Annotated in this window: 65 protein-coding genes (1 of these 65 only partly in view); 17 read left to right on the forward strand and 48 right to left on the reverse strand. The window is 40.8% G+C overall.

Annotated features, from left to right (window positions below; all coding sequences use genetic code 11):
- The 3 genes from QSJ46_RS11380 to QSJ46_RS11390 all read right to left on the reverse strand — a co-directional run.
- Positions 1-623, reverse strand: the beginning of a protein-coding gene (locus QSJ46_RS11380) for a DMT family transporter (protein WP_285604725.1). The gene continues 1309 nt to the left of window position 1, outside the view; only the first 623 of its 1932 coding nucleotides appear in the window; the start codon lies at positions 621-623; its stop codon lies off the left edge, out of view.
- Positions 624-734: 111 nt separating this feature from the next.
- Positions 735-1541 carry an inositol monophosphatase family protein gene (locus QSJ46_RS11385; RefSeq protein WP_039178252.1) on the reverse strand — a complete coding sequence of 269 codons (807 nt, stop codon included), beginning with the start codon at positions 1539-1541 and terminating at the stop codon, positions 735-737.
- A 133-nt stretch (positions 1542-1674) separates the two neighbouring features.
- Positions 1675-1863 carry a hypothetical protein gene (locus QSJ46_RS11390; RefSeq protein WP_039178243.1) on the reverse strand — a complete coding sequence of 63 codons (189 nt, stop codon included), beginning with the start codon at positions 1861-1863 and terminating at the stop codon, positions 1675-1677.
- A gap of 287 nt (positions 1864-2150) precedes the next feature.
- Between QSJ46_RS11390 and QSJ46_RS11395 the strand changes: the two genes are divergently transcribed.
- On the forward strand, positions 2151-2786 hold the full coding sequence (locus tag QSJ46_RS11395) for a DUF1054 domain-containing protein (protein ID WP_024426894.1): 636 nt from the start codon (positions 2151-2153) through the stop codon (positions 2784-2786).
- Between the two features lie 28 nt (positions 2787-2814).
- Here QSJ46_RS11395 and QSJ46_RS11400 read toward each other — a convergent pair whose 3' ends face one another.
- Positions 2815-3084, reverse strand: coding sequence for a UPF0223 family protein (locus QSJ46_RS11400; RefSeq protein ID WP_039178240.1), 270 nt, complete (start codon positions 3082-3084; stop codon positions 2815-2817).
- A gap of 189 nt (positions 3085-3273) precedes the next feature.
- Here QSJ46_RS11400 and QSJ46_RS11405 point away from each other — a divergent pair, with 189 nt between their 5' ends.
- The gene (locus QSJ46_RS11405) at positions 3274-4746 is read left to right on the forward strand and encodes an aminotransferase class I/II-fold pyridoxal phosphate-dependent enzyme (protein WP_285604726.1); all 1473 of its coding nucleotides are present in this window, start codon (positions 3274-3276) and stop codon (positions 4744-4746) included.
- A gap of 43 nt (positions 4747-4789) precedes the next feature.
- Here the strand turns inward: QSJ46_RS11405 and QSJ46_RS11410 are convergent, their stop codons facing one another.
- Positions 4790-4909 carry a GapA-binding peptide SR1P gene (locus tag QSJ46_RS11410; protein ID WP_003212464.1) on the reverse strand — a complete coding sequence of 40 codons (120 nt, stop codon included), beginning with the start codon at positions 4907-4909 and terminating at the stop codon, positions 4790-4792.
- 316 nt (positions 4910-5225) lie between these two features.
- Between QSJ46_RS11410 and QSJ46_RS11415 the strand changes: the two genes are divergently transcribed.
- On the forward strand, positions 5226-5606 hold the full coding sequence (locus QSJ46_RS11415; protein WP_224929246.1) for a hypothetical protein: 381 nt from the start codon (positions 5226-5228) through the stop codon (positions 5604-5606).
- Between the two features lie 124 nt (positions 5607-5730).
- Here QSJ46_RS11415 and lpdA read toward each other — a convergent pair whose 3' ends face one another.
- From lpdA to QSJ46_RS11440, 5 genes are all read right to left on the reverse strand, one after another.
- Positions 5731-7143, reverse strand: a complete 1413-nt coding sequence (lpdA, locus tag QSJ46_RS11420; RefSeq protein WP_039178233.1) for a dihydrolipoyl dehydrogenase — start codon at positions 7141-7143, stop codon at positions 5731-5733.
- A gap of 4 nt (positions 7144-7147) precedes the next feature.
- A complete protein-coding gene (locus tag QSJ46_RS11425) occupies positions 7148-8488 on the reverse strand; it encodes a dihydrolipoamide acetyltransferase family protein (RefSeq protein WP_212039782.1) in 1341 nt (446 codons plus the stop codon).
- Positions 8489-8595: 107 nt separating this feature from the next.
- Positions 8596-9573, reverse strand: a complete 978-nt coding sequence (gene pdhB, locus QSJ46_RS11430; RefSeq protein ID WP_039178226.1) for a pyruvate dehydrogenase complex E1 component subunit beta — start codon at positions 9571-9573, stop codon at positions 8596-8598.
- Positions 9574-9576: 3 nt separating this feature from the next.
- A complete protein-coding gene (pdhA, locus tag QSJ46_RS11435; protein ID WP_024424754.1) occupies positions 9577-10692 on the reverse strand; it encodes a pyruvate dehydrogenase (acetyl-transferring) E1 component subunit alpha in 1116 nt (371 codons plus the stop codon).
- Positions 10693-11101: 409 nt separating this feature from the next.
- A complete protein-coding gene (locus tag QSJ46_RS11440) occupies positions 11102-11770 on the reverse strand; it encodes a YkyA family protein (protein WP_285604727.1) in 669 nt (222 codons plus the stop codon).
- A 233-nt stretch (positions 11771-12003) separates the two neighbouring features.
- On the opposite strand from QSJ46_RS11440, the gene QSJ46_RS11445 reads away from it, so the two are divergent.
- Entirely contained in the window at positions 12004-12192 is a 189-nt protein-coding gene (locus QSJ46_RS11445; protein WP_181286150.1) for a YjcZ family sporulation protein, read from the forward strand.
- A gap of 111 nt (positions 12193-12303) precedes the next feature.
- Positions 12304-12861, forward strand: coding sequence for a peptide deformylase (gene def, locus QSJ46_RS11450; protein WP_024424751.1), 558 nt, complete (start codon positions 12304-12306; stop codon positions 12859-12861).
- A 38-nt stretch (positions 12862-12899) separates the two neighbouring features.
- On the opposite strand, the gene QSJ46_RS11455 is transcribed toward def, so the two are convergent.
- On the reverse strand, positions 12900-13679 hold the full coding sequence (locus QSJ46_RS11455) for a Cof-type HAD-IIB family hydrolase (protein WP_285604728.1): 780 nt from the start codon (positions 13677-13679) through the stop codon (positions 12900-12902).
- A gap of 398 nt (positions 13680-14077) precedes the next feature.
- On the opposite strand from QSJ46_RS11455, the gene QSJ46_RS11460 reads away from it, so the two are divergent.
- Complete coding sequence (locus QSJ46_RS11460; protein ID WP_008345114.1) at positions 14078-14287, forward strand: DNA-dependent RNA polymerase subunit epsilon; 210 nt, start codon at positions 14078-14080, stop codon at positions 14285-14287.
- A 5-nt stretch (positions 14288-14292) separates the two neighbouring features.
- Complete coding sequence (rnjA, locus tag QSJ46_RS11465) at positions 14293-15960, forward strand: ribonuclease J1 (protein WP_012009818.1); 1668 nt, start codon at positions 14293-14295, stop codon at positions 15958-15960.
- 92 nt (positions 15961-16052) lie between these two features.
- Here the strand turns inward: rnjA and ade are convergent, their stop codons facing one another.
- From ade to QSJ46_RS11490, 5 genes are all read right to left on the reverse strand, one after another.
- Positions 16053-17783, reverse strand: coding sequence for an adenine deaminase (gene ade / locus QSJ46_RS11470; RefSeq protein WP_285604729.1), 1731 nt, complete (start codon positions 17781-17783; stop codon positions 16053-16055).
- Between the two features lie 262 nt (positions 17784-18045).
- On the reverse strand, positions 18046-18714 hold the full coding sequence (locus QSJ46_RS11475) for a potassium channel family protein (protein WP_008345123.1): 669 nt from the start codon (positions 18712-18714) through the stop codon (positions 18046-18048).
- Between the two features lie 37 nt (positions 18715-18751).
- The gene (locus QSJ46_RS11480; RefSeq protein WP_285604730.1) at positions 18752-19588 is read right to left on the reverse strand and encodes a gamma-glutamylcyclotransferase family protein; all 837 of its coding nucleotides are present in this window, start codon (positions 19586-19588) and stop codon (positions 18752-18754) included.
- A 4-nt stretch (positions 19589-19592) separates the two neighbouring features.
- Positions 19593-20903: an ATP-binding protein gene (locus QSJ46_RS11485; RefSeq protein ID WP_285604731.1), complete on the reverse strand. Its 1311-nt coding sequence runs from the start codon at positions 20901-20903 to the stop codon at positions 19593-19595.
- Positions 20904-21047: 144 nt separating this feature from the next.
- A complete protein-coding gene (locus tag QSJ46_RS11490; protein ID WP_017359400.1) occupies positions 21048-21326 on the reverse strand; it encodes a transcriptional regulator AbhA in 279 nt (92 codons plus the stop codon).
- A 276-nt stretch (positions 21327-21602) separates the two neighbouring features.
- On the opposite strand from QSJ46_RS11490, the gene mreBH reads away from it, so the two are divergent.
- From mreBH to QSJ46_RS11505, 3 genes are all read left to right on the forward strand, one after another.
- Positions 21603-22610, forward strand: coding sequence for a rod-share determining protein MreBH (gene mreBH / locus QSJ46_RS11495; protein WP_285604732.1), 1008 nt, complete (start codon positions 21603-21605; stop codon positions 22608-22610).
- 74 nt (positions 22611-22684) lie between these two features.
- Complete coding sequence (locus tag QSJ46_RS11500; protein WP_003210922.1) at positions 22685-22816, forward strand: protein YkpC; 132 nt, start codon at positions 22685-22687, stop codon at positions 22814-22816.
- A 107-nt stretch (positions 22817-22923) separates the two neighbouring features.
- Positions 22924-24156 (forward strand): aminopeptidase, encoded by a 1233-nt coding sequence (locus tag QSJ46_RS11505; protein ID WP_047203700.1) that lies wholly within the window; start codon positions 22924-22926, stop codon positions 24154-24156.
- Between the two features lie 38 nt (positions 24157-24194).
- On the opposite strand, the gene QSJ46_RS11510 is transcribed toward QSJ46_RS11505, so the two are convergent.
- On the reverse strand, positions 24195-25814 hold the full coding sequence (locus QSJ46_RS11510) for an ABC-F family ATP-binding cassette domain-containing protein (RefSeq protein WP_048238833.1): 1620 nt from the start codon (positions 25812-25814) through the stop codon (positions 24195-24197).
- A gap of 143 nt (positions 25815-25957) precedes the next feature.
- On the opposite strand from QSJ46_RS11510, the gene QSJ46_RS11515 reads away from it, so the two are divergent.
- Positions 25958-26233: a hypothetical protein gene (locus QSJ46_RS11515; RefSeq protein ID WP_041084975.1), complete on the forward strand. Its 276-nt coding sequence runs from the start codon at positions 25958-25960 to the stop codon at positions 26231-26233.
- Between the two features lie 63 nt (positions 26234-26296).
- On the opposite strand, the gene lepB is transcribed toward QSJ46_RS11515, so the two are convergent.
- The 8 genes from lepB to yknW form a co-directional block, all read right to left on the reverse strand.
- Positions 26297-26869: a signal peptidase I gene (lepB, locus tag QSJ46_RS11520; protein ID WP_029706712.1), complete on the reverse strand. Its 573-nt coding sequence runs from the start codon at positions 26867-26869 to the stop codon at positions 26297-26299.
- Positions 26870-27080: 211 nt separating this feature from the next.
- The gene (locus QSJ46_RS11525; protein WP_039178197.1) at positions 27081-28973 is read right to left on the reverse strand and encodes a PTS fructose transporter subunit IIABC; all 1893 of its coding nucleotides are present in this window, start codon (positions 28971-28973) and stop codon (positions 27081-27083) included.
- Between the two features lie 13 nt (positions 28974-28986).
- Positions 28987-29898 (reverse strand): 1-phosphofructokinase, encoded by a 912-nt coding sequence (pfkB, locus tag QSJ46_RS11530; RefSeq protein ID WP_212039777.1) that lies wholly within the window; start codon positions 29896-29898, stop codon positions 28987-28989.
- Complete coding sequence (locus QSJ46_RS11535) at positions 29895-30650, reverse strand: DeoR/GlpR family DNA-binding transcription regulator (RefSeq protein ID WP_039178192.1); 756 nt, start codon at positions 30648-30650, stop codon at positions 29895-29897. Before QSJ46_RS11535 ends, pfkB begins: the two co-directional genes overlap by 4 nt.
- 318 nt (positions 30651-30968) lie before the next feature.
- The gene (locus tag QSJ46_RS11540; protein ID WP_047203696.1) at positions 30969-32162 is read right to left on the reverse strand and encodes an ABC transporter permease; all 1194 of its coding nucleotides are present in this window, start codon (positions 32160-32162) and stop codon (positions 30969-30971) included.
- Entirely contained in the window at positions 32149-32850 is a 702-nt protein-coding gene (locus QSJ46_RS11545; RefSeq protein ID WP_107163589.1) for an ABC transporter ATP-binding protein, read from the reverse strand. Before QSJ46_RS11545 ends, QSJ46_RS11540 begins: the two co-directional genes overlap by 14 nt.
- On the reverse strand, positions 32847-33944 hold the full coding sequence (locus tag QSJ46_RS11550) for an efflux RND transporter periplasmic adaptor subunit (RefSeq protein WP_107163588.1): 1098 nt from the start codon (positions 33942-33944) through the stop codon (positions 32847-32849). Before QSJ46_RS11550 ends, QSJ46_RS11545 begins: the two co-directional genes overlap by 4 nt.
- A 9-nt stretch (positions 33945-33953) precedes the next feature.
- On the reverse strand, positions 33954-34580 hold the full coding sequence (yknW, locus tag QSJ46_RS11555) for a YknW family membrane protein (protein WP_107163587.1): 627 nt from the start codon (positions 34578-34580) through the stop codon (positions 33954-33956).
- 517 nt (positions 34581-35097) lie between these two features.
- Here yknW and QSJ46_RS11560 point away from each other — a divergent pair.
- Positions 35098-35475: a Rok-like winged helix domain-containing protein gene (locus QSJ46_RS11560; RefSeq protein ID WP_017359410.1), complete on the forward strand. Its 378-nt coding sequence runs from the start codon at positions 35098-35100 to the stop codon at positions 35473-35475.
- 47 nt (positions 35476-35522) lie between these two features.
- Here the strand turns inward: QSJ46_RS11560 and moaD are convergent, their stop codons facing one another.
- Genes moaD through QSJ46_RS11590 form a run of 6 tightly spaced genes read right to left on the reverse strand, consistent with a single transcriptional unit; the run spans position 35523 to position 39659 of the window.
- The gene (gene moaD / locus QSJ46_RS11565) at positions 35523-35756 is read right to left on the reverse strand and encodes a molybdopterin converting factor subunit 1 (protein ID WP_039178180.1); all 234 of its coding nucleotides are present in this window, start codon (positions 35754-35756) and stop codon (positions 35523-35525) included.
- On the reverse strand, positions 35749-36240 hold the full coding sequence (locus tag QSJ46_RS11570) for a molybdenum cofactor biosynthesis protein MoaE (RefSeq protein ID WP_107163585.1): 492 nt from the start codon (positions 36238-36240) through the stop codon (positions 35749-35751). The genes moaD and QSJ46_RS11570 overlap by 8 nt, the downstream gene beginning before the upstream one ends.
- Positions 36237-36761 (reverse strand): molybdopterin-guanine dinucleotide biosynthesis protein B, encoded by a 525-nt coding sequence (gene mobB / locus QSJ46_RS11575; protein WP_041084984.1) that lies wholly within the window; start codon positions 36759-36761, stop codon positions 36237-36239. Before mobB ends, QSJ46_RS11570 begins: the two co-directional genes overlap by 4 nt.
- A complete protein-coding gene (locus tag QSJ46_RS11580) occupies positions 36743-38020 on the reverse strand; it encodes a molybdopterin molybdotransferase MoeA (protein ID WP_181286134.1) in 1278 nt (425 codons plus the stop codon). Before QSJ46_RS11580 ends, mobB begins: the two co-directional genes overlap by 19 nt.
- 9 nt (positions 38021-38029) lie before the next feature.
- On the reverse strand, positions 38030-39046 hold the full coding sequence (locus tag QSJ46_RS11585; protein WP_126681760.1) for a thiazole biosynthesis adenylyltransferase ThiF: 1017 nt from the start codon (positions 39044-39046) through the stop codon (positions 38030-38032).
- Positions 39047-39077: 31 nt separating this feature from the next.
- Complete coding sequence (locus QSJ46_RS11590) at positions 39078-39659, reverse strand: molybdenum cofactor guanylyltransferase (protein WP_107163582.1); 582 nt, start codon at positions 39657-39659, stop codon at positions 39078-39080.
- An 84-nt stretch (positions 39660-39743) separates the two neighbouring features.
- Between QSJ46_RS11590 and QSJ46_RS11595 the strand changes: the two genes are divergently transcribed.
- Positions 39744-40661: a coiled-coil domain-containing protein gene (locus tag QSJ46_RS11595; RefSeq protein WP_285604733.1), complete on the forward strand. Its 918-nt coding sequence runs from the start codon at positions 39744-39746 to the stop codon at positions 40659-40661.
- A 46-nt stretch (positions 40662-40707) separates the two neighbouring features.
- Here QSJ46_RS11595 and rok read toward each other — a convergent pair whose 3' ends face one another.
- The 3 genes from rok to ahpA all read right to left on the reverse strand — a co-directional run bounded on the left by rok (position 40708) and on the right by ahpA (position 42834).
- Entirely contained in the window at positions 40708-41280 is a 573-nt protein-coding gene (gene rok / locus QSJ46_RS11600; protein ID WP_047203687.1) for a transcriptional regulator Rok, read from the reverse strand.
- Between the two features lie 470 nt (positions 41281-41750).
- Positions 41751-42209, reverse strand: a complete 459-nt coding sequence (locus tag QSJ46_RS11605) for a TlpA family protein disulfide reductase (RefSeq protein ID WP_024424727.1) — start codon at positions 42207-42209, stop codon at positions 41751-41753.
- 82 nt (positions 42210-42291) lie between these two features.
- Entirely contained in the window at positions 42292-42834 is a 543-nt protein-coding gene (ahpA, locus tag QSJ46_RS11610; RefSeq protein ID WP_047203686.1) for a biofilm-specific peroxidase AhpA, read from the reverse strand.
- Between the two features lie 271 nt (positions 42835-43105).
- Here ahpA and QSJ46_RS11615 point away from each other — a divergent pair, with 271 nt between their 5' ends.
- Positions 43106-43915: a mechanosensitive ion channel family protein gene (locus tag QSJ46_RS11615; RefSeq protein ID WP_047203685.1), complete on the forward strand. Its 810-nt coding sequence runs from the start codon at positions 43106-43108 to the stop codon at positions 43913-43915.
- A gap of 22 nt (positions 43916-43937) precedes the next feature.
- Here the strand turns inward: QSJ46_RS11615 and QSJ46_RS11620 are convergent, their stop codons facing one another.
- From QSJ46_RS11620 to fadH, 14 genes are all read right to left on the reverse strand, one after another.
- Positions 43938-44180 (reverse strand): YkuS family protein, encoded by a 243-nt coding sequence (locus QSJ46_RS11620; protein WP_024424725.1) that lies wholly within the window; start codon positions 44178-44180, stop codon positions 43938-43940.
- Between the two features lie 50 nt (positions 44181-44230).
- On the reverse strand, positions 44231-45409 hold the full coding sequence (locus tag QSJ46_RS11625) for an N-acetyldiaminopimelate deacetylase (protein WP_047203684.1): 1179 nt from the start codon (positions 45407-45409) through the stop codon (positions 44231-44233).
- 34 nt (positions 45410-45443) lie between these two features.
- Entirely contained in the window at positions 45444-46154 is a 711-nt protein-coding gene (gene dapD / locus QSJ46_RS11630) for a 2,3,4,5-tetrahydropyridine-2,6-dicarboxylate N-acetyltransferase (RefSeq protein ID WP_285604734.1), read from the reverse strand.
- Positions 46155-46263: 109 nt separating this feature from the next.
- Positions 46264-46689, reverse strand: a complete 426-nt coding sequence (locus QSJ46_RS11635; protein ID WP_047203713.1) for a flavodoxin — start codon at positions 46687-46689, stop codon at positions 46264-46266.
- A 49-nt stretch (positions 46690-46738) separates the two neighbouring features.
- Positions 46739-47632, reverse strand: a complete 894-nt coding sequence (locus QSJ46_RS11640; protein WP_047203683.1) for a WD40/YVTN/BNR-like repeat-containing protein — start codon at positions 47630-47632, stop codon at positions 46739-46741.
- Positions 47622-48098: a flavodoxin gene (locus QSJ46_RS11645; RefSeq protein WP_285604735.1), complete on the reverse strand. Its 477-nt coding sequence runs from the start codon at positions 48096-48098 to the stop codon at positions 47622-47624. Before QSJ46_RS11645 ends, QSJ46_RS11640 begins: the two co-directional genes overlap by 11 nt.
- Before the next feature lie 123 nt (positions 48099-48221).
- On the reverse strand, positions 48222-49103 hold the full coding sequence (locus QSJ46_RS11650) for a transcriptional regulator CcpC (protein WP_285604736.1): 882 nt from the start codon (positions 49101-49103) through the stop codon (positions 48222-48224).
- Between the two features lie 96 nt (positions 49104-49199).
- The gene (gene cbpB / locus QSJ46_RS11655; RefSeq protein WP_039178150.1) at positions 49200-49643 is read right to left on the reverse strand and encodes a cyclic-di-AMP-binding protein CbpB; all 444 of its coding nucleotides are present in this window, start codon (positions 49641-49643) and stop codon (positions 49200-49202) included.
- A 146-nt stretch (positions 49644-49789) separates the two neighbouring features.
- Positions 49790-49981, reverse strand: coding sequence for an antirepressor AbbA (gene abbA, locus QSJ46_RS11660; protein WP_003210802.1), 192 nt, complete (start codon positions 49979-49981; stop codon positions 49790-49792).
- Between the two features lie 149 nt (positions 49982-50130).
- Entirely contained in the window at positions 50131-50646 is a 516-nt protein-coding gene (locus QSJ46_RS11665; RefSeq protein WP_285604737.1) for a ribonuclease H-like YkuK family protein, read from the reverse strand.
- Positions 50647-50792: 146 nt separating this feature from the next.
- Positions 50793-51035 (reverse strand): YkuJ family protein, encoded by a 243-nt coding sequence (locus tag QSJ46_RS11670; protein ID WP_003212254.1) that lies wholly within the window; start codon positions 51033-51035, stop codon positions 50793-50795.
- Between the two features lie 184 nt (positions 51036-51219).
- Positions 51220-52116 carry a manganese catalase family protein gene (locus QSJ46_RS11675; protein WP_041084994.1) on the reverse strand — a complete coding sequence of 299 codons (897 nt, stop codon included), beginning with the start codon at positions 52114-52116 and terminating at the stop codon, positions 51220-51222.
- Between the two features lie 424 nt (positions 52117-52540).
- Entirely contained in the window at positions 52541-53761 is a 1221-nt protein-coding gene (locus QSJ46_RS11680) for an EAL domain-containing protein (RefSeq protein WP_047203679.1), read from the reverse strand.
- Between the two features lie 64 nt (positions 53762-53825).
- Complete coding sequence (fadH, locus tag QSJ46_RS11685) at positions 53826-54590, reverse strand: 2,4-dienoyl-CoA reductase (protein ID WP_064498386.1); 765 nt, start codon at positions 54588-54590, stop codon at positions 53826-53828.
- 138 nt (positions 54591-54728) lie between these two features.
- On the opposite strand from fadH, the gene QSJ46_RS11690 reads away from it, so the two are divergent.
- The 3 genes from QSJ46_RS11690 (at position 54729) to QSJ46_RS11700 (ending at position 57591) form a co-directional block, all read left to right on the forward strand.
- Positions 54729-55586, forward strand: a complete 858-nt coding sequence (locus QSJ46_RS11690) for a metallophosphoesterase (protein WP_285604738.1) — start codon at positions 54729-54731, stop codon at positions 55584-55586.
- 156 nt (positions 55587-55742) lie between these two features.
- A complete protein-coding gene (locus QSJ46_RS11695) occupies positions 55743-56240 on the forward strand; it encodes a L,D-transpeptidase family protein (protein WP_039178139.1) in 498 nt (165 codons plus the stop codon).
- Between the two features lie 73 nt (positions 56241-56313).
- The gene (locus tag QSJ46_RS11700; protein WP_039178137.1) at positions 56314-57591 is read left to right on the forward strand and encodes an MFS transporter; all 1278 of its coding nucleotides are present in this window, start codon (positions 56314-56316) and stop codon (positions 57589-57591) included.
- Positions 57592-57671 lie beyond the last annotated feature (80 nt).

A 57671-nucleotide genomic window follows, 5' to 3' on the forward strand; every position in this document is an offset into this window, starting at 1 on the left:
TTCGAAATAGAAGGATAAAAAATATAAAGCAGGGCTGCGAAAATTAGGCCATAGAACAACAGCAATTCCTTCCACTTCCAGTGCCAAAACAAGCGAAAGAAAAGATGCAGTACTAAAGCAGCAAAGCCAGCCATAACCAAAATGGTGATCAGATCTCTCCATACTAGCCCCATATCACCGCTAAGAAAGAACTTTTTGCTTTCAGCAAACACAATAAACACGGTTTGACATAAAGGCAGAAGTAATACAGATAAATCAAAAGCAAAAAACATGCCTTTATTTTTTAAATAAGGAAGAGTAATCACATAGTACAGTGATGCAAGCAAAACATACCCATAAATGAGAAATTGCATGAAATCTGTCAGCACTTCAAATGTTTCGATCGTATACTGTCTAGCTAGGACTTGGTGGATCATTTCAACTGTCATTCCGCCAAGCAGAACAACTCTTAATACGATTCCAGCATAAAATACATAACCACTCTTCTTTTCTTTCCATAGCGGAAGTGTCATGAAAAGAACAAATAGTCCAAGTACACACCATTGAATGATGCGGATACTATACTCATTTAAAATAAAATACCTTTCAAAATGGAGCGATAAATCACTAAACAAATCCAACATTGATACACAATCCTTTACATAAAATTAAGGCCTCATTCGTATAGACATTCGCCTTACCAAAAAGTTTCAGGAAAAACAAAAAATCACTTCATTCTCATGAAGTGATTCTGTTTATTTTTTATTTCCGCTTCCTTTTATGTAATCATGCAAGATTTTTTCACAAATGGATCGATTTCCGGCGACTATGCTGTTTTTATCTAGGAACGTAAGACGTTCTCCGTGAATATTTGAGTAAACAGCCCCTACTTCATCAAGCAGTACGCAGCCCGCTGCATAATCCCATGGCGCAAGCCTTAACGTGACATATGCGTCACTTCTGCCGCTTGCAATATAAGCAAGCTCAAGGGCAGCGGATCCAATCGTTCGTGTCCCTCTCACATCACGCACAAGACGGGCAAATGGTTTGGCGTCAAAATAAGGGCTTTCGATCGCCCATGTCGGATTAATACCCACAATGGCTTTTTCAATCTCCACATCTTTTAATCGAGGGAGCAGGGTATCGTTCATATAAGCTCCTTCTCCTTTGATGGCATGGTAGAGCTCGTCATGAATGACGTCATAAATAAGACCGATTTTCCCAACACCATTTTCAAATATCCCGATTGAAATGGCAAAGTTGCGTTTTTGATGGACAAAGTTCATTGTGCCATCGATCGGATCAATGATCCACACAATTCCATCGAGTGAGGTCACCTCTTCCCCTTGTCCCTCTTCTCCTAAAATGTGATGGTCTGAAAATGTCGACTGTATTTTTTCAATAAAAAAACGCTCTGTTTCTTTATCGATATTCGTGACAAGATCATTTGGATTTGATTTTGTTTCAATTGATAGACCTTCCTGCATGGACGCTTTAATACGGCTCCCTGCTTCTTTTACCCAGAGCTTTGCAAGACGGTCAATTTCCACCCAGTTTGTCATCAGATTGTAAACCTCTTTTCTATGTAGGACCTATTTGTAATAGCATACTGATATTATGTACGTAAAAGCAAGAAAAAAGCAGCTTCATACAAAAACGAACCGATGAATTGGTTCGTTTTTACCTCACGCTGTTTTACCCTTGAAGCTGCTCCCATTCTTTTCTTAGGCGCTCAAGCTTTCGTTTGCTGCGTTCGATTTGGATGTCATCTTTATGCTCGATGGCTTCATGAAGCGTAGAAAGCTCATAATCAACCTCTAATCTCCACACAGCGATGCGATTCTTCTTCTCCTGCCTATACCCCTGCTTCACGATTTGCTTCATTGGTCAACGCCCCTTCCAGAGAATGATTCATTCCTTGTCAGTTTTCATTGATAAAAAATTCAATCGATAAGAGAAATGGTTCTTGCTTATATCGTATGAAGCGATCGCATAACCGCAACGACATTCTGAAAATTGTGTCTTTACCTATTTATGATGTACCACAAAATGAAAGGTTTTAAACGCTGAACAACGTCCTTTACATTCTTTGATCTGACGGTGCATCTTTTTTTGAGCTTGACCCAAGCTATGATAAAATATGATCAGCGAAAAGATACAGGAGGCATAACATGAGTGAAATGCGTTTTAGAGATGAAGATTTTGAAACATTCACAGTTGATGGTTTAGATGAACGAATGACTGTATTAAAAGAAAGAGTCCGTCCAAAGCTTGAAGCACTTGGCGAACATTTTGCACCACTTCTTTCTTCTATTACAGGAGACGAAATGTTTGTACACGTCGCAAAGCATGCTAGAAGATCTGTTAACCCGCCAAATGATACGTGGGTTGCTTTTGCAAACAGTAAGCGCGGATATAAAAAACTCCCTCATTTTCAAATTGGGCTTTGGAAAACACATGTCTTTGTCTGGTTTGCACTCATTTATGAATCTCCAGTAAAAGGTGAGTACGGCCAGCTATTTGAAAAGGAGCTAGACACCATCCAGCAGAAAATACCGCAAGATTTTGTTTGGTCTAAAGATCATATGAAACCAGATGTCATGCGTCACAGCGAACTAGATTCCGAACAGCTGAAAACGCTGTTTGAACGTGTTCAAACAGTCAAGAAAGCCGAGCTTCTTTGCGGCATTCAGCTGCCTAGAGAAGAAGTCGTGCAAATGAATAATGAAGAATTCCTCTCGAAAATCGAAAATGCCTTCCGCACGCTGACGTATCTATACCGTTTTACACAGAAAGAATCTGTATAAAAAAAACGAGCCTATATAGGCTCGTTTTTTACATACGTATAATAGCAGTCTCTTCTGCCTCTCTTGCGGTTTTTACTGCATGATAGGGGGAATACCCGCTTCCCTTTTCAAACGCCGCACAATGCGTTTTTTCCTCTGCTTTTGATGGCACAACCTCTTTAAATCGTTTATATGCGTCTAATAACTCCTGCTTCGCAATTCCTTTTTCGTAGGCTTTTTCAACAGCCTGAAAAAATGAAATGACCGCAATCTTTTCCTCTGTCGTCCAGTCGACATCCATTGGATATTGATATTCCATTTACTTGTCCCTCACTTTAATACTCATTCTGATTTGAACTTTTATTATAGCATCTGTTTGATCAGAAACCGATTGATTTTATGCTTTACATTCCGATCAGTTCATAATATAATTCTTTTGTTTTATGCAATGAAATCTGCTGTAATTGGCACAATAATAGCAGGTATTTCGATGAAGGTGGGAAAGCAATTGTCACAACATGATACACCCTTATACACTGGACTAAAAAAACACGCAGCAACCAATCCAGTCCAATTTCACATTCCAGGCCATAAAAAAGGAGCCGGAATGGATCCTGAATTTAGAGCATTCATTGGCGACAATGCATTAAGCATTGACCTCATTAATATAGAACCTCTCGATGATTTACATTCACCTCGAGGGATGATAAAAGAAGCACAGGAGCTTGCTGCAGAAGCCTTCGGTGCTGATCATACATTTTTCTCTATTCAAGGAACAAGCGGCGCCATCATGACAATGGTGATGACGGTATGCGGACCTGGAGATAAAATTATCGTTCCTCGTAACGTTCATAAATCAATTATGTCCGCGATTGTATTTTCTGGCGCCATTCCTGTTTTTATTCACCCAGAAATAGACAAAGAGCTTGGCATCTCTCACGGTATTACACCTGAATCAGCCAAAAAGGCGCTCACTGAGCATCCAGATGCGAAAGGTTTACTTGTCATTAATCCAACGTATTTTGGTATTTCAGCAGACTTAAAATCAATCGTAGACATTGCCCATTCATTTGATGTGCCTGTCCTTGTCGATGAAGCACACGGTGTGCATATTCATTTTCATGATGAGCTTCCCCTCTCTGCGATGCAGGCAGGTGCCGACATGGCAGCAACAAGTGTCCATAAACTCGGCGGCTCTCTTACGCAAAGCTCTATTTTAAATATGAAGGAAGGGCTTGTTTCAAAAGACCGAGTGCAATCGATTTTGAGTATGCTGACGACAACATCCACTTCTTATTTGCTCTTAGCGTCACTTGATGTCGCTCGAAAACGATTAGCCACTGAAGGAAAGGCACTTGCTGACGAAGCCATTCGTTTGGCTGAATCAGCGAGAGACCGCTTGAATCAAATTGACGGCATTAGCTGCATTGGCAAGGAAATACTCGGTTCAGCTTCTACTTACGATTATGACCCAACGAAATTAATTATTTCCATCAAAGACCTTGGGTTAAACGGACATGATGTCGAAAAATGGCTGAGAGAAAGCTATCGAATTGAAGTAGAGCTCTCTGACCTTTACAATATCTTATGTATCGTAACCCCTGGCGATTCAGATGAGACAATTGATACGCTCGTGACGGCGATGCAGGAAATTGCCGCAGCGTCTACTCGTGACGGCGGCAAACAAGCGGTAACAGAGGTACTGCTGCCTGAGATCCCATCGCTTGCTATGACGCCGCGTGACGCCTTTTATGCCACAACAGAAGTCGTTCCTTTTAAGGAAGCAGTCGGCCGCATCACCGCAGAGTTTGTGATGGTGTATCCGCCAGGTATTCCAATTTTTATACCAGGTGAAATTATCACAGAAGAAAATATATCGTATATCTTTAAAAATATTGAAATTGGCCTCCCTGTCCAAGGACCTGAAGATTCAACGCTTGAAATGATCCGTGTGATTAAGGAACAAAAACCAATTTTATAAAAAGAAACATGCAGCCCCAAATGGAGCTGCATGCTTTTTTTATTTATTCAGAGGCTTCATCACAGCAATGACAGTGACCGCACGTTCCGTATAGCGTTGTCACTTTTTCATTTTCAAATTGATCAATGGTTTCATTGCAATCTTGACAAATAATTGTACCCACGTACATTCCCCTTTTCTTCATTCATAGTTTGAAAGCGTTTGATCTATTTCTTATCTCTATAATATGATGTCACATTTAAGTTGTCAACGGTTAATTGTATGACACATTTAATCATTTTTTATAAATATGTGCTTTTTTCTCATCATATTGAGGGAACGTTTCAATTGTATTTTGCTTCATATCAATTCTGTAACAATTGAGTAACAATCGAAAATTGTCAAAAGGGACATGATACACTAGAGTGACTAACAGGGAACAAGCTCCTAAAAATGTTGGGACAACCCCAAATGATTTTGAGGTGAATAGATTGAATTTTATGAGGACACTTCTCATTATATTCCCCATGCTCTTTGTACTTAGTTCATGCTCATTTGCGTATATCATACCGACTCAGACCGATCAAGTCAGTCATATTCAAAAACCGAGAATTCTCTTTTTTACTGATGCAGAAAACCTTGATAAAGAAAGCCCTTATTATGATGCAGTCCTCGATTTAAAGAATGAATACCCTAAGGAAATGTCAAAAATGATTGTGAAAGAAGATCGTAAAGGCTGGAAAAATGAAGTGGACGAATTACCGGCTATTTTACTTGTCAATGATGAAAAAGTGATCGTGAAGGTGGAAGGAAACGTCCGCAGTAAACAGGAGATCTTATCGCCCTTATGCCATGCTTTAGACCGCGTCAATACAAACTAATGATATTTTCCTTGCACTTATATATAACCATATGAAAAAACCCCTCACCTCATGAGGGGTTTTTCATATGGTGTTCAGGGCGCAAAAAAACCCTCTCCATCAAGGAGAGGGTTTCATAGGTTCATTATTTTACGATGTGGATTGGGCTTCCGATTGCTACTTCAGCCGTTTCCATTGTAATTTCACCTAATGTTGGGTGAGCGTGAATTGTCATAGCGATGTCTTCAGCAGTCACTCCAGCTTCGATTGCAAGGCTAAGCTCTGAAATCATATCAGAAGCGCCAACACCTGCGATTTGTGCACCGATAACTAGACCATCCTCTTTACGAGTGATCATTTTCATGAAGCCATCAGTTGCATCAAGAGAAAGTGCACGTCCGTTCGCTGCGAATGGGAATTTCGCTGCAACGATTTCGATTCCTTCTGCTTTTGCTTCTGCTTCAGTGTATCCAACAGTTGCAAGTTCTGGCTCAGAGAATACAACAGCAGGAATACCAAGGTAATCAATTTCAGCTGGCTCTCCAGCGATTGCTTCAGCTGCAATTTTACCTTCGTAAGAAGCTTTATGTGCAAGTGGTGGTCCATCAACGATGTCACCGATTGCATAGATGTTAGATACGCTTGTACGGCATTGTTTGTCTGTTTTGACAACTCCGCGGTCAGTCAATTCAACACCAACTTGCTCAAGACCAAGCTCATCAGTGTTTGGACGACGACCAACAGTCACAAGTACGTAATCAGCATCAACTGTTTTTTCTTCACCTTTTACTTCGAATGTAACAGTGACACCATCAGATTTTTCTTCAACGCCTTTTGCAAGAGCGTTTGTATGGATTTCAACGTTTCCTTTTTTCTTCAGGTTACGTTTAACCAATGAGCTCATTTGCTTTTCGAAACCTGGAAGGATTTCGTCTCCACCTTCAAGGATCACAACTTCTGTTCCAAAGTTTGCATAAGCAGTACCAAGCTCAGTACCGATGTATCCACCACCGATGACAACTAACTTTTTAGGTACTTCTTTAAGCGCTAAAGCACCAGTTGAGTTGATCACGCGGTCTGTGTATTTAAAAGTAGGCAATTCGATTGGACGAGATCCAGTAGCAAGAATTGCATTTTTGAATGTGTAAGTCTGTGCTGAATTTTCATCCATTACACGTACAGAGTTGCTGTCTACGAAATAAGCTTCACCTTTAACGATGTCTACTTTATTTCCTTTAAGAAGACCTTGAACTCCACCTGTTAATTTGTTTACAACAGAAGCTTTCCACTCTTGAACTTTTGTGAAATCAACTGTTACGTTTTCAGCTTTGATACCCATGTCTTCAGAATGCTTAGCATTTTCGAAACGATGGCCAGCATTGATTAATGCTTTTGAAGGAATACAACCAACGTTTAGACATACACCGCCAAGTGTTCCTTTTTCAACGATTGTTACTTTTTGTCCAAGCTGTGCAGCACGAATAGCAGCTACATATCCACCAGGACCTGCACCGATGACAAGAGTATCTGTTTCGATTGGGAAATCTCCTACTACCATGACATTACGCCTCCATTAAAATTAATTGTGGATCATTCAATAAACGCTTGATGTGGTTAAGGGCATTTTGCGCAGTAGCTCCGTCAATCATACGGTGGTCAAAGCTTAGGGAAAGAGCTAAGACTGGAGCTGCAACGATTTCGCCATCACGAACAACCGCTTTTTCAGCGATACGGCCAATACCAAGGATCGCTACTTCTGGGTGGTTGATGACTGGAGTAAACCATTGTCCACCAGCAGAACCGATGTTTGTGATTGTGCAAGATGCACCTTTCATTTCAGCTGGAGCCAATTTACCATCACGTGCTTTTGTTGCAAGCTCGTTGATTTCGTTAGACACTTCGAAAATTGCTTTGCGATCTGCATTTTTCACAACTGGAACGAGCAAGCCTTTTTCAGTATCAGCTGCAATTCCGATGTTGTAGTAATGCTTTTGAACAACTTCATCCGTTTTATCATCGATAGAAGTGTTAAGTACTGGGTACTTTTTCAAAGCAGAAGTTAGAGCTTTTACAACGTAAGGCAAGTAAGTTAACTTGATTCCTTGATCAGCTGCAACTTGTTTGAATTGTTTACGATGAGCAACAAGGTTTGTTACATCAACTTCATCCATTAATGTTACGTGAGGAGCTGTATGCTTAGAGTTCACCATTGCTTTCGCGATTGCTTTGCGGATTCCGCTCATTTTCTCGCGAGTTTCTGGGAATTCTCCTTCAAGAACTGGAGCTGCTGCCGCTTTAGGAGCTGCTTCTTCTTTCACACTTTCAGCTGCTTGAGGTGCTGCTTCTTGAGCTGCAGAACCACCATTAACGAAGCTGTCGATATCTTCTTTTAACACACGTCCGTTTTTACCAGAACCTGCAACTTTGTAAATTTCAATGCCTTTTTCACGAGCATATTTACGTACAGATGGCATAGCGATCACGCGTTTGTTTGGATCAGCATCTACTTGCTCTTGTGCGCCTGCACCAGTTGCTGCTGCCGCTTCTTCTTGTGTTACTTCTTTCTTCTCTGGCTCGTTACCAGCTTCAGCAGTACCTTGTACTTGAGCTTCAGTTTTTGCTTCGCCTTCTTCTTCGCTGCCTTTAAATTGAAGATTTTCGTAACCAGGTGCATCAAACGTAATGATTGTTTGTCCTACAGTTGCAACTGTTCCCTCTTCAACTTTTAATTCTAATACTTTTCCTTTAACAGGTGAAGGAATTTCTACAACTGCTTTATCATTTTGTACCTCTGCTAAAACGTCATCTTCATTGATTTCGTCGTTTGGTTTAACAAACCACTTAACGATCTCACCTTCGTGGATACCTTCTCCGATGTCCGGAAGTTTAAATTCAAATGCCACTGTTTTTCGCCTCCTAGATTTTGTTGAACCCTTGTTGTGTATGTTTACACGGTCATGTAATTGATAAAGGGGAAGAGAAATAAATTCTTTTCCCCTCTGTCATTTAATTAAAATTCAAGAACTTTTTTCGCTGTTTCAAGTACATCTTTATGGTTTGGAAGCCATACGCTCTCAGCTTGAGAGAAAGCAAATACAGTATCAGGTGCAGCTACACGAAGTACTGGTGCTTCCAGGCTAAGGATCGCTCTGTCATTGATTTCAGCTACTACGTTTGCAGCAATACCAGCTTGTTTTTGTGCTTCTTGAACAACGATCGCACGGCCTGTTTTTTCAACAGAAGCGATGATTGTTTCAATATCAAGCGGGCTTACTGTGCGAAGGTCGATAACTTCAGCAGAAACGCCTTCTTTTTCTAGCTCTTCAGCAGCTTTTAGTGATTCGTGAACCATTGCACCGTAAGTGATGATTGAAAGGTCAGTACCTTCACGTTTCACGTCAGCTTTACCGATTTCAATTGTGTACTCTTCTTCAGGAACTTCCTGACGGAAAGAACGATAAAGTTTCATATGCTCAAGGAACACTACAGGATCGTTGTCACGAATTGCAGAAATTAAAAGTCCTTTTGCATCATAAGGTGTTGAAGGAATGACAACCTTGATACCAGGCTGTTGTGCGATAAGACCTTCTAAGCTGTCAGCGTGAAGCTCAGGTGTGTGAACTCCCCCACCGAATGGAGAACGGATTGTCACTGGAGAATGCCAGCGTCCGCCAGAACGGTAACGCATACGAGCCATTTGTCCAGAAACAGAATCTAATACTTCGTAAACGAATCCGAAGAATTGAATTTCCATTACTGGGCGGAATTCTTGTAGTCCAAGGCCAATTGCAAGACCGCCAATACCAGATTCAGCAAGTGGAGTATCGAATACACGATCCTCACCAAACTCTTTTTGCAATCCTTCAGTCGCACGGAATACGCCGCCGTTTTTACCAACGTCTTCTCCGAAAACGAGAACGTTTTCGTCATTTTTCAGTTCTGTGCGTAACGCATCAGTGATCGCTTGAATCATTGTCATTTGCGCCATGGCTTACTTCGACTCCTTCTGTTTGTAAATTTCAAGCTGTTCAACTAAGTTGAATGGTTTCACATCGTACATGTTTTCAATCAAGTCAGTGACTTTTTGCTTAGGCTGTTCGTCAGCTTCTTTGATCGCTTGTTTGATTTGTTCTTTTGCATCTTCGATCACTTTATTCTCTTCTTCTTCAGACCATAGGCCTTTGTTTTCCAAGAATTTGCGGTAGCGTACCAATGGATCTTTTTGCTCCCACTCGTTTTCATCTTCTTTTGTACGATATCTTGTTGGATCGTCACCAGCCATTGTATGTGGGCCGTAACGGAATGTAAGAGTTTCGATTAATGTTGGACCTTCACCATTTACAGCGCGCTCACGAGCTTCAGCAGTTGCTGCATAAACAGCTAATGCATCCATACCGTCAACTTGTACGCCTACGATACCAGCTGCAGCTGCTTTTTGTGCAATTGTTTGTGCAGCAGACTGCTTTTCAACAGGTGTAGAGATCGCATATCTGTTGTTTTGGACAACAAAAATCGCTGGCGCTTTGTAAGCCCCTGCAAAGTTAATACCTTCGTAGAAATCACCTTGTGAAGCTCCACCGTCACCAGTGTAAGTGATTGCAACAGCTTTTTTACCGCGTTTTTTCAAACCAAGAGCTACACCAGCAGCTTGAATGATTTGTGCACCGATAATGATTTGCGGTGAAAGTGCATTCACATCTTCAGGCATTTGGTTACCAACAAAGTGTCCGCGAGAGAACAAGAATGCTTTTGTTAGCGGAAGACCATGCCAGATTAATTGTGGTACATCACGATATCCTGGAAGAATGAAATCTTCTTTCTCAAGTGCAAAGTGAGTTGCAAGCTGAGAAGCCTCTTGTCCAGCTGTTGGCGCATAGAAGCCAAGACGTCCTTGACGGTTCAATGAAATTGAACGTTGATCTAATACACGTGTAAACACCATACGGCGCATTAATTCTTTTAATTGGTCATCTGAAAGATCCGGCATTGCCGCTTCGTTTACGACTTCGCCTTTTTCGTTTAAAATTTGAAACGTTTCAAACTGCTTTTTGATGGCATCAAATTGCTTTTTGCTATCAACAATTGCTTTTTTTGTTTTTGCAGCCATTCTAAAGTCACCTCTTCCTTTCTTTTAACAGTCCATTTGTCGTGAATCCATTTATACATACAGATATAGGATAACCCAAAACACTCATATGACTCCTGTATATAATAGCCACTAAGATCGTTGTCGAAACATAGGTTGACCACTCTTTTTTGAGTCCTTCTAACTGTATTAACGATAGTTCACAAAAAACTAATACAACTTCTGTTAACAAGGAATAGTTTACAACAAGAAAAATAGTCCGTCAATTGATTTAACGGCTTTATTTAAATAAATGTATTCGCTTTACTTTTTATGGTGAACTGTATCAATCTGTTTAACAAACAACCTAATCTGTACTAGTATAGAGTGTACTACTGTACTACAATAGAAAATGTTTGTTTTTGTCGAAAAATAAAAAAAGAGCTGTTTTTCAGCTCTTTTTTGACTCTTGTTCTGCTGCTTCATACAAAGCCTTCTTATGATCATTCAATTGATCTGTATATCGATTGAACTTCTTACTTTCTTTTCTGACTTTGCTATATGAACGATTGACGGTCTTCAGCTTAGACTTCAGCTCTTCATATCCTAGATCCTTTTTCTTTAAAGATTGATACAAATGCTGATCTTGTTTCAGCGCCTTTTGATACTCCTTGTATAGCTGATCGTATGATGCATATCGTTTCTCGATCGATTTGACTGTTTGATCTGCTTTCTCTTTTAACTCGGCATCTTGCAATCGTGCGGCAGATTCCTTTACCGTTTTTAATTCTTTTTTCGATTCATCCATGCTGTCTTTTTCTGTTTTTAAATGTTCTTCTCGTTTCGCTGCCGATGCTAACGCCTGATCAGAAAGGCTTGACACTGTTTTTGTATGGTCCTTTGTTGTTTGAATCATTTTTGTGTACAGTTTCTGTTCTTTTTTCTCATAGCTTTGCAGTGTACCTTGCTCTTTTTCAAAGGATGCTTCTTTTTTACTCATTTTCGTCATCGCATCCTGCATGTCATTGAATGGATTTTGACCTCCGCATCCTGTCAGCAAAAGGGTACATATCCCCGCCAAAGCAGCACCTGCTTTCATGCTTCTTTTCATCTGTCTCATCACAAGGTCCCCCTTTACATCTCCACATACCACTATAATTTTTATAGGCGTTTGTGACAAGGAAAGAGGTCAGTCAGATGAGGCGGAGAAGATTTTTTTCAAGCAATAGGCTCATGACTATACAAATAGTGCATTCATACATAGTTTATATTACACGCTTCGCCTTCAATTATGAGAGGCCGAGTGTATTTCCAAAGGAGGTCAAAAGTATGTCTAATTATAGTCATGGAAGTATGTATGGTGGATACGGTGGATACGGCGGTTACGGGTATGGATACGGCGGCGGCTGTTGTTACCCAAGTTATGGCGGTGGATACGGGTGCGGATACGGCGGCGGACGTACATTCGCTTTAATCGTTGTGCTTTTCATCCTATTAATCATCGTTGGCGCAGCATTCTTAGGCGGCGGTGGCTGCTGCTAAGGCGGTTTAAGCCTCTGACCGGTCTCAAAGGACCGGTCTTCTTTATTTCATTGCATATGTTGTGTATCATTTTATATACTTTACATACAAAGGAAATAGGAGTGAAGTTTTGTGATTACCATGGATGATATCGTAAGGGACGGACATCCCGTCTTAAGACAAACAGCTGAAGCGGTCGAGCTCCCGCCGACAGAAGAGGAAAAACAGCAATTAGCTGACATGATCGAATTCGTCAAAAACAGTCAGGATGCTGACATTGCTGAAAAATACGGACTAAGACCCGGCGTTGGATTAGCTGCTCCGCAGATCAATATTAGTAAACGGATGATCGCAGTTCATTGTGAGGATGAAGACGGAGAAGAATACAGCTATGCTTTGTTCAACCCGCGTATTGTCAGTCATTCAGTCAAAAGAGCTTATTTAGCTACTGGTGAAGGCTGCTTATCAGTTGATGAAGCCATCCCTGGATTTGTTCCTCGATATCAAAAAATCAGGGTCAAGGCCACAACGCTTGAAGGAGAGGACATTGATATCCGTCTAAAAGGATTCCCTGCTATTGTCTTTCAGCATGAAATTGACCATTTAAATGGCATTATGTTTTATGATCATATTCAAAAGGATCAGCCTTTCGCTGAGCCAGAAAACTCTGTTGCGATCGGCAGATCATAACATAAAAAAGAAGACCCTACATCTAAGGGTCTTCTTTTTTATTCTTCAATAAGGCCAAGATGGGTCACTGCATGGAATATGCCGTCCTCATCTACTGGCTTTGTCACAAAATCAGCCAATGCTTTCAGTTCACTCACAGCATTTCCCATCGCAACGCCTGTTCCAGCAAACGAAATCATTTCTCTATCGTTCAGTCCGTCTCCAAAGGCAATGGAATCCTTTTGATCGTAAGGAAGTCTTTCGATGACTCGTTTGATTCCTTCAGCTTTTGATCCGCCTTTTGGCAGAACATCTGTTGACAGCTCATGCCATCTGACAAGGTCAATCTCATCGTAAAATGCCTTATATCGCTCTTCCTCTTCTGCCTTACAAAATAACAGCATTTGAAAAATGTCGTTTTCTTTAAAGAAAGACAAATCGTGCTCAGGATGCTCTGTTTTTAAAGTACCGATTCCTTCATGGATAAAAGGATGGTTCGGCACAGACGCCTTCATCGTTTCTTCTCCCATAAAAACAAGCGGATGATCATGACGATCCGCTGTCTCATAAATCCGCTCCATCAGCTCCTGCTTCAGCGGATTACCGTAAATAACTTCTCCCTCATACATGACATACTGACCGTTATAAGCAATGAATGAGGCAAGCCCTAATTCTTCTAAAATGGGCTGAATCAGAAAAGGAGAACGCCCAGATGCAATAAAGAGATGATGACCTTTTTCTTTTAATAAATGAACCGCTCGCTTCGTTGACTCAGGTATTTTTTTATCATGATCATATAAAGTACCATCGATATCAAAGAAGATGACTTTTTTATTCATATCTCGCCCTCCTGCCCTTTGTTATGTATATACACTCCCTTTCATCATACAGAAAGATTTCCGCTTTCGAAACCAATTCCTTTTGAAAACGCCTATTTTCCCACATATATCCATGTAACATTCATCGGAAACATCATATAATACAAGTATATAGAGAGATCGGAATACGCTGTTGAAGCTTACTTCAAACCGAAAGGAGGCGGCATGTGATGCTTCGTCGTCTGCGCAAGAAAATTCGAAGACAATGGAAGGACATGCTTCGTAAAAAATCGATTGCTTAAAGGGATCTTTCGCACATTTGCCGAAGGTCCTTTTTTCTCAGAGACTTTTCTTATGCGCGTTTTTTTAATATAATAGAATAAGCGAGTGTAACATACGGTATTTAAGGAGAGATTTGGATGATATATAAGGTATTTTTTCAGGCAAGTACTACTGAGGTACCTGTAAGAGAACACACAGATTCACTATACGTTGAAGCGGTTTCTGAAAGAGACGTACGCGATAAGTTGAAAAAACATAACTACAACATTGAATTCATTCAGCCTGTAGACGGTGCTTTTTTAGACTATGAACGAGAAAGTGAAAATTTTAAAGTATTGGAGCTATGAGAGGAATGAAATTTGTAAAAAACGATCAGGCGGCAGTTTTTGCGCTCGGCGGTTTAGGCGAGATCGGTAAAAACACGTATGGCGTTCAATTTCAAGATGAAATCATTTTAATTGATGCTGGTATTAAGTTTCCTGAAGATGAGCTTCTTGGAATTGACTACGTCATCCCTGACTATACGTACTTAGTTAAAAACGAAGATAAAATCAAAGGTCTTTTCATCACTCACGGACATGAAGACCACATCGGCGGTATCCCTTACCTTCTCAAGCAAGTGAATATTCCAGTTTACGGCGGCAAACTCGCAATCGGCCTACTTCGTAATAAATTGGAAGAGCATGGTCTCTTGAGACAAACAAAACTTCACATTTTTGAAGAAGAAGATACCATTAAATTTAGAAAAACAGCTGTGTCTTTCTTTAGAACGACACACAGCATTCCAGATTCTTATGGAATTGTCGTCAAGACACCTCCTGGTAACATCGTACATACAGGTGATTTCAAGTTTGACTTTACTCCTGTTGGCGAGCCTGCCAATTTAACAAAAATGGCTGAGATCGGAAAAGAAGGCGTACTTTGTCTTTTATCTGATAGTACAAACAGTGAAATCCCAGAATTTACGATGTCTGAAAGACGCGTAGGTGAAAGCATTGATGACATCTTTAGAAAAGTCGACGGACGAATCATCTTTGCCACGTTTGCTTCAAACATTCACAGACTTCAGCAAGTGATTGAGTCTGCTGTTGCCAACGGCAGAAAAGTCGCTGTATTTGGACGCAGTATGGAGTCTGCTATTGATATTGGACAAGATCTTGGCTATATAAAATGTCCAAAAAACACGTTTATCGAACATAATGAAATCAACCGCCTTCCAGCAAACAAAGTAACCATTCTTTGTACTGGTAGCCAGGGTGAACCGATGGCAGCTCTTTCTCGTATTGCGAACGGTACTCATCGCCAGATTTCGATTAACCCTGGAGACACTGTTGTCTTCTCATCTTCACCAATCCCAGGTAACAATATTAGCGTAAGCCGCACCATAAACCAGCTTTATCGTGCAGGCGCTGAGGTCATTCATGGCTCGCTTAATAATATTCATACATCTGGTCACGGCGGACAAGAAGAACAAAAACTGATGCTCCGTTTAATTAAACCAAAATTCTTTATGCCGATTCACGGTGAATACCGCATGCAAAAAACGCATATCAAGCTTGCGAATGACTGCGGCATCCCTGAGGAAAACTGCTTTATCATGGATAACGGTGAAGTTCTTGCACTGAAAGGTGACGAAGCAAGTGTCGCTGGCAAAATTCCATCAGGTAACGTGTATATCGATGGAAGCGGTATTGGCGATATCGGAAACATCGTTTTAAGAGACCGCCGCATTCTTTCTGAAGAGGGTCTTGTCATTGTAGTCGTCAGCATGGACATGAAAGAATTCAAAATCTCTGCTGGACCTGATTTGATCTCAAGAGGTTTTGTCTACATGAGAGAATCTGGAGACCTTATCAACGATGCACAGGATTTAATTTCAAAGCATCTTGAAAAAGTAATGGAACGTAAGACAACTCAGTGGTCTGAAATCAAGAACGAAATTACTGACACTCTTGCACCTTTCCTTTATGAAAAAACAAGACGCCGTCCAATGATCTTACCGATTATTATGGAAGTGTAATCACAAAAAAGAGACACAAGCCGCTTGGCTGTGTCTCTTTTTTTCACCATTCATTGAAAAAACCGCATATATACATATGCGGTTTCTCTTTTTTATGATTGAATTGGGAGATGCTGAAAGCTTCTGACATCAAACAAACCCTTTGTCGTCATTTTCACATCAGGAATGACTGGGAGTGCCAAGAAGGACAGCGTCAAAAATGGGTTAAAATCTAAAGTAAAGCCTGTTTCTTTTAACGCTTCATGGAGTGCATGAAGGCTTTCATTTACAAGATGTGCCGGCTGATCTGAAAGTAAACCAGAGATCGGTAATGGCAGCGTATGAAGAGACTCGCCATTTTTGACAACAGTCAAACCGCCGCCTGCTTCTTTTAACACGTCAATGGCTTTTACGATATCAGCATCATTTGTGCCAACCGCAATTAAATTGTGAGAATCATGCGCAACCGTTGTTGCAATTGCGCCCTTTTCTAATCCAAAGCCGCTGACAACCCCTATCCCCATTTCAGATAAGCCTTGATGGCGTTCGACAAGCACCATTTTTAATACATCTCTTTCTGTATCACTAGTGAATTGTCCGTTCGTTTCTGAAGGAGAGACTTGTTCTAATTTTGTTTCTAGCTGATTCGGAATAATGCGGATCACATTCATTTTTTGATGAGCTGTGATAGGCAGTGCCAGATCTTGCTCTTGAACGTCTATAGTATGAACAGATTGTAATAATGCTGGACTCGGTACAATTTTTTCGACACCTGGCTTGTACTCTCCATGCTGCGCCACCAATTCTCCTGCAATAAATACGCTGGTGATGTCGACTTGATGAAGATCAGAGACGAGCATAAAATCAGCATCAAAGCCTGGCGCAATGGCTCCCTTTGTTTTGAGGCCAAAACACTCTGCTGCATTTAAACTTCCCATTTGATACGCTAAAAATGGGTCTAACCCTTCTTTTATAGACATACGTACTTGTTCGTCAATACTTCCCTCCGACATTAAATCATCTAAATGTTTATCATCGGTACAAAAGAAAAAGCGTCTCGCATTCTTTTCATTCACAGCTGGTAAAACGTTTTTCACGTTTTTGGCAACAGAGCCTTCTCTTAGCATGACATACATGCCTCGTTTTACACGTTCAAGGGCTTCGCTGGCTGTTGTTACCTCATGATCTGTTTGGACACTCGCTGTGCGGTAAACGTTTATTAATCGGTCTGTTAAGCCTGCTAGATGGCCATCAATCAGTTTATGTTCGTTTTGTGCATCAAGCAGCTTTTGAAGCATATCTTCTTCTGCCTGCTCTACACCGACGTAATCCATCACCTCAGCAAGACCAAGAACCTCTTTCTCTTGATACAAAGGCTTTAAATCTTTCGCTTTTAAAACAGCACCTGATCGTTCAAAACTAACTGCCGGTACGCAGGATGGCAGCATGAAATAAATATTTAAGGCAGCTTTTCTCGCTTCTTCCAGCATAAAACGGATGCCTGAGATCCCTGACACGTTGGCAATTTCATGCGGGTCTGTTACGACAGTTGTCACACCGTGCGGGACGACAGCTTTGGAGAATTCAGCAGGGGTCACCATAGAGGACTCGATATGAACGTGGCCATCAATAAAACTGGGTACAAGCATTTGACCTGCTGCATCCAGCTCCTGTTCTCCCTCGTACTCTCCAATTCCTACTATTTGTCCATTTTCAACAGCGACATCAGCGTCTATCCATTCCTGGTTAAACACGTCCATAACCTTCGCATGTTTAATCACTAAGGCTGCTTTTTTTCTCTTTGCAGCTACTTCAATTTGATGTCTGAAAAGCTCCTTATCCAACGACACTGCCTCCTCCAAGTAAACAATATAATGTTTCTTATCGTAAACGAATCTGTTTGCCCAGTCAATGACATTTAGAGAAAATCATCCAGATAAAAAGGCTGATTTTTATTTCTGAATAGTGATAATTGCACGAAAAATATGATGATTGGCTTTTGCTGTTTATGCAGAACAAAACAACCCTTTTTTAGTGTCTTCTTCTCTCCTCACTGTCCGTCCTGTGTGTACACAACAATATAAAAAACACCCCGCTCCGGAGTGTTTAATAATCGTTCTGCATTTCTCGTTTTTCAAAGCGTCCAATATCGGCTACTGCCCCGATGACAATGAGAATATCTTCTTTTTGAATCATTTCATCTGCGAGTGGTGAAACAATCACTTCTTTCCCACGCTTTATCGCCACAATATTAATGCCATATCTCGCTCTAATATCGAGATCTAAAAGAGAATGCCCTGCAAGCCTGCTGTTGGCAACGATTTCAATGAGGCTGTACTCATCTGACAGCTCAAGATAATCTAATACGTTGTTGGAGATGATTTTATGTGCAATTCGTCTGCCCATGTCTCGCTCTGGATGAACGATGCGATCAGCCCCAATTTTATTTAGTACCTTTTCGTGATAGTCGTTTTGCGCCTTTACTGTGACCATTTTGACGCCAAGCTCTTTCAGCATAATCGTCGTCAAAATACTGGCCTGAATGTTTTCACCAATCGCAACGATGACATGATCAAAATTACGAATACCGAGATTTTTTAAAACCGATTCGTCTGTCGAATCGCCAATGACCGCATGTGAAGCAATTTTCGCGTATTCGTTCACTCGATCTTCATTCATATCCATGGCCATGACTTCAAGTCCTTCTTCGCTCAGCGCTTTGCAAATACTTCCGCCAAAGCGTCCAAGACCAATGACTGCATATTCCTTTTTCATGTTCAGACTCCTTTTATCTCACTTACCATGCATTTTACTACGGTTTGATTAATGAATCCATATGCGAGCGAATTTTTTTACGGAACGCTTCACTTAAGTAGAGGTCTGCTCCTTTTTCAATTTCACTGCGGTAATGACCTGGTGGAGCAATTTCTTCGCTCTTTTGAAGAACAAGAAAGGTTAAACAGTCCTCATATATTTGATCACCTATTTTGACATCGACAAAAGCTGGACGATATGTGCCCTCATATACGCCTTCTCGTTTGTACAAATATCGAATGGCCTCAAAAGGAACCTCATATAAAACGCCCTCTGTTTCTCCGCCGTCTTCTACCATATCGGCTCTTGACCCATCAGGCCTCACCAATGTAAATCTAGTTGTAAAGCCGTTCAGAGCACCGCCGCCGATGATTTGTTTAAAATAATGATCGACTTCTGCCAGTTTAAATCTTGCATCATCCATACAAGAGCCATAGGCAAAATAATAGAAGGATGCCGGCTTCTGCTGCCATAGTTTATATTCCTTCCAGCAGCCACTCTCGATTTCCTTCAGCGCTGATGCCTTCTGTTTTGGTAAAGTGTATGTAATAGCCGCCACCAGCCCCCGGTCTGTCATGACATCGACCACCTGCTTGTCATACCCTTCCTCAAGTAAATCTATCTTATTCAGCGTGCTTGCGGTTACCTCGTACAATTCTCCATATACTGTGCTTGTTTCTTCTGGAACGCACGCAGGGTATCCTTGACCTGTATCATAGATTTTGCCGCTGATCCAAGCTGATTTAGCTAATAGTCTGCTTTCTTTCATATATGTCTCGTGGTGTTCTTCATGCTGCAGAAGCGTCCCATATACAAATAAAGCTTTCGCCTTCATGAAATCACGTCCTCTCGCCTTGCTGCTGTCTGCTTTTTTGACACACAGGTAAATAGATATGAAAAGTTGTACCTTTTCCCAGCTCACTGACCACATCCATTCTCCCGTGATGATCTTTTAAAATCGTTGCACAGATGGTGAGGCCAAGTCCCGTCCCTTCTGTTTTCGTGGAGAAGAAAGGATCATAGATTTTCTGAATATCCTCTTCAGACATCCCTTTTCCTTCATCTTGAATGGTAATTTTCCATTCGTTCATCACTTTTTCTGTTGATATGTATATGCTGCCGCCTTCAGGCATTGCCTCAATGGCATTTTTGATTAAATTAATGAACAGCTGCTTCATTTGGTTAGCGTCTGCTAATATAGCTCCGGCATCCTGCTTTTTAAATGGCTGTTTGAGATCAATATTCGAAAGGACTGCATTGGTTTTTAGCAATGTAATGACCTGCTCTAACAGTCCATGAAGCTGAACTTCTTGAAAATGGACCGACTGCGGCTTTGCCAGCACAAGCAGTTCACTTAAAACAAAATCAATCCGTTTAATTTCGGAAAAGATAATGTCAAAATAATCGGTTCTTTCAGGATATTGAGTTTTCATCAGCTGCAAAAAGCCGTTTACTGAGGTCAGCGGATTTCTGACTTCATGGGCGATTCCAGCGGCGATTTGTCCTGCAACGGCCAGCTTTTGCGCCTGCATTTGCAATTGTTGATTTGACCTTTCAAGCTCAAGCTTTGCCAGCTTTTGTTTTGTAATATCTGCAACTGTTCCAATACCTCCAGTAAACTGATGCTCTTCATCAAAGTAGAGCTTATAATGTACGTCTCCCCATACTTTCTTTCCCTCTTTATGAAGAAGCTGGAGCTCGATCCGTCCTGAATCTTTATGCTCTTTGATGACAGATGACAAATGTTGAATAACTCTTTCTTCTTGATCAAAGTACTGATTGTACATCGTACCTAGACATTCATCTATGTCATAGCCGGTCATTTGTTTCCATGCTTGATTTAAGAAAATGATTTGCCCTTTTTCATCTGTTTCAAAGACGATTTCCTGCAAGTTATCTGTAATTCGATTCAGCCGCTCTGTCAGTTCGTGTGCTTCTTTTTCTCTCTTATTTAGATCTGACACAAGCAAAGTCAAGCGGTCTATATATCCTGAGACAACCCAGATCCCTGCTAACACAACGACTGTAAAGGCTAAATCGAGCGGCCAATTAATTTGATAGCCGCCTAGATAATAAAAGAAATCCCAGCTTATGATTAAGATAAATGCAAGAACAGATAACACGATCCGCACTTGATATGTTTTGTTCAAATGATTCCACCTGCCGCCCTGAGATTCTTTGTCAATTGTACCATTTTCCACTTATTTTTTGAGGGAGATGGGGCATTTTTAAGGAACTTTTTTAAAGAAAAATAGCCTGTTCTCAGCACAAAGGAAGAGAGCAGGCTATTTCGATTACTGCTGAAGAGCTTCTTGCAGCTCTTTTAACAGCAGTTCTGCGCCTTCAGCGCTTAATGTAATTTGACCATTTCCGTATTCATGGTTCTCTGATGTAATCTCACCAGTCATGAGACAAACACCCTCTGGCTGATATTTTTTCAAGACGATTTTATCTCCATCTATAAAAAATTCCATACTGTCTTTAATAGCGATATCAAGTGCTCTTCTCAATTCGATTGGCATGACAATACGCCCTAGTTCGTCTACTTTTCTTACGACTCCGATAGATTTCAATTTCGTTCCCTCTTTCTTTCATTAGCTCAAGATCAATCTGTTTTTCACCAATTGATATATCGTAGACGTAAGAGATTCTGAAAAGGTTTCTCCTCTATAAAAATTTTTTTCATAAAAGAAAAAACAAAGGGAAAATTTATTGTGATTGTCAAAATGATACTTGAATTTTACAGATTCATTTCAAGGTGATCACAAACCCCCACAAATGACATCAACCCTCTGAACTTTTAAATGTAAAATTGTTTAAAACAGCAAAAATAGAGATTGGGTGAAAACATGTTTCAAAATGCCGAAATTGGAATTGATTTAGGAACAGCTAACATATTGGTTTATAGTAAAAATAAGGGAATTATTTTAAATGAACCGTCCGTCGTGGCAGTCGATACAGAAACAAAGACTGTACTTGCCGTCGGATCAGAAGCAAAAGAAATGATCGGGAAAACACCTGGGAAAATTGTTGCGATCCGTCCGATGAAAGACGGTGTTATCGCTGATTATGATATGACAACAGATTTACTTAAACAAATCATGAAAAAAGCAGGAAAAAATATCGGGTTTACCTTTAGAAAACCAACTGTCGTTGTATGTACACCTTCTGGATCAACAGCTGTTGAGCGCCGCGCCATCAGCGATGCTGTGAAAAACTGTGGAGCAAAACATGTGCATTTAATTGAAGAACCTGTTGCAGCTGCAATCGGTGCTGATCTTCCGGTAGACGAGCCTGTTGCGAACGTCGTAGTCGATATTGGCGGCGGAACAACAGAAGTTGCGATTATTTCATTTGGCGGTGTTGTCTCTTGTCATTCGATCCGAATTGGCGGCGATCAGCTGGATGAAGATATCATTACGTTTGTCAGAAAGAAATATAACCTATTAATCGGCGAACGGACTGCCGAGCAGGTGAAAATGGAAATTGGGTATGGCCTTATTGAGCATGAGCCTGAATCATTAGAAGTGCGCGGGCGCGACCTTGTGACAGGTCTGCCAAAAACGATCACACTTGTCTCTCATGAAATTCAAGGCGCCATGCGAGAATCACTTCTTCATATTTTAGAAGCGATTCGTGCCACATTAGAGGACAGCCCTCCAGAGCTAAGCGGAGATATTGTAGACCGCGGCGTCATTTTAATTGGCGGAGGCGCTCTTTTAAATGGAATTCAAGAATGGCTTTCTCAAGAGATTGTTGTTCCAGTTCATATTGCAGCTAATCCACTTGAGTCTGTTGCCATTGGAACAGGTCGTTCATTAGAAGTCATCGACAAATTGCAAAAAACTTTAAAATAATCTTCTTGTTCTACTTCTTTTTTCGTCATTTCGATCATATCGTGAGAAATGGATAAACGTGAAGGAGGAAGAACATGTTGCTTGATTTAGGTAAACGGGTCGTTGTCACAGTCATTTTAACGGGTATTATTTTAGGGGGAATGAGCCTGTCGTTTTCACATATGCCGCCTTCTAATGCACAGCCTGTGAAACAACTGAACCGCTAAAAAAGCCGCACGAAAGCGGCTTTTTTATTTTGGCTTTAAGCGTGCTCCCCATTTTCCTTTTCGGTCATAAATCTGATATGATGAACATGACTAAAGGAGGGTTTTTTATGAGTTCATTTGAAAAACAACTAGATCAATATGCTAAGACCATCGTTGAAGTCGGTGTGAATGTACAAAAGGGGCAGGAAGTGGTTGTATCCGCATTTACTGAATCTGCACACCTTGTTCGTCTTGTCGCGAAACACGCGTATGAGCGCGGGGCGAAAAACGTACATATCCGCTGGAGTGATGGTGTTCTCACCCGTTTAAAATTTGAACATGCGCCACAGGATGTCTTTGAGCAATTCCCAGAATGGGAAGCACAGATGATGGAGACCATCGCAAAACGCGGCGGTGCTTTTATTACCATCCTGTCAGAAAGCCCTGACCTTCTGCGAGGCATTGATTCGAAAAAAATCGCTGCACAGCAAAAAGCTGCTGGTTCAGCACTACATACATATCGTCAATACGTTCAATCTGACAAAGTCGCTTGGACGGTCGTAGGTGCTGCATCAAAAGAATGGGCGAAAAAGATTTTCCCTGATCATACAGATGAAGAAGCTGTCACTTTATTGTGGGATCAAATCTTTAAAGTCGCACGCGCTGATCAAGCAGATCCTGTTGAGGCTTGGAAAAAGCATGATGCGTCATTAAATGAAAAGGTCAAAATACTCAATGAACGCCACTACCACAAGCTTCATTATGAAGCACCGGGCACAGACCTAACGATTGAACTTCCAGAGCAGCATATTTGGGTAGGTGCTGGCAGCGTAAGTGAACGCGGCGTCTCCTTCATGGCCAACATGCCGACAGAAGAAGTCTTTACCGTACCGAAAAAAGACGGTGTTAACGGGACAGTCTCAAGCACAAAGCCGCTCAGCTATGCTGGAAACATCATTGATGAATTTTCATTAACCTTTGAAAATGGCCGGATTGTGGATGTGAAAGCAAAAGAAGGCGAAGATATTTTAAAATCTCTCGTTGAAACAGATGAAGGCTCTCATTATCTAGGTGAGGTTGCCCTCGTACCAGATGATTCACCAATTTCTAACTCAAATATTCTTTATTACAATACACTTTACGATGAAAATGCATCAAACCACCTTGCCATCGGCAGCGGATATGCATTTAATATCGAAGGCGGAAAAGAAATGAAACGAGAAGAATTGGATGCAGCGGGTGTGAACAGCAGTATTACACACGTTGATTTCATGATTGGTTCAAAGGAAATGAATATTGATGGAATCACAAAAGATGGGAAACGCGAACCGATCTTCCGAAATGGAAACTGGGCGATTTAATCAAAAAAAGACATCCACACATGGATGTCTTTTTTGATTTATGCGTAAAGCTCTTGAAGTCTTTTTTGGATATCTTGATCTGATAAAAACTCATCATATGTTGTTTGTTTATCGACGATGCCGTTTGGCGTCACTTCGATAATCCGGTTTGCGACTGTTTCAACAAACTGATGGTCATGAGATGAGAAGAGCATAGCTCCTTTAAAGCTCATGAGACCGTTATTCAGCGCTGTAATGGATTCTAGGTCTAAGTGGTTCGTTGGCTCATCCAGCAGCAAAATATTCGCTCCAGACAGCATCATTTTTGATAACATACAACGAACCTTTTCTCCTCCTGATAAGACACTTGCTTTTTTCTTCACTTCTTCCCCAGAGAAAAGCATACGTCCTAAGAAACCACGCAGGAAGCTTTCGCTTTGATCATTCGGAGAATATTGACGAAGCCAATCAACAAGATCAACGTCGTTCCCTTCAAAGTATTCACTATTGTCTTTCGGGAAAAAGGCTTGTGACGTTGTGACGCCCCATTTAAATGATCCGCTGTCTGGCTCCATTTCACCAGCAAGGATTTTAAATAAAGTGGACACAGCAAGCTCATTACGGCTTAAGAACGCAATTTTATCTTCGCGATTCATAATAAAGCTGACGTTATCCAGTACTTTTACACCATCAATCGTTTTTGATAAACCTTCTACTTGAAGGACATCATTTCCGATTTCACGCTCTGGCGCAAAATGAACATACGGATATTTACGTGAAGACGGCTTAATGTCGTCTAAAGAGATTTTATCAAGCAATTTCTTTCTTGATGTCGCTTGCTTCGATTTAGAAGCGTTCGCACTAAACCGGGCAACGAATTCTTGAAGCTGCTTAATTTGTTCTTCTTTTTTCTTATTTGCTTCTTGGCTTAGTTTCAGCGCTAACTGGCTGGACTCATACCAAAAATCATAGTTACCGACGTAAACTTGGATTTTTCCGAAATCAAGGTCCGCAATATGTGTACATACTTTGTTTAAGAAGTGACGATCATGCGAAACAACGATGACGGTATTTTCAAAGTTAATGAGGAACTCTTCAAGCCACTGGATCGCTTTTAAGTCCAAGTGGTTCGTTGGCTCATCAAGAAGAAGAACGTCAGGCTTACCAAATAAAGCTTGAGCTAAAAGAACTTTTACCTTTTCTGAACCGCCAAGCTCAGACATTTTCTTCGATTGAAGGCTTTCTGGAATCCCAAGACCCTTTAATAGGATCGCTGCTTCACTTTCAGCTTCCCAGCCGTTTAATTCAGCAAACTCACCTTCAAGCTCCGCTGCACGAATCCCGTCTTCATCTGAGAAATCAGGTTTCATATAGATCGCATCTTTCTCCTGCATCACATCATATAGACGTTTGTGACCCATGATGACGACTTTTAGTACTTCAAACTCTTCGTATTCAAAGTGGTTCTGTTTTAAAATCGCTAAACGCTCACCAGGGCTCATATGAACATCACCCGTTTGAGCCTCAATTTCTCCAGAAAGAATCTTTAGGAACGTTGATTTACCAGCTCCATTGGCACCAATTAATCCGTAGCAGTTGCCAGGAGTGAATTTAATATTTACTTCTTCAAATAGTTTACGATCAGCAAAGCGCAAACTAACATTATTTACTGCAATCATTTATTAATCCTCCATCACTCATTCATCATTATGAAGTATAACATGAATAACGTTTGATAGAAACGTCTCTCGCTAAGAACGAAGGCTTTTTGTCCATTATGGTATAATAAACGGGAATGATTGATTGAAGGAGTTCGGGCGATTTGAGATTACTCACACTGATGGAATACTGTTTATTGATTTTCTTTATGGGCATTTATTTATCTGCAACAGGCTTTAATGCGAAGGACTTTGGTCTTTATATTGGGCTTGTCCTCATTTACACACTGGTCCACATCTTTTCCAAACGCTTTTTACAAAAGCGGGGAAAAGAAAACCAAAAAATCGGATTGTTTCGATCCGTTTTAGCCATTACCGGATCTGTGTTCGCTTCGGTACTAGCCATTGTGATCATTGTTACGGTGCTCACGCCAAATTAAAAACGACCCTTCTGTAAGGGTCGCTCGTTCAAGCACCTTTCTCTGGCCTCTGAGAAGGTGCTTTTATTTTGTCTGTCGAATGTCGCCAAACGGGAAGAAAACAAATTCTGATGTCCCGACAACACGATCCTTTTCAATGAGGCCAAGTCCATTTCTGCTGTCCATGGAATTGAGTCTGTTGTCCCCCATCACAAAGTAATCGTTTTTCGGTACTTTCACTGGACCAAAATCTCCAGTTAAATGCACTTCATACTCTTTCGCATGCGCCTTGTTCTCTTTTAAATAAGGCTCATCTACTTTTTTACCATTAATGTAAAGCGTATCATCCTTCATTTCAATCGTATCACCTGGAAGGCCGATCAATCGTTTGACATAATGAATCTTCTGTCCATCTTTTCCATTAATAATCACGATGTCACCGCGTTTCACACCACCGAGATAGTTAATGGTTTTGTTGACAAACAGCTTTTCCCCGTCATGAAGTGTCGGTTCCATTGACTCTCCTTCCACCACATACGGTTCAAATATAAACGTACGGATGAGCAAGACGAGCGCAAGTGCAATTAAAATGGCTTTGATCCATTCAAACAGTGAACTTTTCTTCTCTGTTTTGGCTTGCTTCGCATCAGATTGAATTTCATTTTCGTTTTGTTTGTTTTCTTCGTTCAAAATACTGCTTCCTCCTAAGACTTTCTGCTAAAAGACTTGAAACGTGAATTGAATAACTTTACTTTATCATATGTCATTTAAAAATTCACAAGACAACCATCTAATTAGATATTTTTTCCTAATTCACTGATGATTAAACAAAAAGAAGCACCGTTTTTCACGATGCTTCTCTTCTGCATTACGCTTCTTGTTGAACCGGTTTTTTCAAAATACCCAGTAAAATCGCTGTCACAACAGCACCGATTAAGATGCTGATGATGTAAAGAACTGGATGATTTGTTACCCAGAAAACAAATAGTCCGCCATGCGGTGCAGGAAGCGTCACTCTAAAGAATTCCGTTAATCCGCCAGCAACTGCTGCACCAATAACAGCTGAAGGAATCACACGAAGAGGATCTGCCGCCGCAAACGGGATCGCCCCTTCAGTAATGAAGGCAGCTCCCATGAAATAGCATGTAATCCCTGCCTCACGGTCACGTTTTGAGAACTTATTTCTAAAGATCGTTGTTGCAAGTGCAATACCTAGTGGTGGAACCATTCCGCCTGCCATAATCGCAGCATGCGGTGCATAGTTGCCAGCAGCAATCATTGCAAGACCAAATGTGTAAGCCGCTTTGTTAATTGGGCCACCCATATCAATTGCCATCATACCAGCTAAAATAATACCCATTAAAACAAGGTTTCCAGTACCTAATGATTCAAGCCAATGTGTTAATCCGTCCATTACCATTTTCACTGGTGTGTTGACAATATAATGCATGATAATGCCTGTGAAGAAAATACCGAACAATGGATACAGCAGAACCGGTTTAATCCCGTCGAGTGTCTGCGGTACGAATGTGAATACTTTTTTGAGCAGCACAACAATGTAACCTGCTAGGAAACCAGCAATCAGTCCGCCTAAGAACCCTGCACCTGCTGCTGACGCCATAAATCCACCGACCATACCTGGCGCAAAACCTGGACGATCTGCAATACTCATGGCAATAAATCCAGCTAATACCGCAACGATTAAGGCAAGCGCATTATCGCCGCCAATTCCTTTTAAGACAGCTGCAAATGAATTAAATGAAGGGTCCTTAGGATCTGCTGAGTTAATACCCCAAAAGAATGAAATCGCAACTAAGATACCGCCTCCGACAACAAATGGAAGCATGTTACTTACACCACTCATTAAGTGCTTGTAAAATCCGCTTCTTCCTTTGCCAGATGATTCATTTTCGTCTTTAGAAGAACTGCCGCCTGAACCTTTATAAATCGGCGCATCTTGATTGATGGCTTTTTCAATTAATTCCTGCGGACGGCGAATACCAGCTGTTACAGGGACTTCAATGACATGTTTGCCTTTAAAGCGTTCCATTTCAACTTGCTTGTCCGCTGCCACAATGATGGCTGGTGCTTCTTCAATTTCTTTTGCTGTAAGGGCATGTTTAATACCGCCAGAGCCGTTTGTTTCAACTTTAATGTCAACGCCCATTTCTTTTGCTTTTTCTTTCAAAGCATCTGCTGCCATAAATGTATGTGCAATGCCGGTCGGGCAAGCTGTTACCGCTAAAATTTTAGCAGGTTTTCCTTCTGCAGCCGGCTCTTCTTGCACTTCCTCTTCTTCTTCATCATCTTGATCATGTGTATTGATGATCTCAATGATTTCATCTTCAGTCGCCGCTTCAAGGAGCTGCTTTCGAATTTCTTCACGCATAAGAAGTGTGGATAAACGAGAAAGTGCCTCTAAGTGCGTGTTGTTTGCGCCTTCAGTTGCGGCAATCATAAAGACAAGATGACTCGGCTGAGCGTCCAGTGATTCATAATCTACACCAGCAGTGGAGCGGCCAAATGCAATGGCAGGCTCTTTTACACTTGCTGTTTTAGCGTGCGGGATGGCAATTCCTTCACCAATACCAGTAGAGCTCTGTTTTTCACGATTGATCACAGCTTCTTTATAGCCCTCTTTATCATTTAACTTGCCTGCTGTATCTAAAACAGTGACTAGCTCTTCAATGACTGCTTCTTTCTGCTGGCTGTCTAATTGAAGCTTGATGGTATGCTTCGTGAGTAGTTCTGTAATTTTCATGATGACTCCTCCTTTAAATACGTGTGACTTTTACTTGTGGTAATAGAGTGTCGACAAGCTCTTTTGTGCCAAGCTCCTCAGAGAAGGCTGTAGCGCTTCCTGAAGTGACACCAAGCTTAAATGACTCTTCAATTGAAAGGCCTTTTGAAACGCCGGCTAAAAACCCTGCAACGACTGAATCCCCTGCTCCAACTGAATTAACGAGCGTTCCTTTTGGAACATTGGACTGATAGATTCCTTCTTTACTGAATAAGAGGGCGCCATCACCAGCCATGGAGACGATGACATGTTCAGCACCTTGTTCTAACAGCTTTTTCCCATAAGGAATGGCTTCTGCTGCTGATGAAATACTCGTCTCAAACATTTCACCCAGTTCATGATGATTTGGCTTCATTAAGAACGGTTTCATGTCTGCTGCTTTTTTTAGCGCTTCTCCAGAAATATCAAGAACAACTCTTACACCTTGCTCCTGGCAAACTTCAGCAATACGCTCATATGTGTTATGAGGCAATGATGAAGGAATGCTGCCAGCTAAAACAACGACATCTCCTTCAGTCAATGAAGAAAATTGAGATAGAAACGACTCAAATTGTGCTTCAGTAATAGATGGGCCGAGTCCGTTGATTTCTGTCTCTTCACCTGTTTTTAGTTTCACATTGATCCTTGTATCTTCTGACACCTCGTGAAAGGCTGTTTGTAATTGTTCGTTCTGTAAAAAATCTTGAATATATTTGCCTGTAAATCCACCAATGAATCCAAGTGCTTTCGATTCAACACCATGACGTTTTAATAGCCTTGAGACATTGATTCCTTTACCACCTGGATATTTTTGATCATAGGTTGAACGATTTAAACCGCCGACTGCAAAATCCTCCACGTGTACGATGTAATCAACTGATGGGTTTAAAGTAACTGTATAAATCATGTTTTCACTACCTTTATAACCGTTTTTTCATGGTAATTATCGAATGAATCCTCTTTTGCGTCGTTAGTGATAATGGTGGCTTCCTGTAAACTAGCAAAGGTTGAAAACGATATTTCGCCAAACTTTGAGGCATCTGATAAGATATAGGTTTTTTTCGCCTGTTTCATAGCTCTTTTTTTCATGAGTGCTTCCTCTGGATCAGGTGTTGTAAAACCCGCCTCGGGATGAATACCGTTTGTCCCAACAAAGCTTTTGTCAAAACGATAATTTTCCATCGCTGTTAAAGCTGCGGCTCCAACCATGGCTCCTGTTCGATGTTTTACTGATCCGCCTATCAAGTAAAAGGTAATGCCTTTTCTCATGAGGGCTTCAATGTGCATTACACCGTTTGTCACCACGACAATATCTTGATCTGGATCGATATATTCAATCATTTGCTGTGTGGTTGTACCAGCATCTAAATAAATACAGTCGCCCTGTTTTAAAAGAGATGCCGCTGCCTCTGCTACCAATGACTTTTCTTGAAGGTTTTTGGCAGATTTCTCAAATACATCTGGTTCAAGGCGAATACTCGAAATCTTGGCTGCTCCTCCATGAACCCTTTTAAGAAATCCTTTTTCTTCAAGGGCTGATAAATCTCTTCTAATTGTAGATTCAGACGCATCCGTCATCATCGTTAAGTCCTGTATTTTAATGACATCATTTTCTTCTAAGCTGTCGATAATAAGTTGATGTCTTTCCGGTGTTAACATGCGAACACCCCTTTTGAAAACGTATTCATTTTGCGCGCACCTTTATTGTAATCGCTTTTTTCAACATTATCAATACAAAACAATCAAATACATTCAATAACTATCAAAATCTTTCACCATGGTCATCTTACCTTTATATGTACCATTTGTAAACTGAAAAATATGTGACAATAAGATGAAAGTCATGATATTAGCATTTCTATCATTTTTTATTTCATTCAATGGAACTAAAAAAAGCTTTTATGCGATTTGCATAAAAGCTTTTGATGGGTAATGAAGGCGAATGTAAACCGTTTGTATGCTTTTTTCTTCTCCAAATTATTCATACCTGAGCGATTCAATAGGATCTAGTCTCGCTGCTTTATTCGCAGGAATTAACCCAAAAACAATACCAATGAGCATACTAAACAGTACACCTCCAAATACTACTTGCCAAGATACAAGAGACGGCCAGCCGGCAAATAGTGATACTAATGAAGCACCGCCTAAGCCAAGTGCAATCCCCATCAACCCGCCAATGAGTGTTAAAACAACAGACTCAATTAAAAACTGAACGAGAATTTGAGCCCTTGTTGCGCCCATCGCCTTTCGAATACCGATTTCTCTTGTCCTCTCTGTCACAGAAACGAGCATAATATTCATCACACCGATTCCGCCCACAAGTAAAGAGATCCCAGCTATTGAGCCAATGATCGTTGTCATAACGGACGTTATTTGACCGATCCCTTCTGCGATTTCTTCCATATTGATCATTTCGTAAGCATCTTCTGTATGATGATTTTCATTTAATATGGCAGCCGCGCTCTTTCCTACTTCCTTCATTTGATCAGCATGTGCGACTTGAATAGACAACTTATCATATTCATTCATACCAAATGTGGAGGTAAGCATCGCAAACGGGACATAGATTTCATTCATATCAAATGAAAACATCCCTTTCTGTTTTGCTAGAACACCGATGACTTCAACTGGCTGTCCGTTCATCCAAATCAGTTCGCCTAATGCCTTTTGTCCGTTGAATAGTTCTTTTTGTAAGCCATCTGAGATAAGAGCAGCTCTTCTGCCGCTTCTAAAATCAATATCTCTTAAATTCTGTCCTTCTGCGATTTGTAATGAATGTACATTCGTATACCCTTCATTTATACCGTTAACTGTCGCATCAACTGTCGTATCTTGAAACCTCAGCTGCATCCCTTGTGCAGTCGAGGAGGCGACCTGCTTCACCCCGTTGATTGTCCTAATGCTTTTTATGTCTTCCTCAGTAAATGATGCTTCGAATAAGGCATTTGGATTTGCATTTAATTCTTCGTCAGAAGGCGTATATGTCATATCAATGGTATTGTTTGGACCTGAAATCGATCCTTTTAACATTTGCTCACCGCCTTGACCGATCGCCACGACTGCAATGACTGATCCAACACCAATAATAATCCCAAGCATCGTTAAAATAGAACGTAATTTATGAGCTAAAACCGAATTCAGCGCTATTTTGATATTTTCAAAGAGTTTCATTCATAGCGTCCCCTTGTATCCATCTATCCTCAACAAGCCGTCCATCTCTCACAACGACAGTCCGATTTGTATACGTAGCTATTTCTTCTTCATGGGTGACAAGCACAATCGTTGTCCCTTCCTCATTCAGCTGTGTAAACTGTTCCATAATTGAGATGCTTGTTTTTGAGTCGAGAGCACCAGTCGGTTCATCTGCTAAAATCAGCTGAGGCTTATTGACAATCGCTCGTGCAATTGCCACCCTTTGCTTTTGTCCTCCTGACAACTCACTTGGCATATGTTTCATTCGATCTGCCAAACCAACCTTTTCAAGTGCCAATTCCGCACGTTCTTTTCTTTCCTTTTGACTGATCCCAGCGTAAATCATCGGCAGTTCCACATTGCGCCTCGCATTTAACCTTGGCAGCAGATGAAATTGCTGAAAAACAAACCCAATGGATTGATTTCGAATGACCGCAAGCTCTTGATCCTTTGCTGCTGACAGCTCTGTACCTTGAAAATGATATTGTCCTCTCGTTGGGCGGTCTAAACAGCCAATAATATTCATTAACGTTGATTTTCCAGAGCCGGACGGGCCCATAATGGACATATACTCGCCTTTTTCAATGACAAGATTCATGTCACTTAATACATCAAATGTTTCGTGTGCGACCTCATAGCTTTTTGTCACGTTGGAAAGCTGAATCATTCAGCATTCACTTCCATTCCGTCATACATGTCATCTGTTGGATGAGCAATGATTTGATCCTCTGCCTTGACACCTTTTGTCACTTCAAGATCATGACCTGACGTTTCCCCTATGACCACTTTTACTTTTTTCAGTTCATTTTTTTCAACAACATAAACGTATTGTCCATCAGTCTCTTTTTTTACCGCTGTTTCAGGAATTGTTTGCGCTTGGCGCTTATCTGTTTCAATTTCCATGATCATTTTAAAGCCGGGCTTTGCCTCAGGTTTCTTTCCCTTTATTTCTACTTCAACAGGATATTGAACCGTTTGATCGCTCGAAGTTGTTTCGGCTGCTGTCTGGACAGGAACAGCGCCTACTTTTTTCACGACTCCTTGCCAGCTCTTCCCGCGAATGACATCAGACGTTACCTTCACTTTTTGTTTCTTTTTGATTTTTATGGCATCATACTCTGAGATCAAACCTCGCACGATCATTTTTTTCTCATGACCAATATGGATGATCGGCTGCCTTTCTTCCGGTTTGCCTGCCCCTGCCTCTTGCTCAATGGAAATCACTGTTCCATCAATTTTACTATGTACGGTTAAATCTTCTATTTGCGCCTTTACTTTTTCTTGGCTGATCTCTGCTTGCTTTTGTTCTAATTCAGCCGCTTTCAGTTCTAATTGAAGCTGATCTCGCTCGCTTTTGTCATTAGCGCCTGCTTTTTTCTCATCTAATTCACTCAGCCGATTTTGCAATTGTTCCAGTTTTAATGTACTTGATTCAACGGCTAGTGCTTGCTGCTGCTCCTCAAGCTCCAGTTCCTTATTTTCATATGTAAGAAGCGGCGTTCCAGCCTTTACCTTTTCCCCTTCTTTCACAGCAATTCCCTTCAAATTCCCCTTTTCCTCTTCTTTATAGATGAACTGCTCTTCAGAGAATGAAAGTGTCCCCGGTGTCATCACGGTAGAGGTGATTTCTTTTGGCGTGAGTTTGACTGTTTTAATCGCTGCTGTAGAAGCAGGCTTTGCTTGGTTTTTCGCAATATTAAATCCAATAAATAGTCCAATCACAATAATTAAAATAGATCCAATGATGATTTTCTTTCTCATAAAAACCTTCTACCCCCAGCTTACTGATATGTTAATTGATGTTCCTACATATTGAAAAATTAACGATAAGATATAAAAAACGCCTATAATCACCCAAGAAATTCTCGGTGATATACGCCCAACTTGGATGAATAAAAAGCCAGTTAAAACAAGATTCCAGATCACAAATAGATCGATATTGGCTAACACCGCCTGCCATGGACCAGAAATTCGAATGAGCGCGTTTAACGAGGTAACCGTGATGTCTTTTGGAACATGAAAAAGGATGACTGCCAAATGAGAAATAATTGTCCCAATGATCGTAACGGGTGTAATGAACAGGACCGCTGAAAACAGCTCCCTAAATGATGCATCACCTTTCGCTAAAAAAACGATGAACTTATATATAGCCGCATTGATGACAATCCCAAATACGAGACCAATGAGCGTCACCACATAAACAACAGGTATCGGCAAACTTAAATCTGCCCACATTCCCTTATTTACGAGCTCAGACAAATAAGTCACAACAACTGTTAAAATAAGCACACAAGATAATGGCCACCAAACAACCGGATTTTCCCATACTCTTTTCAGGTGCTCTGATGGTCTTGTGCTCACTCCAATGATCGTAGGTTTTTCCATGTTTTCTTTCATCAAATGTCATCCTCTCTATGTCAAGCAAGTATGCAAACGCACAATAACGCTCTTTTTCTTTCTATTTTATCAAAAGATTGCCAATAAGTGATTAAACATTTGATTTTCTTATTTTCTTTGAGAAAAAATTTTATCTATTATTCTATTTTCATGAAAGAAACCCTTCAAATGACCTCATGATCCGACCATATTCATATCAAGAATCGTGCTTTTACTGACTTAAAAACATTTTATTAAGTAAACAATATGTCTTTCGGAATAAATATCCTTTTCTTTGGGATTCGCATGGTCTTAGATAGACACAACAATTTTTTGTTAAAATAATCCTAGTAATTTCGACAAATCCCGGCTTTATAGGACTATGATTGGTTTCTTTTACAGAACAAATAAGTCTTTAGTATCAATACTTTCATATTAAAAAATTAAAAATAAAGGGATTTTACTTGATCAAAAGTTATTTTTTCATATAATGTAAAATAGAGGTAGGTTAAATGATAGTGGAAATGGAGTCAAGTGAATGTTAAGAGAAAAATTGAAAATGCAATTGATTTTACTGTATGAAAAGGAACAAGAAGCATGGCAATACTTTCGAAAGGAAAGAGAATTGATTTATCATGAGCTCAAATTACTTGATATGAAAGAAAGCAGACCTTCTAATGACAAAATATACTACGCTGCAAGATGTGTAGATATTATTAAAGAGAAAAAGGGAAGCATTGTGAGCACAAAAGAATTAAAGGAACAGCTTCAAGCCCAAACAGATTTCAATGTGAGACGAATCAGCGAATTGTATGATCTCATTCAGCAGCTCGATCCTCACATTTCTAAAGCAAGAAGGGGATGTTTTATTTACGAAGATCACACCCAAGTACCTCTGCAAACTTTTCACACATAAAAAATTGGTTACAGCCGGGTGGCCATAACCAAATCCTCTAATATCTATTATCCACCACTTACAGGAGGAATGAGTGCAACAGTGTCCCCGCTACGCACTTCAGCATTTTCCCTCGTATATATTTCGTTGACTGCAACCATTACGTTTTGTGCAGCATCAACACCATATACCTCCTGTAATTCTATTTTAATCTCATCAACCGTTGTTTGATCTTTTTGAATGATGATTTGTTGTTTACCGGCCTTCTCAGCAAGGCCGGCGAACAATAATACATTAATCATGCTGATCACCTTCTTTCTCTGCAAGTTGAAGATTGCTAGGTCTACCTTCTGGATATGAAACCGTTTCAAGCTGATCACCTATCCAGGCCTCTCCATCTTCCCAATATTCTTTTTTCCAAATGGGAACGATTTCCTTGATTCGTTCAATGGCATATTCATTGGCTTCGTAGGCAGCCTTCCTATGAGGAGACGAAACGGCGATCGCAACAGCAATATCCGTTATCTCAAGTGTTCCAATCCGGTGCACAATCGCTGCTTCAGTGTCAGGCCATCGATTCTTGATTTCTTGTCCAATCTGCCTTAGCATGCTTTCCGCCATTGGTATGTATGCTTCGTAGGTTAAACGCAATGTTTTCTTGCCGTTTGTCCATTCTCTGACCGTCCCGATAAACGTCGTAATCGCCCCTGCCTTTCGTCTTGTCACATGCTGAATCAATTCGTTTAATTCAATCGGGGTTTTTGTTATTTTAAAAAGTTCGCTCAAAACGTGCCGCCTCCCTTCAATAAGTGAAAAGCAAATGTCATCCCGCGCTTATCAAAAGCTGAAAACACAGGAAACGGGTAATTTTCGGTTAATTGATCTTCTTGAGAAAAATAAATAGCTGCTTGTATATTGGAAAGAGTGGAAAGGTCAATAAGCTCCTCTTCATTCTTTACACAAACGATTTTGCGATAAGGCGCCTGTTTGTATCCCTCTATGAGAACAGCGTCTAACGGAAGATGCTGACACATGTTGAGCAGCTGTTCTAACGTGAAGTCCTGCATCGAAAAGTGAAATTCACCTTCTCCTTCCACACCTGCGGCATAGGCACCTGCCTGAATATATCGATCAGTATCTTTTTCTTTGAAAAGACGATCTGGTGTCCCGCCATGTCCATGGTGTTTAAAGCAGCCTAGCTTCAGTCCTTCACGTTCGGCCAGCTGACAAAGCTTTTCGATCAATGTGGTCTTGCCGCTATTTTGAAAACCGACCACCTGTAATATGCTTAATTTGTCATCCAGCATGGAGACCCACCGCCTTTGTGCTGAAACAGCAGAACATCAACTTGATCACCTGCTTGAAAACCTCTTGTTCCCCCAGGCAGCATAATGAAACAGTCAGCCTCTGCAATAGAGGTCACTGCACTTGATTTATCAAGACCTGTCGGAGTCACACTGATCTGACTCCCAGTGAATTGAAGTGCCGCCCTGACAAAACGAGTAAACGGATTGGCTTTTGGAAAATCATGTGTGAGTTTCGCCTCAACAAAAGCAGGAAACGGATTGTCTTTCATATACCATTTATAAATGATCGGTTTCACAAATAATTCAAAGCCCACAAAACAGGCAGCAGGGTTTCCAGACAGCCCAAACAGCAATTGACCATTCGGCATTGCCGCCACAGTCGTCACACTTCCAGGTCTCATGGCTACTTTATTAAACAGTACCTTGGCTCCCAGCTTTTCATAAATGGCAGGCAGAAAGTCAAAATCACCCACTGACACGCCGCCTGTTGTGATCAGAATGTCTACCTTGCTCATGGCTGCTTTTACTGCATGATAACTTTTGTCAAAATCATCGGAGACTCCGCCTAAATCTAGCGGCTCAGCTCCGGCCTCAAGTACCTGCGCATAGACCATACTCAGATTACTATTTCTAATCTTGCCGTCTACCATGGCATCACTTACTTGAAGAAGCTCTGTGCCCGTAGAGATAATGCCAATCACCGGTTTTTTGACAACTGGCACTACCGCATATCCAAATGTCGCCAAAAGAGCTGTGACGCCAGAAGTGACAGCTGTTCCTTTTTTGACCATCACGTTTCCTTTGAGAACCTCTTCTCCTCGACGAGAAATATTGTCTCCCTTTTTCAGCGGTCTTTTCAGTGACATGAATGATTTGCCGTCTTTTTCGAAAGTCTTCGTCAGCTCGATCATGATGACGACATTTGCTCCATTTGGAATTTTTGCCCCTGTCATAATACGGATGGCCTGAAAGGGACCGAGGGTTTTTGCTGAGACCATTCCTGCACCAATATGATCAATGACCTCGAATTCAACTGGATGCGCACTTGACGCTTCTTTTGTATCTTCTGCCCGAAGCGCAAATCCATCATACGGAGAACGATCAAATGCCGGAACATCATGGTCTGCCAAAATATCTTCTGCAATAAACCTTCCAAGGCTATCCTTTAAAGGGACCCATTCTATTTCTCCATGTTTTTCGTATTGGTGAACTTTCTTTATGGCCTCTTCTACTGGTATTGGCTGCCGTCTTTCCATCACACTTCACTCCTATATCCCTAGCAGTCTTGCTAGTAATGAATTGGCTTCTTTTTCATCATTTGTTCCATGGATTAATGCACGTCCTCCTTTGAAACAGACCATCCGGTAATTTTCGTAGCGTACATGGATTAAGAAGTCGTTTACTTCCACCTCACAAATAGATGAGAGCCGCTCTTTCATATGCTGAAATGAGAGTTTTGCTAAATCCTTTGAAACAATTTGAACGGTGTCACGTCCGCAAAGGACCGTCGATTTTTTACGCTGATCATGTAAATAAGGATAGGTTCTTGCGATGCCGCAAGTTGGACAGTTCTTCTCTTTAGTGCGAGATAAATCCATTTTAAATGATGTGGACTGCCAAAGATCAAACGTGACAAATTTCCGCTCGATTTGATCTTCATGCCCTGTTAAATATTTTAGTGCCTCTGTTTGCTGATAAGCAGAAACCATTTGAACAGCAGGTGAAATAATCCCCGCTGTATCACACGTCAAGCCGCCAACAGGCATTGCCGTGAACACACATGATAAACATGGCGTTTTATCCGGTAATATGGTCATATACATCCCCTGACTGCTCACACAAGCACCATATATCCACGGCGTCTTCGTTTCTAGTGATAAGTCATTCATCACCATTCTTGTCTCAAAATTATCTGTTGCGTCAATGACGATATCTGCTCTCTGGAATAACGGCCTTAACAGCTCCGCCCCTGCATCTTCAATCAGAGCGTGTATGGTCACTTCATGATTGATCTGCTCGAGACGTTTTTTTGCCGCCGCTGCTTTTGGTACATGTGCCTTTGCATCATGTTCCGTGTAGAGCTGCTGCCGCTGTAAATTTGAAAATTCCACATAATCACGATCGACAATCGTAAGCGTACCGATGCCAGACCGGACAAGCCCTTCCGCAGAAGCGGTACCAAGTGCACCGGCTCCAACAATCAGAACATGACTTTCAGCCAGCGCATGCTGCCCTTTTTCCCCAACCGGAGGGAACAAGATTTGTCTTGAATATCGGTCATTCAATGCTGTTCTCTCCTCACCGTTTTTTTATGTATCATATCATACCGTTTTCAGGTAGATCGCTTCTTTTATTGATATTACGAAATTCGTTTGATGTCACGTTCAGTTCTTCCTCTGAAACGATACGCACATGAAGCTTTTGAAGCAAATCTTTAATAGCTAATTGATTCTCTGTTAAACACGCGCGAATAAACGGCAGAGAGCGGCGGTGATAAAGTGCAAATAAAGGCTGTAATCTGCCCTGAACAAGCGGGATAATGGCATCTGCGTGCTCACTGCAATAGGACGATAATACTTCCGCCGTTTTCTTCCGTATGAAAGGCATGTCACACGCCGTCACTAAATACCATTGTGCTTCTTGCTTTTGCATCGCTGTATATATGCCGGCAAGCGGTCCGCATCCGCGCACCTCTTCATCATCTAACCACACACTTTGTTCACCTCTTTCTTTGAAAAAAGGAAGAAGCAATGGATGACTGATGATGACAGTCTGCCCGTCTAAAAGCTGCTCTTTCACATGCTCATATAATGGTTTCCCTTGAAACATATGGCTTGCCTTTGGCTCTCCAAAACGTCTGGAAGCACCTCCAGCTAAAATTACATTCACTACGTGCATCCTCTCATCCTCCTTTGATATGGTTGTTCTAATCGCACTCCTTTCGCATACTTTATTGGTAACATGAATAAGGAGGGTCTATCGATGAACAGGCGCCATACTTCTCCCCTATTCCATGATCTATCTCAAGAGAATTTATACTTAAAAGCTGAAACTGCCAAATATCAACAAATGATCTCTGATTTACAGTCCTCATATACGTATTCTAAAAATAAGAAGCTAACTCAAGAATATCATGAGATGAAAAAGGATTACACGCAATTAAAACAACAACTGGATGAAATAACCAATGATCAACATGATGCTGCCTCAAAAATACAGGATCTCTCCTACAGCAAATCAGAATTGTTACATAAAATGGTCCTTCTCCATGAGATGCTGCAAAAGGAAACCTATCATAGAAGAAAAGAAACCGAAGAAAAACACAAGCTGCATTTGAAAGTTGTCAAATATAAGGAAATCTCGCAACAATTAAATGAACGGATAGAAGATCAAGATAAACGACTTGCAAAAGAGGAGAAAAAAGGAAATGTTTTATCCGCAGTGATTGAAAAGCTGCAGCAAACATTGGGCGATAAAAACGCAGAGCTCCATGTTTTACAGGAAGGCGTCAGACACCTTCAAGAGCGTTTTTATGAAACGCAGGAGAAATTACTGCAAATTGAAAAAGCAAAAGAAGCGATTTTTTATGAAACGCTCACGAGCTATCAAAAACAGTTAGCAGAAAGCGAAGAATGGATCGCATCTCATTTTGCTGATATTGACCAGTCAGCACAAACAAATTCACAGCCATTCTCACGAGACCGCATCCTGCAAACGACAGAAGAAATCGAACCGATCTTGAAGAAACTCAACGAACAAGTTCAAACACTTCAGGAACAAGTCGATGCTGTGCAGCGTAATGGAGAAGTCATGACAGTCAAAATCGACGGCTTTAAAAAACAGCGTGATCACCTGCCTAAGGAACGCAAAATTGTCTATACAGTTGATCAAAAGAAGTAATTCTCGAAATAAAAAACTGCTGGCTTGACGCCCAGCAGTTTTTTATTTATTCGTCTTCTGTTTGAATGTCGCCTTCTAAAATATACTGTCCGCGATAAGGCTTCTTCACTTCAGGATACATTTTAATTAAGCTTTGCATAAACGTTGTCATATTTGGGATTTCAAGACCACTCTCTTTTTCGATCTCTTTTTGAAGCTCTGAGCTTTTAATCGCTGCATTATGACGTTTTAACGTTTTAATCGCAGCTTCACGAAGCTTCGCTGCCTTTGAGCCAGGACGAGCTGTGCCTCTTCTGCGTCTTGTCGATCCTTCAGGAATACCTACAGGTGCACCGTTTAGCTGTCCTGTTCCTAAAGATGATGATTGTGGTTGTGCCGGCTGCTGGTAGCTTCTCATTTCTTGCGCAGCAAGCTCAGCTAATACAGGCAGTGAATCTGTCTTTCTTTCTGTACGTACTTCTTTTTTTGTATCTGACACTAGACCTGTTCCTTGACGGTCTAATTCTCTTAATTTTGCATAAATCGTATCGCGCTCAATTTGATATTCACGGATGACCTTTACTTCTGCCTCGTTTAATTGTTCCAATCGTAAACGTAACGCTTCCCTCTCATTAAACAATGGATTTCCCCCTCATCATATAAAAAATATTCTATAGTAAATATTAGATTAGAAAACTAATTTTATCAACTATTTTTTTATCATTTTACAGTTTGCTAACAGATAGGTATTTTCAACTAAAATTTTGCCAAAGAGGAAAAATCGGCACCCATTTCATTGCCACTATAGGCTTTTGACAAACCTTAAAATATTGTAAAAAAATTGAATAAACGCTTATACTACTTGATTTATATAGTTATTTACCTAACTGAAATTTCTTTTGTGCAAAAACGTTCTGAATAGTAAAAAGTTAAAATCTTTACAATTTCATTTCAAAACAAAAATGTAAATAGGTCTTTATACCTTTTTGTTTCAGGGATATTTTTTAATAAACTCCCTCATTTTCTCTTTTCTTAGGAATAATAAACTCGTCTAGTGCAATACGCCGCCTGTTTTTGCCCATGAAAAAACCCCCATTTATGGGGGAAAGCCTATTCTGCAGCCTTTTCAGACTCAGAAAGCACTCGATTGACACGTTTTTCAAGCATTTTCATTCCGCTTCCGCCGGCTTGGAAGTGACGCAAAGCACCTGTTTTATCAAATACATAATATGCAGGTACATATTCGTTTTCAAAGGCTTCTGTTAGGTGATGATCACTGTCCACAAAGATTGGCTGCGTGATTTCATGCTCTTTCGCAACTTCTTTGATTTTTTCTAGATCTAGGTCATCTTCTGAACGAGGCATATGAACTGCTACAACGTTTAGTTGATCCTTGTACTCATCACGGAATTGATTGACTTGAGGCATTGCCTCTTTACAAAGATGACAGCTGACTGACCAGAAATGAATCAATGTTGGTTTGTCACCAATCAAATCTTCTTTTGTTACTTCTCCATTTAACCACTCTTTTGCACCAGTTAGTTCTGGCATTGGTTGACGTAATTTCATTATGAAGCGCCTCCATCCATTGTATGTGTCGAAACAAAAAGGTCTAACATCAGTTAGACCCTCCTGTTTCTTCAGTTATCAATTAAAGTGTTTTTTGACCAGGTTTCCAGTTCGCTGGGCAAAGTCCACCAGTTTGTAATGCTTGAAGAACACGTAATGTCTCATCTACATCACGACCGATATTGTTGTGGAATACAGTTTGGTATTGAACTTCGCCTTCTGGGTTAATGATAAATAAACCGCGAAGAGCAATTCCTTCTTCTTCAATTAAAACGCCGTATTCTCTAGATACTGTGTGGTTAGTATCAGCAGCTAACGGGTATTTTAATTCACCTAGACCATTGTCTTTACGGTCTGTATTGATCCAAGCAAGATGCGTGTGGATTGTATCAGTAGATACACCGATGATTTCTGCATCTAAATCTTCGAACTCGTCATAACGATCGCTCATTGCTGTAATTTCAGTTGGGCAAACAAATGTGAAATCCATTGGATAGAAGAAAAGAACTGTCCATTTGTCATTCTTCATGTTTTCCTCTAAACTTACTTTACCAAATTCCTTGTTAGCAAGTACTGCTTCCATTTCAAAACGTGGAGCTTGTTTTCCTACAAAACGCTCTGCCATATGTAAATCCCTCCAAAAAATAATATCTTTATACAGTCTTCTTAGCTGTATATAAAATGAGAATCAAAACTTAAAATTCTCATTTAGTTAATAACTTCACAATTACAATTATAATACTTATGCGATTTTTAGTCAATATTAATTAATAATAAATTTAATTAACGATTTGTCACAATTCCTGCTTCACCTATCAAAAGTTTAACATGACTTGCATAAGGGAACAAATGATTAGCTTCTCTTTTAGAGCATACATAGAAAGGTTTTGAAGATCATGAGAGCATTTCAACAAGTAGATTGGGTTTCCATTATCCTCAATAGCAGTATGATTTTGCTAAAACTAGTCGCCATTTTTGCTATCTACTTTATCATCAGAGCCATAGGAAACAAAATGATTAAGCGCGCCTATTCCACATTCGCTGAAAAGCATGAAGTCTCATTATCAAGAGCTCAGACACTGCAAAGTCTGACGTTAAATATTTTCGCCTACTTATTGATTTTTATTCTAGTTGTGATGATCCTCGACTTATTTCATTATAACCCGACAGCTTTGCTGGCAGGTGCAGGCGTTGTAGGACTTGCGATTGGTTTTGGCGCTCAAGGGTTAGTGAGTGATATTGTGACCGGATTCTTTATACTATTGGAAAAACAATTTGATGTAGGAGAATATATAACGGTCGCTGGCTTTGATGGGATTGTCGAACAAATTGGACTAAGAACCACACAGCTTCGAAGCTTTGACGGCACCCTTCATTTCATTCCTAATCGCAGCATACTAAATGTGAGCAATCATTCAAGAGGGACGATGCAGGCACTCGTTGATATTGAGCTGTCTCCGGATGAAAATGTGGATCAGATGATCACAGCCCTTCAAGCTGCCTGTGATGAGGTGCGGAAGGAAACTCCTCAAATTATTGAAGGTCCTCAAGTTGTCGGCGTGGAGGCGTTCGGTTCTTCCTCCCTTGTGCTGCGCATCATAGCGAAAACCGAAACAATGGAGCAATGGCGGGTAGAACGAATCTTGCGCAAAAAAATGAAAGAAGTACTCGATATAGAAAAAGAGCAAAAAGAACCGGGATCATAATCTACCGGTTCTTTTCCTTGTTTTATTGAACTCGCTGTTCTACTTCTTGGCAAATTTCATCAGCCGTCATACCTGATGCTGTAATAACAGATGCCTTTGTTGTTGTGTCTGAAATGCCAAGAACATTTGAATCTAGTCCTGTGACGACATAACAGTCACACTGATCCATTTGCTGTTCATTTTGAATCCGTACGACATCATACCCTTTTTGCTTCAATAGTTCTTCTACATCGGATAAAGATTGTTCTACACCAATTCTTGTCATAATCAAGAACACCTCCTGTTCATAAGGTGTACAGGAGGCAGCTCGATTATTCATTCACCAGCTTGCTTTTTGAAATAAGCCGTCATGACATTCACAGCTGTTTCAATCGCGTTTTCATCCGGCTGGAGCTTTGCATGATGCAAGCCGTATTCTGAATCGACACCTAACCAAAACATGAAGCCGGGGTATTTTTTCAGCATGTAGCCAAAATCTTCTCCTGTCATGGCTTCCCTGCATTCAATCACATTCGCAAGCCCTTCTTCGGCTACATATGACATAAATTCCTCTGTCAAATCCTTTGAATTGTCCACTTCGTAATAAGACGAAGGATAACGAACAGTTGCTTTGCATTCGTAGCCAATTTCAATTCCTTTTGCCAATGCTTCAATTCGCTTTCTCACCTTGTCCATAGACTCTGGCGAAAGTGTGCGAATGGTACCGTCAAGCTTTGCATACTGCGCAATAATATTTTGAGCCGTTCCGCCGGTAATCGTGCCCACTGTAATGACCGCACTATCAAGGGGATCAACATTACGCGAAATCACCGATTGCAGCTGACCTACAAGAGCACTTGCAGCAACAACCATATCATTTGCTAAATGAGGATACGCAGCGTGTCCGCCTTTTCCTTCAAGCTCAATCACAAGCTCACTCGTATTGGCAAATAACAAACCCGGCTTTGTAGCAATTGTTCCAACAGGATATTCAGGTGCGATATGCAGCGCTGTAATAAAGTCTGGCGTCCATTTTTTGAGAACATCACTTGCAAGCATTGGTTCGGCACCGCCTGGACCTTCTTCTGCCGGCTGGAAGATAAATAATACGTCTTCTTTGATCGGTTCATGAACGAAATGATCGATGATACCAAGTGCAATGGTCATATGAAGGTCATGTCCACATGCATGCATCTTCCCTTCATGCACAGATTCAAATGGATACCCTGTTTCCTCGGGTATAGACAGGCCGTCCATATCTGCACGATAAGCAAATACGCGCGTTGGATTTGTCCCTTTCACTTTTACAAAAAGGCCTGTTCGCCACGTTTCAATCTCAACTCGATCTTTTGAATAGGTGTCCAAATGCTGAATGAGATACGCTTGTGTTTTAAATTCTTGGAAACCAAGCTCAGGGATTTGGTGTAAATCTCTTCGAATGGATATTAATTGCTCACGATTTAACAAGTGAACTCGCTTCCTTTCTTCTATACGAATAAGACGTGGATATCTCATCCACGTCTTTGTCTTCAGCTGCGAATTTTATGAATTAAAGCTGACGCAGTTCTTGTTTGATTTCTGTCTTACCTTTTGTTTTTTCATCGATGTCTTTAATTTTCTTAGCAGGTGTACCTGCTACAACTGTGTAAGGCTCTACATCGTTCACAACGATCGCACCAGCAGCTACTACTGCACCTTTACCAATTGTCACGCCTTCTAGAACAACAGCGTTCGCACCGATGACAACGTCATCTTCTACCACAACTGGTTTAGCAGACGGCGGCTCAATAACACCTGCAAGAACAGATCCAGCACCGATATGACAGTTCTTACCTACTGTCGCACGGCCGCCAAGCACCACGTTCATGTCAATCATCGTACCTTCGCCAATTACAGAACCGATATTAATAGAAGCACCCATCATAATGACTGCATTATCACCGATTTCAACTTGGTCACGGATGATTGCCCCTGGCTCAATACGGGCTTTAATGTTTTTCAAATCTAACATCGGAATTGCAGAGTTGCGGCGGTCATTTTCCACGACAACATCTTCAATTTTGTCTTTGTTTGATGCTAGCACTTCTTGAATTTCACTCCACTCACCGAAAACAACTCCAGTGTTTCCTGTGATGAATGTTTTTGCATGTTCACCAAACTCAATACCTTCTAAGTCACCTTTAATATAGACTTTGACAGGTGTTGATTTTGTACTAATTTGAATAAATGAAATAATTTCATTAGCGTCCATTTGTTTCATGTATGTATGTCCTCCTCTTAATTTATACTTCATTACTGTACCAAAGGAGTGTTTTAATGACAAGTGAAAGAGTCGTCTCCTCAATGGAAAATAAAACAAGCGGGACCGATTATCCCGCTTCTTGCTGGTGAAGCTGAACAAATTGTTTACCAAAAGAAATTAATTCGTCTTCTTCCTCTCCTTCTGGATTCAGCTCAATTTTAACTGATGGGAGGACAATGTCACCGCCGAGCTCCTTCACTTTTTCTTCGATTAGGTCAACAGCTCCGCAAAAATGTTCGTAAGATGTATCGCCAGAACCGAATACTGCAAATGCTTTTCCCGTTAAATCAAGCTCTTCCATTTCTTCATATAAATCAATAAAATCATCCGGAAGATCGCCATCTCCCCATGTATACGCACCTAACATAATGTGCGAGTAATCATTAAGCAGCTCGGCATCAATATCCATCGCTTCATGCCGGTCCACGCTGGCTCCTGCTTCCGTAATACCTTTTTCAATTAAATCTGCCATCGCTTCTGTATTTCCAGACATCGTGGCATACACCAATAAAACCTTTTCTGTCACTTTTTCTTCCTCCTTATCAATGAATCAATGCAGGCTCCTCATACGGCCTGACAAACTTACTTTCATATAAACCCGCACAGAAAAAGTTTTCGTTTTGATTGGCTACACGAAAACCGTGTCCTTTGATCGTATCAAACCATTTGAGCTCTTTTTGCTCAATATCAAGCTGATACACTTTAGAAAATCCGTGTTCGTCTTGTGAGGTGGTCACATACACAATGCCATTATCCTCTGATACATCCAAAAATGATTCTTCTCTAGCAAAGGCCTGTGATTGAATATCATGCAGAATATTTGTATGTAAATCTAAAATTTGAACAGATCCTTTTTTGCCTTTTTTTGAACCTAATGCACAAACAAGAAGATGTTCATGACAGAGCAGCATAGAAGCTGTCATTCGGTGCTCCTCTCTGTTTAGAAGAAAAATCTGTTCACTCTGCAAGTCATACACCCATATTCCTCCGTGAACTTCATGAATCTGTGTTCCAATATAAAGGTGGTCACCTGCAGCACATAAAGAACGAATGACCGGCGGATGATTCACATGAGCAAATGGCTTCATAATTTCCCAGGAAATTCCGAAATCATTTGACACATAGATACTATGTTTACCATGCGCACATACAAACCCATCATTGCGTCCTGTAATAGACCAGACGACTGCGTTTGTTGGAAATGAAGATAAGGCCCATGTATTGCCTTCATCTCCTGATCTAATCACTGTGCCATTTTCACCAACACCGAATAAATAAGGACCGATATAGCTGATCGCATGAATTTTATGCTTGAGCTTAAACAGCTGCTGCCATCCGCTCTCCACACTATAGTGAAAAATACCTTCACGTTTTACAGCAACAAAGTATCCACCACTTTTAGATGCTGCAACAGCTGTTGCACCTTTATGAAACATGATTTTCAACTCGTTTCTCAGACAAAGCGGCCCACGTTAAAAAGCTCACAGCAAATTCCTGACAGCACGCCACATCTTCATCTGTATCCGGTGCAAGCTCCATTTTTAATGTTTCAGGAAAAACAGATGCACCCGTTGATTTCAGCATGTCATGGAATGTATGGACAGCCTCGCAAAACTTTGGATAGCTGTAATCACCCGATCCAAAGACAGCTGTTTTTATGTGACTAAGTTCAAGAGTAGAGACCTCTTCATAAAAATCCTCTGCTTCATATGGCAAATCTCCATCACCCCAAGTATAAGAACCAATGAATACGTAATCGTATGAGGATAGGTCCTCTGCGTTCGTATCATCAAATTCCATCATCTCTGTATCTATCCCTTTTCCTTCAAGTGTTTGCTTTAAGATCGTTGCCATATCTTCCGTATTTCCAGACATACTCGCAAATGCAATTAGTGCTTTCATCTATCGGTCACCTCATCTAAATGATAATCATTTTCAATTATTATATGTACACTTTAAATGATAATGATTTTCATTGTCAAATGATTTCATAAAAAAAAGTACCTCCCTATTCCAAGAAGGTACTTACACGGCATCATTTTCAAGCATTTCTTTAACCACACCAACAAATGCTTGTACCTGTTTTAACTGAAAAGACGCTTCATAGCCTAGCAGCCATGTGTCACGGCCGATTTGCTCTCCGTTCACATCAACAAGCGGTGTTTTATAAACACTTTTTTCGTGGTCATATAGAGTAACAGAAGGCAAAATGGCGTAACCGATGCCGTGGTAGGCCATTTGTTTACATGTTTCAATTTGGTCTACTAAAATCGTCTGCTTTGGAGATACTTTAAATTTTTGATGCCACCAGTGCTGGATTTCCTGATAATACGTGCTGTCGCTTTTAAATTGGATAAATGGCCGCTCAGTCTTGATTAATTCATCTACGTCCTTGATCACGGAATCGACTAAATATAAATGATCTGTCATTAAGTATTCCTTTGTCCCCTTCCAATCAGGGTTTCCGCGGATGATTCCTATGTGCACGTGGTCTTCATACAAGCTTTTGAGCATTTCACTGCTCCAGCCGGTAACGAGTGACACCTTGGCATTTGGATATTTTTCGACATACCGTTTTAACACCTTTGGCAGCCAGTGCTGTCCAATAATCGACGCCACCGCAAGCTTGAGTGTACCGTGAATGTCACCCTCAAGTTCATCAATTCGTTCTCTCACTCGATCCTGTTCAACCGTTACCTCTATTGCAAATTGGATAATCTGTTCACCTGCTGAAGTCACGGTCAGCCCCTTTTGTGAACGAAAAAAGATTTTCGTTCCCCATTCCTTTTCGATCGTCTGCAATCTTTGAGATAATGCAGGCTGAGAGACAAAGAGCCGTTCCGAAGCCTTTCTCATATTCAATTCTTCACTTAGCACAACAAGCATATGTAACTCCTGAAGCTGCATGGGCGTCCCCTTTCTCTCTATAAGTTTTTCTTATTCTATATGCTCATTATATAAACTTTAACTTATGAAGGCAAAAAAAATAAGCTGGGCTGCAGCTCATTTTTTTGCGGAATGAATGACCTCATTTAAGCGCTTTAATACAACTCGTCGAGTAAAAATGCCTTCAAAGACTTGCTCCTCATTTACTACACAAACAAATCCATTATTCGTCACAGCGTGAACGCCTTTTATTACAGGATCTGTCGTTTTGAGTCTCGGAATATCCTTCAGCATAACCTCTTCGACCTTCAACTGGTCGAGCTTCTCAAATTCGATTCGTTCTAAACCGAAGATTTTATCCATAATCATATTCGTTCCAATTAACCCGTGTAAATGATAAGAAGCGTCTAATACCGGAATAGCTGTATATCCTGTTTTGGTTAGAACCAATAGGGCATGCTCAAGGTTATTGCCAATTTGAACATGTGCGACTTTATCTGCATCAATCATATGCTCGGCTACTGTGGACTCAAGCAATTGAGTCGGCTCTATCTCTATCATGTTTCTTCGACCCCTTTTCTCTCAATCATCAATCATACATTCCCCATTACGATTAAGCATAAACTAAAACGAATTTTGTCGAAAGATTTTTTCTGCATAAAAAAGATACTCAGCCCCCGAGTATCTAATAGAATGTTAAACCAATATTAATTCTCAAACCTTACTCTGTCATACAATGTGATCAATTGCTTATACGTATTGTCGTCGACATTTTTTGTTCCACATTCTATATCATTGATCTCACTGCTTAGTAATTCGACAGCATATTCCTGATTCAGCAATACGTTTAATAATAGCTTTTTCTCTTCTTCATTAAAACGATTTTCGATGACGCTCATTCAACATCAGGCCCCCTGTTTCATATATGCTTTTATATTGATTAGCAGGCTTTTGAATGTCTGCTTCCTCTCTATACAGCTAGAATAAGGAACTAGAATCGAATCGTCAACCGCACGTTTCGACAAGGTTTGGAGAAAAATGACGGAATTTATTTTGTGTATCGATTGGCATAGCAAAATGCTGCATATGAGTCGGGTTTTATTTTCGCTTCAATTCCCATAGCTGTGATCATTCCGGTCATTTCCTGGATCAGCTCTTTTGTACTTCCTTTTTTGCCAATATCTAGATGGGCTTCAAAACGAAGGTCTGCCCCTTCCTCAGCAAACGGAAGAAGCAAATCCATCAGTTCTGTTAAAGGCCCCTCAAGGATGTCTGCACATACCTTTTGGCTAAACGCTGTCTCTAATGAAATTTTTTCTCTAAGACTTTGCACGGGTCTTTCAATCACTTGTTGTGTGAGGCAGCCCCAAGCTCCTTTGCCAATCCGGTGGAGATGAATTGCAGTCATAAATGTTGTGACATTTTGATTGACCTGAGAGTCCGTACCAATTGATAACACATAGGCGGACCTAGGGTCTTTTCGAATAAAGTCTTTCATTATCATGACGACATCAGAAAACGCTAAACGATCTTCAGAAAGATTGTAGAAAAAAGAATCACTCACAGAAAGGAACTCCTTTTTAATGGTCTCTTATCCGAAAAATGCGCTGATTGTTCATCTTCCATTTGTACATATCATCTATGATGATCCATGTATGCTGCCGCAATAAACGAAGGAATCCTCAGAAAAAACATTTCATACGATTCAGCTTAGGATTGTAGAAGCTCAAAAATCTCAATCGAAATCATATCAATGTTGTCAAATGGGAAAGTGTTTGGCTTATCCCCTTGTTGAAAAACAGTCAATTCAAACGTTTGATTCTTTTCGAAATACTTAACACTACAGATTTTCTCACCGTTCACTTCGAAATAACGCTGTGCCGGCTCGTTTGCAGCTTCTGCTGTCTCTTGAAGACTTTGCAGCCTTGTAATGATACCCATTAATTGTGACATTCTAAAAAAAGACTCCTTTCAAAAAAACAACTCAAGATGAACCCGTATTGATTATACACAAGTCCTACAAAGCATCATACCATAAAGTGTTCTCAGATGATATTTTTCCTCTTGAATTCAAAAAAAGAAAAAGAATCTGTTTTTTTAGTTTGAGTCTTTTTTCTAATCTCATGCACCATGATTTTTATAAACCAGCAGATCTCATCAGCCGTTTCGCAATTTCATCAAAATCCTCTTTTGAAATGCCTGGAGCAAACTCTTCCGGTAGTTCTCTATAATCTGGCACAGGTGCACCTTGCGGGGTGCCCTCAATGACTGTCAGCGGCTTTCCATCAATCGGGTGGCTCCCTTTCCAAATTTTATTGATATCCTTGTAGTCCGTATCACTAAATGTATACAGCTTTGTATGAACATTCTGATCTTCAAATTTCCTCGCTGAATCAAAGTATTTGTTATCGAGATTTGGGATTGGGAGCATCTTCCCTACATCTACTCCTGTAGCAACTTCAAGTGCCTTTGCATATGCCACAACATGCACGCCGCCCCTGACAAGTAAATAACCGATCATCTCTCTTGCTGTAGGGTGGTCCGTCATTTCATATACGCGCATTTTGTGCGTACGAGCCCCGCATTCAAGAAAGAAATTATGGAGAAGATCAAGAATCAGGTTGCCGCTTGAGAACACATTCTCTCCTGTCCAAGGTTTTGCCATTGAATCAAACGGATAGCCTGTTTGGGCTGTTTGAATGAAATGCTGTGTATTTCGTTTATCGACAGCTGCCTTCATCGGCGTCGTATCTGGGTCCCCGCCATGTGTGGTTCCTGTAATCATGAGATTGATGGCTGTGGTCACAAGCTCAACATGACCGAATTCTTCAGCCGTAATACTGGATACGAGGTCATAAAACGGTTTGAGTTTTCGTTTTCCTCTAAAGTTAAAGGATTGAAACATATAATTATTTAATGTGGACATTTCACCGAATTTTCCGCCGAGTAATTCTTGCACAGCAGCGGCACCATTTGCATCTGGGTGATCTGGTCTTGGCAAATCAATGAGCAGCCGCGTGTCACGTTTGATCATGATGTTTCCCTCCTACTGTCTAACTATCATCACTTAAGATGTATGGAGGGTTTGGGCTGTCCTATGCATGAAGGGAAAGATTGAAGCACAAAAAAAACTTGGCGGGGGTAGCGCCAAGTTTTTTGGATCTTGATCTGATAGAGGGGTTGGGGAACAGAGAGTAGCTTCTCTCTATAACTAAATGATAATGATTATCAGTTTCATTGTCAACCATTTTTTACTTTTCTTTTTTCTATCAAAAAAAGCAGCCTACGAGGCTGCTCAGATTGATGACAAAAGGCTAAAATTCCTTTTGTTTATATTTCAGTGTGATAGAAAACCTTTGAAGTCTAGGAAGGGCGTGTACCGGAGCGAATTGTACATTCGTGAGCACTGCCACGCAGGACTGACAAAGAATGCGAGGATTAGTCTTCACGCCGCGTCTTCAAATTAATCCATCTTGCTCATATAAATAGGCATACGGAAGGTCTATAAACAAATACATATCTCCCTCTAAAGGATAAGAAAACGTACGTATCCTCTCACCTGTTTCTAAATCACTATAAATATCGCTGAAAAATCCTTTTCCGCTAATTCTCATTTGAAGAATATTTGCTAGGAAATAAGGACGCCAGCTCCAGTTTTTTTCTATATACTCCGGCTGAAACAACCATTCTTCTTCTTTTTTGAACACATTTCCAGTGATTTGAAAGCCTTCTTCATTACACATATAAATCCGAAAACTGCAATCTGTTAGTTCAAGTGCCAGTTTTTGAATGAGCTCATCATTTGTGCTGCACGATTTCTTTAAAGTCGTAACAGCTTGATGAATTCGTTTATAAAATGTTTCAGAATGTTCGTAGACAGCTTGCAGCTTCTTTTTCTCATGGGCAATAAATTGCTGGAATTCTTCTCTAAGCTGATCTTTTCGGTGGCTTCGATCGATTAATTCTCCTGAAGGCTCATGAAGATAGAACCCTTGAAAATATCTCCCGCCATTTCTCCAAGCATACTGAAGCTGGAAATTTGCTTCAATGTCTTCATAAATTAAAGCAGCTCCTATTTTTCTTGCAAGCAATGAAATGCTGTACAAGACATATTCATAGGAAGGAGATGGAGCCGATGCCTTTAATGCCTGTAAATCTATTTTTAATAAATCAGGTGAAAGCAAGGCAATCCGGTCCAGATTACTGCTTTCTTTTCCTATATTTGAAACGGCGATTTTAATCCCATATGTACGATAATACGTTAACGTATGGTATAGCTGTTCAATGTCGCCGCTAAACGTATGCTCTGCAAACTCAATAACAAACCGGTTAAGCTGAATGCCCCTTGCTTCATATTCCTTTAAGAGTTCTAAAAAGCTTTCCCCGTGATCTAGCATGAGGATATTGGCATCATGATTAATAAAAATGAGCAAATCGTCATCTGCTGTTGTGAAAAGATCAAGTGCTTGAGTCAGTACTTTGTGATCTACTTCCAATTTATATTCGTCAGGAATAGATGAATCCGTAAAGAAGGAGCCTAGGCTGACCGTTTCTGACTCAAGCTTCATTCTTCCTAGAATCTCATAGCCTATCACTTTTTGCTCTTCCGCACTGAATATTGCTTGATAGTGCGGGAAAACATCTTCAATATTCGTTAAAATATCCAATGGATCGACCATTTTCATCACCTGCTTCTCTCTTTGTGTGATTATACCACATCAAAAGCAGGTCTTACATCGTCAATCAAAATGGTGATTGGTTGAGCCATTGTCCCCCATCCATCGTAATACAATCTCCATTTATATAAGACGCATGTTCCGATAATAAAAAGCTCGCAAGCGCTGCAATTTCCTCAGGTGTGCCCAGTCTGCCAAGAGGAACGCTATCTAATGTTCTTTGCGCTGCTTCTTCAGATTCCCATAGTTTATCTGCACCGCCTGTTCTCTCGATTGGGCCTGGTGCGATGGCATTGACGCGAATTCGATATTGCTTCCCCCATTCAACAGCAAGCGTTCGAGTCAGGGACAACACGCCGGCCTTTGCTGCCGCCGAATGCGCCACGCCTACACCAGCACCCCATGCATAGGTGGCCACCATGTTAAGGATACTTCCCCTTTTCTTTTGCCGAATCCAGTAATTGCCCACTGCATGGCTGCAAAAGAATGTACCATTTAACACAATATCAATCACAGCTTTCCAGCCGTTAGGAGACAGCTTTTCTGCTGGCACTAAAAAATTTCCTGCTGCGTTGTTAATGAGGGCATCGACATCACCAAATGTATCCACCGCAAACTTGACCATTTGGTCAGCATCCTCTGGGTTTCTCACATCCATTTGGAAGTAAGCGACTGCTCCGCCCTTCTGCTTCATTTCTTTTGCCGTCTTTTCCAGCGTCTCTTCCGTTCTACCAGTAATCACGACATTCCAGCCTTCAGCTGCCAAATGGGCAGCCATTGCCTTCCCCATACCGCTTGATCCCCCTGTGACAATCACTGTTTGCTTCGTCATTTGTTCTCCCCCTCTGCATGATTTGAATGACTATTCATTCATTATTGTCTATCATATCATGATTGACCCTCGGTGCACCATATGGGAGATTATCCAAATATGATGCTATACTTAATTTTATTTATAAAGGAGTCTTATATGAAGCAGCTTTCCCGCAGACAATTTTTAAAAGGAGCAGCTGGTGCGAGTATTCTCGGTTTTTTGGCTACAAGTTGTGGATATGGATATGCCAGGTATATTGAGCCGCGCATGATCGATACCATGTCACTGACGATTCAAGATGCTCAGCTTCCAGCTTCATTTGACCAGTTTAAAATAGCTCAATTTAGTGACGTTCATTTGAGTGATACATTTCCTGCGAAGGACCTAGAAGCCATCGTTCAGAAAATCAATGCTGCATCTCCAGACCTTATTGTGTTCACAGGTGATCTCGTTGATTTTCAAGCATCCACCCAAGAGCATGAAAAAGCGAAGGCTTATTTGAATAAGCTTCATGCTCCGTTCGGTAAACTCGCCATCTACGGAAATCATGACTACGGACCATTTGGCGTGGAGCTTTATGAGAAAACAATGGAGGCTTGTGGATTTACATTATGTAAAAATGATGTGTTTCTATTAGAAAAAGATCATGCACATATTCAGATTGCTGCACTGGATGATCTTATGATGAGCGTGCCTGATTACGATCTGATCAAACGGGAAGTATCATCTGATTTATTTACGTTGCTGCTCGTCCATGAGCCTGATGCAGCATTAGAGCTGAAAACAACACCTATTAACTTGCAGCTTTCCGGGCATACGCATGGCGGTCAAGTGCAGCTGCCTTTCTATGGACCGATTCTCACAGCACCTTACGGCCGTAAATATGTAGAAGGTTTATACGAAAGCGATCAGCAACGCATCTATGTCAACCGTGGACTTGGGACAACACGTCTCCCGCTTCGGTTTTTAGCCAAGCCAGAGTTAACCTTTTTTACCTTTACATCTCGTGTATAAATAGAAGCCAAACCGCCCTCTCCTGCATATGTATAATCAAAGTTCTTTCTCATGACAAATGTTAGGAGAAACCTTACTGGGCCTGATTCCGTCCATATAGTATGTCAAGTGACGGCATCATGGCTTCTTTTATTTGAGTAAAAGGAGTGTACTTTGGTGCTGCGATATACAGTGAAAAGAGGAGAAACTCTTGCTTCTATAGCGCTTGATTTTCGAACAACAACAGATGCCTTAAAGGCTGCAAATCCGTCACTTCAAGCTCGCGAGCCCGAACAAAATGAGGTCATCATCATACCTGGTTTGCCAGATCCTAATACGATCCCATACCGCATCTTTGTTTCGATTTCAACGAAACGTCTCGTTTTGTTTTCTGGATCACAGCTTATTCGTTCGTATCCGATTGCAACAGGGAAAATTTTAAATATGACACCGACAGGTTCTTATTATATTGTCAACAGACAGCCAAACCCAGGAGGTCCCTTTGGCGCTTATTGGCTGAGCCTCTCAAAAATTCATTACGGCATTCACGGTACGAATAACCCGTCTTCAATTGGTAAAGCTGTTTCTAGAGGATGCATTCGCATGTATAATCAGAATGTCATCGAGCTTGCTTCACTCGTTCCAAACGGAACACCTGTGACCATTAGCCAGTAGATGAAATCAATTGTACGAATGGTTAAAATTTTATATGATATAAAGTGGGATCTTCAGGTTAAGGAGCGTATTTATGGATATTTTTAAAAACAGAAATTTTGTTCGTCTCTTTTTTGCGGCACTTGCTTCGCAAATGGGGACAACAGTAGGCAATATGGCGTTTGCCTTTTATTTGCTCGACCATTTTAGTCATCAGCCAGCATACGCCACATTGGCTGAACTTATGTATTCTCTTCCTACCGTCTTTGTCTTTTTTATGGTCGGTGTGGTCGCAGACCGTTTTGATCGTAAAAAAGTCGCAGAGAACTGTGATTGGATACGAGCTGGGCTGACGATTGTATTATTCATCGTTATTTATTTTAATTCACTGCCACTTATTTTCTTGATCTTGTTTATTCGAAGTGCCATTACGAAGTTCTTCTATCCAGCTGAAGCTTCTCTCGTTCAGGCGATTTTAAATAAAGATCAATATGCAAAAGCCGCTGGCTTAAATCAAATGCTGTTTAGTTTATTTATGGTATTTGGCGTTGGGCTCGGTGCCATTATGTATAAGACGATTGGACTTCACGGTGCCATTACAATTGATTTGGTCAGCTTTATTATTTCAGGCATCCTGATTCGTTCATGTAACATTCCAATTGAAGCGCGTCAGCCAAATGGACAAGCTGGCTGGAGAGGCATGACCATCAAAACGTCTCTGAAAGATTTTAAAGAAGGCATACTGTATATTTTAAAAAATAAATTATTGGCTTCTTTAATTTTTGGCTTTTTTGTTTTCGGTCTAGTCAATGGCGCATTTGCCGTTCTTCCGATGTTTACAATGAAATATGGACTTTCACCAGACCATTTTGAACTGCATACATCCTTCTTTACCATTGCGATCGGTGCAGGCTTGCTCGTTGGAAGCTTAATGGGTTCTGTCCTCGCTAAAAAGGTAAAGATGCAATATCTCATGTCGATTCCAATTTTGGTCGCAGGTATTTTGATTTTTGTCCTTGGTTCTACCCATACCTTATGGTTGTTTTACGTCACGTCATTTGTCATTGGTACATGCATTGGCCCAGTCAACATTGTCATTGGAGGCTGGCTGCCTAGAATCGTCCATCCTCGACTGATGGGCCGTGTGTCAGGATGGGTTGATCCGCTCACTATGTTTGCTCAATCGATGACATTAGGTCTGATTGCTGTATTATTTCCAAAACTCATCACAAATGTTTCTTATATTTATTACGGAATGGGCTTTATTATTTTACTTGTCTTCCTTTTTTACTTCATTACACTGCCAAAGTTCAGCAGAGAAGCTGACGACTTAGACGTGCAGCGTGAACTAAAGGGGCAGGGAGTTCAATAAGTAAATAGCAGCAAAAAGGACTTTCTTTTCAGGAAAGTCCTTTTTTCATGGCTGAAACGTCCTTTATGTCATTTCCTCTG

The sequence above is a fragment of the Bacillus sp. YKCMOAS1 genome, assembly GCF_030268125.1.
GTDB lineage: Bacteria > Bacillota > Bacilli > Bacillales > Bacillaceae > Bacillus > Bacillus safensis.

Bases quoted from the DNA above. Each gene is read 5' to 3' on its own strand.
- QSJ46_RS11675 (WP_041084994.1), bottom strand. From the start codon at position 52,116: ATGATCAAACGTGACACGCGGCTGCTCATTGATTTGCCAAGACCAGAT.
- QSJ46_RS11400 (WP_039178240.1), bottom strand. From the start codon at position 3,084: ATGGAATATCAATATCCAATGGATGTCGACTGGACGACAGAGGAAAAG.
- cbpB (WP_039178150.1), bottom strand. From the start codon at position 49,643: ATGATAGAGATAGAGCCGACTCAATTGCTTGAGTCCACAGTAGCCGAG.
- QSJ46_RS11500 (WP_003210922.1), top strand. From the start codon at position 22,685: ATGTTGCTTGATTTAGGTAAACGGGTCGTTGTCACAGTCATTTTAACG.
- QSJ46_RS11455 (WP_285604728.1), bottom strand. From the start codon at position 13,679: ATGAATAAAAAAGTCATCTTCTTTGATATCGATGGTACTTTATATGAT.
- QSJ46_RS11670 (WP_003212254.1), bottom strand. From the start codon at position 51,035: ATGTCACAATTAATGGGTATCATTACAAGGCTGCAAAGTCTTCAAGAG.
- QSJ46_RS11595 (WP_285604733.1), top strand. From the start codon at position 39,744: ATGAACAGGCGCCATACTTCTCCCCTATTCCATGATCTATCTCAAGAG.
- QSJ46_RS11510 (WP_048238833.1), bottom strand. From the start codon at position 25,814: ATGATTGCAGTAAATAATGTTAGTTTGCGCTTTGCTGATCGTAAACTA.
- yknW (WP_107163587.1), bottom strand. From the start codon at position 34,580: ATGAAAGAAAACATGGAAAAACCTACGATCATTGGAGTGAGCACAAGA.
- abbA (WP_003210802.1), bottom strand. From the start codon at position 49,981: ATGAGCGTCATCGAAAATCGTTTTAATGAAGAAGAGAAAAAGCTATTA.
- QSJ46_RS11505 (WP_047203700.1), top strand. From the start codon at position 22,924: ATGAGTTCATTTGAAAAACAACTAGATCAATATGCTAAGACCATCGTT.
- QSJ46_RS11620 (WP_024424725.1), bottom strand. From the start codon at position 44,180: ATGACAAGAATTGGTGTAGAACAATCTTTATCCGATGTAGAAGAACTA.
- QSJ46_RS11605 (WP_024424727.1), bottom strand. From the start codon at position 42,209: ATGAAATTACGTCAACCAATGCCAGAACTAACTGGTGCAAAAGAGTGG.
- QSJ46_RS11545 (WP_107163589.1), bottom strand. From the start codon at position 32,850: ATGATTCAGCTTTCCAACGTGACAAAAAGCTATGAGGTCGCACACGAA.
- QSJ46_RS11460 (WP_008345114.1), top strand. From the start codon at position 14,078: ATGATATATAAGGTATTTTTTCAGGCAAGTACTACTGAGGTACCTGTA.
- QSJ46_RS11535 (WP_039178192.1), bottom strand. From the start codon at position 30,650: ATGTTAACACCGGAAAGACATCAACTTATTATCGACAGCTTAGAAGAA.
- dapD (WP_285604734.1), bottom strand. From the start codon at position 46,154: ATGAAACAAATGGACGCTAATGAAATTATTTCATTTATTCAAATTAGT.
- QSJ46_RS11680 (WP_047203679.1), bottom strand. From the start codon at position 53,761: ATGGTCGATCCATTGGATATTTTAACGAATATTGAAGATGTTTTCCCG.
- QSJ46_RS11525 (WP_039178197.1), bottom strand. From the start codon at position 28,973: ATGAAAATTACAGAACTACTCACGAAGCATACCATCAAGCTTCAATTA.
- pfkB (WP_212039777.1), bottom strand. From the start codon at position 29,898: ATGATTTATACAGTTACTTTAAACCCATCAGTTGATTACATCGTACAC.
- mobB (WP_041084984.1), bottom strand. From the start codon at position 36,761: ATGCTGGATGACAAATTAAGCATATTACAGGTGGTCGGTTTTCAAAAT.
- QSJ46_RS11475 (WP_008345123.1), bottom strand. From the start codon at position 18,714: ATGAAAAAGGAATATGCAGTCATTGGTCTTGGACGCTTTGGCGGAAGT.
- moaD (WP_039178180.1), bottom strand. From the start codon at position 35,756: ATGATTAATGTATTATTGTTCGCCGGCCTTGCTGAGAAGGCCGGTAAA.
- QSJ46_RS11385 (WP_039178252.1), bottom strand. From the start codon at position 1,541: ATGACAAACTGGGTGGAAATTGACCGTCTTGCAAAGCTCTGGGTAAAA.
- QSJ46_RS11550 (WP_107163588.1), bottom strand. From the start codon at position 33,944: ATGAGAAAGAAAATCATCATTGGATCTATTTTAATTATTGTGATTGGA.
- fadH (WP_064498386.1), bottom strand. From the start codon at position 54,590: ATGACGAAGCAAACAGTGATTGTCACAGGGGGATCAAGCGGTATGGGG.
- QSJ46_RS11640 (WP_047203683.1), bottom strand. From the start codon at position 47,632: ATGTTTCATAAAGGTGCAACAGCTGTTGCAGCATCTAAAAGTGGTGGA.
- QSJ46_RS11395 (WP_024426894.1), top strand. From the start codon at position 2,151: ATGAGTGAAATGCGTTTTAGAGATGAAGATTTTGAAACATTCACAGTT.
- pdhA (WP_024424754.1), bottom strand. From the start codon at position 10,692: ATGGCTGCAAAAACAAAAAAAGCAATTGTTGATAGCAAAAAGCAATTT.
- QSJ46_RS11645 (WP_285604735.1), bottom strand. From the start codon at position 48,098: ATGAAAGCACTAATTGCATTTGCGAGTATGTCTGGAAATACGGAAGAT.
- QSJ46_RS11440 (WP_285604727.1), bottom strand. From the start codon at position 11,770: ATGAGACAGATGAAAAGAAGCATGAAAGCAGGTGCTGCTTTGGCGGGG.
- pdhB (WP_039178226.1), bottom strand. From the start codon at position 9,573: ATGGCGCAAATGACAATGATTCAAGCGATCACTGATGCGTTACGCACA.
- QSJ46_RS11650 (WP_285604736.1), bottom strand. From the start codon at position 49,103: ATGCAGCTTCAGGAGTTACATATGCTTGTTGTGCTAAGTGAAGAATTG.
- rnjA (WP_012009818.1), top strand. From the start codon at position 14,293: ATGAAATTTGTAAAAAACGATCAGGCGGCAGTTTTTGCGCTCGGCGGT.
- QSJ46_RS11480 (WP_285604730.1), bottom strand. From the start codon at position 19,588: ATGAAGGCGAAAGCTTTATTTGTATATGGGACGCTTCTGCAGCATGAA.
- QSJ46_RS11540 (WP_047203696.1), bottom strand. From the start codon at position 32,162: ATGAAACTCTTTGAAAATATCAAAATAGCGCTGAATTCGGTTTTAGCT.
- QSJ46_RS11560 (WP_017359410.1), top strand. From the start codon at position 35,098: ATGTTAAGAGAAAAATTGAAAATGCAATTGATTTTACTGTATGAAAAG.
- QSJ46_RS11690 (WP_285604738.1), top strand. From the start codon at position 54,729: ATGAAGCAGCTTTCCCGCAGACAATTTTTAAAAGGAGCAGCTGGTGCG.
- QSJ46_RS11615 (WP_047203685.1), top strand. From the start codon at position 43,106: ATGAGAGCATTTCAACAAGTAGATTGGGTTTCCATTATCCTCAATAGC.
- QSJ46_RS11635 (WP_047203713.1), bottom strand. From the start codon at position 46,689: ATGTCTGGAAATACAGAAGCGATGGCAGATTTAATTGAAAAAGGTATT.
- ahpA (WP_047203686.1), bottom strand. From the start codon at position 42,834: ATGGCAGAGCGTTTTGTAGGAAAACAAGCTCCACGTTTTGAAATGGAA.
- mreBH (WP_285604732.1), top strand. From the start codon at position 21,603: ATGTTTCAAAATGCCGAAATTGGAATTGATTTAGGAACAGCTAACATA.
- lpdA (WP_039178233.1), bottom strand. From the start codon at position 7,143: ATGGTAGTAGGAGATTTCCCAATCGAAACAGATACTCTTGTCATCGGT.
- QSJ46_RS11700 (WP_039178137.1), top strand. From the start codon at position 56,314: ATGGATATTTTTAAAAACAGAAATTTTGTTCGTCTCTTTTTTGCGGCA.
- QSJ46_RS11625 (WP_047203684.1), bottom strand. From the start codon at position 45,409: ATGAGATATCCACGTCTTATTCGTATAGAAGAAAGGAAGCGAGTTCAC.
- QSJ46_RS11445 (WP_181286150.1), top strand. From the start codon at position 12,004: ATGTATGGTGGATACGGTGGATACGGCGGTTACGGGTATGGATACGGC.
- QSJ46_RS11390 (WP_039178243.1), bottom strand. From the start codon at position 1,863: ATGAAGCAAATCGTGAAGCAGGGGTATAGGCAGGAGAAGAAGAATCGC.
- QSJ46_RS11590 (WP_107163582.1), bottom strand. From the start codon at position 39,659: ATGCACGTAGTGAATGTAATTTTAGCTGGAGGTGCTTCCAGACGTTTT.
- QSJ46_RS11415 (WP_224929246.1), top strand. From the start codon at position 5,226: ATGAGGACACTTCTCATTATATTCCCCATGCTCTTTGTACTTAGTTCA.